This window comes from Streptomyces sp. NPDC048191 (genome assembly GCF_040652655.1).
In the GTDB taxonomy this organism is placed as follows: Bacteria; Actinomycetota; Actinomycetes; order Streptomycetales; family Streptomycetaceae; genus Streptomyces.
The window spans coordinates 111,731-166,311 of sequence record NZ_JBEZMO010000004.1 but is presented as its reverse complement, the minus strand read 5'-3'; the positions used below and the strand labels follow the sequence as shown (position 1 = coordinate 166,311).

The window sequence follows — 54,581 nt, the reverse complement described above, 5'->3', positions numbered from 1 at the left end:
GCGTTGCGGAAGCACTCGACCTGCTCGGCCTGCGTGAGCAGGTTGGAGATCGTGTTGTAGACGAGGTAGACGAGACTGTACGTCCCCGGCGCGAGGGTGGTCGCCATGTCGCCCATGACGACGGGGATCACGGCTTCGTCGGCCTTGGACCGCAGTTGCCCGACCATCGGCCCCGACAGCTCGATGCCGGTGACGGGGACGCCCCGCTCGGCCAGCGGGACGGCGACGCGGCCGGTCCCGATCGCGAACTCCAGCGCCGCTCCCCCGTCCGCCAGTTCGGCGAGGCGTGCCACGGTCGGCCCGAGAACCTCGGGGGCGAACATCCCGGTGCCGGGCGTGTCGTAGCGCCGCGCGGCGGCGGTGTCCCAGATCTTCTCCTGCTCCATCGCACCAACGCTGGCCGCGGCCCCGGGAGTTGTCCAGCCAATTACCACCGCGCGCCCAGGCCTCGTATGCGCCATTGACACCGGTTGGGCCGCCGGCTCGTCGCCGCGCCGGCCACGTGCCAGGCCGCATCCCCTGCCGCCGGCTACGGCGAGGGCTGTCTGTCGGCCTTCCCGGAGCCGTCGACGTACAGCAGGGCGGCGCCGGAGCCGTAGGTGACATCCGGGCCGCCCGTGTCGGCAGGTCCCAGTACGCGGACCCGAGCTCAACGGCGAGCCGCCTCGACGTCGGCGGTGCGCGTGAACGGGCGGCCTCCCTTACCGGGAGCCGCAGCTCGCCAACAGACCTAGTGTCTCCCCGAGTTGGCGGCGAGCCTCCGGATCGGCGATGAGCCCGTCCGCGCCGAGCGTGTCCCGCCCGACCGGAATCCGCACGCACGCGGGCTCCACGATGTGCGCGCCCGTGTATCCGAGGACGGTCCGCAGCGTGGCCTCCGCACCCTGGCCGCGTCCGGGGGCGGCGGCGTTGACCCAAGCCGTCGGCTTGTCGCAGATCTCCGTACCGCCGACGGTCCAGTCCAGCAGGTTCTTGAACGAGCCCGGCAGCGTGCCCGCGTACTCGGGGGTGCAGACCAGGATCCCGTCGGCACGGTCCAGCATCGCCCGCAGACCTGCGACCGGAGCCGGCGGCGGGTCGGTGTCGTCGTCGGGGTTGAAATGCGGAAGCCGGGCCAGGTCCTCGTACAGGACCGTGTCCACCCCCACGGACGGCGCCACGGCTCGCGCGGTGCGCAGCACGGCCTCATTGGTGGAGCCTTTGCGCAGGCTCCCGGAGAGCAACAGGATCATCGGCGTGGACGTCATCCGCTCAACCTACTCCGCGCCGGTCACCGCCCGACAGGAAACCGACCCAGCGGTTTGGTAAAGGGCGTCGTCAGGGGGCTGTCGCGAGGCCAAGTGCGCTATCGACCGGTGTCGTTGGCGTCGGCCGGGGCCGCCGCCCTCTGCCGTACCTCCGCGATCACCCTGGCCCCCCGGTCCGGTGCGGTGTCCAGGCGGACGAGGACGGCCGGAGCGGCGATCGCCGGGAGGAGATGGGTGAACAGACCCGACATGCGGTGGTCGAGGTCGGCCCAGTTCGCGACCGCCTGCGAGACGAACTGCACGCCGATCCAGGCGCCGAGGAAGACCTCGGCGGTCTGCTCGGGCACCACGTGCGGGAGCACCTCGCCGCGCTCCTTGGCCTCCGCGAGGACGGCCCCGGTCAGCTCGGCCCAGGCCGGCCAGGCGCTGCCGAAGACGTCGCGGCCCTGCAGGTCCGCCGAGAGCCGGACTCCCGCGAGCAGCATCGGTTCCCTGGGCAGCCGCTCGGCCAGGGTCATGCCCGCATCCACCCACTCCTGCAGCTTCAGTTCCCGGGGGACGTGGTACTCGCCGGATATCTGCTCGTGCAGGACACCTTGGGCGAGGGCGGCCTTGGAGTCGAAGTGGAAGTACAGAGCACCCTTGGTCACGCCGGCCCGGTTGAGGATCTCGGCGATGGTGGCCGCCGCGTATCCGCGCTCGGCGAAGACGGCCGCGGCGGCTTCCAGAACAGCACGTCGGGTCCGTACAGCTCGCTCCTGCTGAGCCATGGACCCTCCTCAAGCTGAAAATTAAACCAAACAGGTCGTACCTTACCGCAGCGTTTGTCAACCGCAGGGCGCTCTCGGACAGTTGCCGGACCTCCATTTTGAACGCGTTCAAAACGGGGCTACGCTGTGCGCACCAAAACGAGGGGGCACGATGAAGGTAGTTCTGCCCGGGGGAACCGGACAGGTCGGCACGATCCTCGATCGTGCGCTGACGGCAGCCGGCCACGAGGTCACCGTGCTGTCCCGGCATCCGGTGCGAGCAGGGCAGATCGGGTGGGACGGGGTCTCCCTCGGCCGGTGGGCCGAGGCGGTGGACGGCAGCGATGTCGTGATCAACCTGGCCGGACGCAGCGTCTCCTGCCGCTACACCGCCGAGAACCTGCGGGCCATGATGGATTCCCGGGTGGACTCGGCGCGCGTGGTCGGCGAGGCCATCGCCGCCGCCGCACGGCCCCCGCGGGTCTGGCTGCAGATGAGTACGGCGACGGTCTACGCCCATCGCTTCGACGCCGCCAACGACGAGGCGACGGGCGTGATGGGCGGCTCGGAGACCGGAGTTCCGGACTACTGGTCCTACAGCGTCGACATCGCGAGGAACTGGGAGCGCGCGCAGGCCGACACGCCGACCCCCGCGACGCGGCAGGTGGCGCTGCGCTCGGCGATGGTGATGAGCCCGGACCGGGGCGGCGTCTTCGACGTCCTGCTGTCCCTGGTCAGACTGGGGCTCGGCGGGCCGGTGGCAGGGGGTGCGCAGTACGTCTCCTGGATCCACGACGAGGACTTCGTACGCGCGGTGGAGTTCCTGGTCGACCGCGACGACATCGAGGGACCGGTGAACCTCGCCTCCCCCGGCCCGCTCCCCCAGCGGGACTTCATGCGGGCGCTGCGTGCGGCCTGGGGCGTCCCCCTGGGGCTGCCCGCGACGCGGTGGATGGCCGAGCTGGGGGCGTTCGCGCTGCGCTCGGACACGGAGTTGCTGCTCAAGAGCCGCCGAGTGGTCCCGGGCCGGCTGCTGGAGGCGGGGTTCGGCTTCGCGTACCGGGAGTGGGAGCCGGCGGCGGTGGACCTGGTCCGGCGGGTCAAGTCGTCCCGGGCGGGCCGCCGCACGCGGGTGCGTACCGGGGAAGAGACGGGCACGGCACACCGGTCCCGGCGGGCGGCCCCGCGACGAGGGTGACGCCGGCCAAGCACGACGGGCGCCGCCCTCCGCGCGACTCAGGGCAGCGGCGTGACCCAGGGCCGCTCCGCCGCGTCGAGCAGACCGGCCAACGTCGTGCGGACGCGGGCCACTTGGGAGCGGACCGTGCCGACGGGACAGGCGCCGGCCTCGGCCGCCCGCGCGCGGGGCAGGCCGAGCAGTCGGGTGCGGACGAACGCCTCGCGGCGCTCCTCCGGAAGACGGGCTAGCAGGTCCAACAGAGCGATGCCGTCGTCGAATCGGGCAGGTCCCGCGCCTGGGCCGAATCCACCGCCGGCTGCCAGTCGGCCACCTCGGACAGCCGGGGCCGCGCGGCGGCGTGCCGATGGCTGCCGATCACCGCGCGCCGCTGGATGACCAGCAGCCAGGCTCACCGAGGAGCGAAGCGGCGCAGCGCACGCGTCGTACCGCGCGCCCTGCACCGGGCGGGCTTCGCCTTCGCTCAGCCGACGATCGACGGAGCGCTCGATTCGGTGCTCCGACCGGCTGGTTGAGGGATGACTCGGCCGTAGCGGGAGACGCCCGGGCATGGGGCCGGATTCCGTCCGTGGCGCGAGTGCGCGAACGCCCGGCACGCGGGACCATGGTCGTCCGGGCGGGGCGCCGGACGACGGGGCCCGGCGGACGACGGTTGACGAGGAGAACGCTGTGTGCCGACTGTTCGGACTGATCAGCTCCCCGCTCCGCACCCACGCCACCTTCTGGCTGCTGGACGCCCCCGACAGTCTCAGCGCGCAGAGTCACCGTGAACCCGACGGGACCGGACTCGGGTACTTCGACCCGGACGGCAGGCCGGAGGTGCACAAGGCTGCGATCGCGGCCTACGAGGACCGTGCCTTCGCCCGGGAGGCCCGGGACGTCGAGTCGGCCACCTTCCTCGCGCACATCCGGTTCGCCTCGACCGGCGGGCTGGACGTGCGCAACACCCACCCCTTCGAGGAGCAGGGACGGCTGTTCGCGCACAACGGTGTGATCGAGGGGCTGGACGAGCTCGACGCCCACCTGGGCGAGGACCGTTCGCTGGTGCACGGCGACACCGACTCCGAGCGCTTCTTCGCTCTGGTCACGCGGGAGACCGCGGCGCACGACGGAGACGTGACCGCCGGCCTCGTGTCCGCGGCACGCTGGGTCGCCGCGAATCTGCCCGTGTACGCCCTGAACGTCATCCTCGTCACCGCCCGGGAGCTGTGGGCCCTGCGCTATCCCGCCACCCACGAGCTGTACGTCCTGCGGCGCCCGGCAGGCGGCCATCACGGATCCCGGCACCTCGACCACGCCGGCCGGTACGGTCATCTGCGAGTGCGCTCGGCGCATCTGGGTCAGCGGCCCGCCGTCGTCGTGGCCAGCGAGCGCATGGACGAGAGCCCGCACTGGCAGCTGATGGCACCCGGCGAGCTGCTCCACGTCGGCCCCGACCTACAGGTGACCTCCCGTGTCGCCCTGACCGAGCCGCCGGCTCACCTGCTCACCCTGGCCGACCTGCGCCCCGAAGCGGCCGCCTCCCAACGGCCCGCGTAGGCCGGGCGCGCTGCACCGCGCTCACCGGGCGGAGGACTCCTTCCCGCCGGACGAACACGGAGCGGTGCCTCCGTGACCCGGGTCACGGGCTCGTGACTTGCGCAACCCTTAAACTTTCGGCCGTGGAGAGTACCGAAGTGACGGGTTGGGAGACCGCAGTGCTCGAGGGCGGGCCGGCGGACGGACTGCGGATGAAGGTCTCCGACCGGCCACGCGTGATACAGGTCACGTATCCGTGCCAGGTCGAGGCCGCACCGCCGGGCGGCGTACGCGCGGAGGCGGTGTATCTGTACCGCCGCGACTACACGGTGACGGCCGAGCCCCTGCGGTACGGCTTCGACATCGCCAGCCCCTGACCGGAGCGCGGCGGGGGTTACTCGGCCGGCCTGGTCCCGGCCGTGGGAGCGGTGGCCGGCCCGGCGGTGTCGTCGTCCTTCATCGCCTTGGCCTCGCTCTTGAGGATGCGCATGGACTTACCCAGGCCGCGGGCGGCCTCGGGCAGTCTCTTCGAGCCGAACAGCATGATGACGACGATCGCCACGATCAGCAGGTGCCAGGGTTCCAGTCCGTTGCGGAGCATCGCGCCCACCCCTCTCCGATTTGCGGTCTTGCGCAACTGTACAACCGGCGAGTGCGGCTCGCCGTGGCCGGTCAGGCGTCCGAGTCCGGCTTGCCCCGCGCCGCCGCGTACGCCTGGGTCGGTGTCATGGCGACGCCGTTGAGGTTGACCGTCCTGTACGGGCTGACCTTGGCGCAGGTCTTGGCCTGGTCGGCGGTGGTGGCGTGGGCGCCTCCGACGGCGGCCTGGGTGTCGGCGGGTGCCGGTGCGGCGCTGCCGCCCGGGTAGCCGGTGCCACTGGGCCAGTCGCTGCCGATCACCAGGGTCAGACCGGTGCCCGTGCCCTGCTTCACATGCGAGCTGGGCAGCCCGAGCGCCTTGGCGACCGTCTTGGCCTGCGCCTTCTGGCCGGTGCCGTAGGTGAGGGTGCTGGTCGTCGCCGGGCTCGGCGCGTTGGCGGTGGTCGTGGCCGAGCTGAAGCCCTGGTCGGTCAGCGCGGTCGCGACGGCCGAGGCACGGCCGGTGACCGTGGTGCCGTTCTCGACGGTGACGGCGATCTGGGACGCGGGCACGGCCGGGGCGGTGGCCTTGGCGGTTGCCGAGGCCGCCGCGGACTTCTTGCCGGAGCCCGTGGTCAGCGACTGGTCGTTGGCGATGGTGGCGAACAGCGTCCTGGCGCCCGCGCCCACGACCACCCGGTCCTTGTTGTTCGGGTCGGGGGCCGTCTGCATCGTCGTGAACGTCATCCGCTTCGTCGGCACCTTGTTCACGTCCGACGCGAGCGAGATCAGCTTCTTCACGCTGCCGAGGCCGTCGTCCACGGTCAGCGCCTTGGTGGCGGCGTCGGCCAGGCCGTAGACCGCCGTGGGATCGGTGAGCGTGCCCGCGCTCTTGAACTTGCGGATCATCGAGCTGAGGAAGATGTGCTGCGAGATCGTACGGCCGAGGTCGCTGCCGTCGCCGAAGCCGTGCCGGGAGCGGACGAACTCCAGGGCCGCGTCGCCCTTGAGGGTGTGGGTGCCCCGGGACAGCTTCAGGTGCGAGTACGTGTCGTACACGTCGTCGCTGACGCAGACGGAGACGCCGCCGATCGCGTCGGACATCTTCACGACGCCGGAGAAGTCGAGCTTGACGAAGTGGTCGATCGGAACGCCGGTGAGCTGGTGGACGGTGGCCACCTGACAGGCGGGACCGTACTGCAGCGCGCTGTTGATCTGGCCGTAGTAACCGGACGTGGACTGGCCCGTCTCACTGTCCTTGCAGGCCGGGACCCTCGTCATGGTGTCGCGGGGGATGCTCATCACCGTCGCGTTGGAGCGGTCGGCGGCTATGTGCACCACCATCTCCACGTCCGCGTTGCTGCCGCTCTGCACCCCGGTCTGCGAGCAGCCGCCGCCGAGCTTGCAGTCGGCCTGACTGGTACGGCCGTCCGAGCCCATGACCAGGATGTTGATCGGGGTACGGCCGAAGGCGTCGGCCTTCTCGCTGCCGCCCTTGCCGTCGAGCGCGACGCTGTGGATGTTGCCGTTCAGGTGCTCGTAGAACCACCACCCGGCACCGGCCGTGACGACGATGATCGTCGACAGGCCTATCGCGAGGATCTTCAGGACCTTCTTGCCACGGCCCACCGGGCGGCCCCGGCGCCCCCGCCTGCCGCCGCGCGAGCGGGCCGCAGCCCGGCCGCCCCGCGACCGCGCCCCGTCGGGCTCGGCCGCCCGCTGTCCGGGCACCCGCGCGCTACGGCTGCGCGTGGCCTGTCCGGCCGGCCCGTCCCACGGGTCGCTCATCTCCCACTCCCCTGAACGGTCGGGCGCGACGGGTCCGGCCGCGGGGTGTGCGGCACGGCCCGCGCGGCGAGGTACGGGCGGGCGAAGCGCGCCGCTCCGCCATTGCTTGCGTGGTTGCGCAATCTAACAAATCTGTGGCCCGAACAGCACATACACGCACAGGATTCACAGGTGAGGCATGTCATGGAATCGCCGAGCGGACCGAGGGCCGTATGGGAGCGGGAGTCTACGCGCCCTGTATAAGAGCGCCATATGGAAGAGACCGCGCGCCGGTCTCAGCCGCCGATCCTGCGCAGGTCACGGGCAGGAGTGGAGGCGTTCCGCGAACGGGCGGTCAGCTGCCCCACCATCACCCGGACCAAGGACAGGACGTCGGGGTCGTCGATGTAGTAGACCTGGCGCCGGCCCTCGCGACGGGAGCGGACCAGACCGGCGAGCTTCAGTTTCGCCAGGTGCTGGCTGACAGCGGGAAGCGCTCCGCCCACCCGGTCGGCAAGGTGCGTGACATCGCTCTCCCCCTGCGACAGGGCCCACATCAGGTGCAGCCGGGCGGAGGAGGCGAGCAGACCGAACGCCGCGGCGGCTTCCGCCAGCACGTCGGCGGGCGGATCCTCGAAGCTGGCGGCGTGCTCCGTCACAGCCCTTTCCCCTCCCCGCCCCGTCACAGCACAGGCACATGCGCCCACACAGTGTAGGGGTCCGGCACCGGCGGGCGGGCGCCTCCTGGGCAGCCCGGCCACCGGTTGCGAGGACCGGGCGATGCCCGCCCGGCGGGCGGAGAACCAGATCCTCGTCGGGGGTCAGTCCTCGTAGAAGTTGTTGACCTCGACGTCCGGCTCGTCGTCGTCGAACGCCTCGTTGAGCAGGGCGCCGCCGATGAGGCCTGCCGCACCGGCCCCGATGAGCGCGCCGGCGCCGAAGCGACGGCCGCCGCCCTCATGGTGATGGTCGTGGTCCGCGTACGGCTGGCCGTACCCCTGCTGGGGATAGCCCTGCTGCGGATAGCCCTGCTGCGGATAGCCCTGCGGCACGGGCTGCGGGTAGCCCTGCTGGGGATAGCTCTGCTGCGGATAGCCCTGCTGAGGCGGCGTGTAGAACGGCGGCACCGTGGTCTGCACACGCTGCGCGCACGCGCCGCAGGTCTGGACGGGCCGGGGCACGCCCCACTGCGGGGACCAGGTCACGGTCGCCGTGCCCGGGCCGTGGTTGGGGTCGAAGAAGCAGGTCACGGTGGAGCTCCCGATGGGTTGCGGGGGTGTGGTGAATGCCGGCGCCGGCGGGGTGGCGACCGGCGCCTTCGGCGCGATCGGCGGCACCCGCACGTCCGGGTGCGTCCGCGGTGCGGTGAGCGGGGCCACGGCCGGGTCCGGCGTCCGGCTCGGCGAGGCCTCCTGCAGCACGGAGACGCCGTAGTCGGTCGCGATGCCGGCGAGTCCCGAGGCGTAGCCCTGACCGACCGCGCGGAACTTCCACTCTGCGCCGTGCCGGTACAACTCGCCGAAGACCAGCGCGGTCTCGGTCGACAGGCCGCCGCCCGCCAGGTCGTAGCGAGCCAGTTCGGTGCCGTTGTCCTGGTCCAGGACGCGGATGTGCGCCCGCCGCACCTGGCCGAAGGCCTGGCCCCGGCTTGCGCCCTCGTAGAGGGACACGGTGAAGACGACCTTCTCCACCCGGTCCGGGACCCTGGTCAGGTCGATCTGGATCCGCTGGTCGTCGCCGTCGACCTGACCGCCCGCGCCGCAGTGGCGGACCGAACCGCCGGGGCTGGTCAGGTTGTTGAAGAAGACGAAATGCTCGTCGGACAGCACCTTGCCCGACGCGTCGCACAACAACGCGCCGGCGTCCGGGTCGTACCCGGCGTCCGCCTGCCAGCCCAGCCCGACCGTCACAGCAGTCAGACCGGGGGCCTGCTTGCTCAGCGACACATTGCCGCCCCGGGTCAGGGACACACTCATCCACGTCCTCCGCAGCCGCTCGTACTCACCGCGTCCATCTTGATCAACGTCTCTGGACGCGTATCGGTTCCCCGATTGCGCAATGTCTTAATCATGTACCGGAACCGCGACGGGTCGTCTCCAGAGGCCAACACCCCTTGCCGGGCCGTCCGGACCACGCCCTAGGCTTGCGTGAACACGCACACCACGTGTCGGGCCGAACGCACGCGGATCCCGACCCGACTGGAGGACAACACCGTGGGCATCATCGGCTGGATCCTGCTCGGTCTGCTCGCCGGAGGCATCGCCAAGGTGCTGCTGCCCGGCCGCGACCCCGGCGGCCTGATCGGCACCACCCTCATCGGCATCGCGGGCGCCTTCGTCGGCGGCTGGCTCTCCGCCCGCTTCCTCGACCGCCCGGTGGAGAAGCACTTCTTCGACCTCTACACCTGGGGCTCTGCGATCGCCGGCTCCCTGGTGCTGCTCATCGGTTACCGCATCCTGTTCGGCAACTCCCGCGACTGACGCCCGAAGCCGCCGGACACCGCGACGCCGCAGGGGCGGTGCGGCCCGGTGGCGATGCGCTGACATCACCGAGACGTCGGCCGCCGGGTGCGAGCAGAAGCGGGCGCCGGAGCCCGCGGTACCGCTGGTGCGGTCGTTCCTGGTTCCGGCGCCCGGTCAACCAGCTGGGTGCGACGGGCTGTTGGGTGCTACGGCAGCGTCACGAACGGTGCGAGGAAGGCCCGGGCGCCAGGGGTGTCGAGACGGTAGGTCACGTTCGTGGCGTAGCAGGGCGTGTCGCCGGTGATGGTCGTGGCGGCGAGGACGTTCCTGCCGTCGAGGACCGCGAAGTTGGGCCCGCCGGAGTCGCCGTAGCAGGCACCGCCGTTGCCCTGGGGAGCCGTCATGCCGAGCCGGACCCAGGCCTTGTCGAGCGCGTTGAAGGTCACCGGTGCCTTCATGCGGACCCCTCCGCCGGGATGGGTCTGACCGCCGGGGCCGTTGACCGCCTCCTGGGTGCCGTACCCGGCGACGAACCAGTCGGTGGAATTCAGGCCCCGCGGAGCGAGAGCGTCCAGTTCGTTCTCCGTCGGAAGGGTGGCGGGAGTGAACGACCAGCGGGCGGCGACCTTTGACCCGGGCAGTTCGATGACCGCCATGTCGTGCGGGTCCGAGGCGGGGCCCGGATAGCCGGGGTGGGTGTGTGCGGTGCCTTCGACGCCGACGGCGTCGGCCTCGGCTGCCGGGTCGCCCGGGTGCCGCTTCGCGGCGGCGTCGAGTCCGGCCTGGACGTCCTGGTCGAGCGAGACGTAGAAGCGGACGCCGGCCGGCCAGTCGCTGGTGCAGTGCGCCGCGGTCAGGAAGGTGTCCCTGTCGATCATCGTGCCGGAACACACCCAGTCGACGCGGTCCGGGGTCGCCGGGTCGTTGTCGTCGTCCCAGGTGGCCACGAGCGCGCCGACCTCGGTGCGTTCGGGCGCGGGCGTGGCGTTGTAGGAGTTGATCGCGGAAGAGGGCAGCGCGGCGGCGAGCACGGTGGCACACGCGGCGGCGATGACGGCGGTGATGCGTGGAGCGGACAAGAAGAACCCCTTCACTCGGTGTGTGGGACAGGTGTTCTCCTGTGGGAGGTAGGAGCATTCAAGTGGGCGGGAGCGTCCGGGACAAGACGGCTGCGGGCCGGCGCGGGCCTTGGTCGTCGCGGCCGTCATCAGCCGCAGCTCGGCCGTAGGAGCAGCGGCTGAGTTCGTCACGCAGCTCGGGCAGGTGGCCGGGGGGCCAGGATGCGCCGGGTCCCCTCGGCGGGACTGCCGATGCGCGGGGCGAGGCCCCGCGGGCGCAGTGTGAGGCGGTAGACGTTCCCGCGGGGGCCGAGGAGTTCCGGGGGCGCGCGGGCTCCCCGGCCGCTTCGGCGGCCTCTCTACGACCTGTCCGAGGTGCCGGGCCCGCCGCTTCGCCCCGCTGGACGAGGCCGTCGCCCTGTGGCGGACCCTGGGGCGCGGGGCCGACCCGCCTTCCACGGCGAGTTGCTCCGCTACGACGGCACCCCACCCGCGACCCCCGTACCGCCCCAGGTGGCCGCCGGTCTGGGCTGGGCGGCGCGAGCGGCTCACCCGGTTGATCCCGGCGCTCAAGGCGTCGGCGCCGGCCGTTGCGCCCGTGCGGGAAGAGACGGTGGCCTGAACGGCGTGCTGTTGCACCGTTCCGAGCGGCTGTGGGGCCAGCCACGTCACTTTTCATCCCTACGGGTGAATCAACGGATGGATGTCCGGACTCCTCCTGCTCTGTGCGGTGTGCTGGCCCAGGCAGCCCTGACGCCGTCAACAGGGCCCGGCCGTACCAGGACTGGGGGGGGATCGGGACGTATGAGTGTCTTCGTACTGTGCGCGTGGCTGCTGACCGCCGGGCTCGGCGGGTACCTCGCCACGGTGTGGGTCCGGCACGGTGGGCTGCGGCAGCGCACGCCCGGTGTGACGCGGCTGCCGCTGTGGCTCGTGCTCGGCCATGTGGCGCTCGCCGTGGCAGGGCTCGGCGCCTGGACCGCCTATGTGGTGGGAGGCGTACGGAGTTCGGCCTGGGCCGCGTGCGCCGTGGTGCTGATCGTGGCCACGTTCGGGTTCATGATGCTGCTGCGCTGGCTGCCCAGTTCCGGACGCCACTCCCACGGGGACGCCACGGCCGAACGGCACTTCCCGCTCACGGCCGTGGTCGCCCACGGTACGACCGCCGGCGCCACCGTGCTGCTGGTGCTCCTCGTCGTGCTGCGCAAGGCCTAAGGGTTGGTGCCGGGAGCCGGGCTCACTTCCCCGCGGTCCGGCGGCGTACGGCGACCAGCACCAGCCCGCCGACCGCCGTGGCGGCCACCGCACCCGCGACCAGGACGGGTGTGCCGTCGCTGCCCGTGGCGGCGAGGCTGCCACCGGTGCCGGAACCGCCCGCCGCCGACACACCCGACGTCGAGCCGGAGCCACCGGGCGTACCCGAGGTACCCGACGTACCCGAGGTACCCGACGTACCCGAGGTACCCGTCGCGCCTGTTGCGCCTGTTGCGCCTGTCGTGCCCGAGCCGCCGGTCGACTGGCCGTGCGGGTCGTTCCCCTGGCCGCCCGTCCCGGAGCCGCCGCCGGAGTCCCCGCCCGCCGTGCTGCCGCCGGAGGTGCTCGTGCCCGGGTCGCCGTCGCCGGTCACGTCGACGTTCAGGTACGCCGTGTCGTCGGCCACGTTCGTGTCGAACACGGGGTGGATGCCGTACACGGAACTGACCGTCACCGCGCCCCGGGTGTCCTGTGCGGTCCTGCCGATCCGCAGGACGAACGTGTAGTCGAGGGACTGGTCGACCTCGATGGTGTGGTCGCCGGGCGCGCAGACGTAGGCGGAGTGACCCGGCTCCGAGGGACCGGTCGGGCCGTCGATCCCGAACGGCTCGCATTCCTCGGGTACTTCGACGGCGGTGGTGCCCTTCGGGATCCGTACCATCAGGGCCGGCTGGTCGTCGCTGTCCTGGTTCTGGATCCAGCCGGGACCGTCGTTGCGCAGCGTCGCCGTGACGGTCACCTCGCTGCCCGGCTCGCCCTCGGCCAGGTCTCCCTGCGCCACGAGGTCGGCCGTGCTGTCCGCGGTCAGGGTCAGACGCCGGTAGCTGTCGTCGAAACCCTCGCCGGGCGCCTCGCCGGTGGGGCTCGTGCCGTACTCCACGGACTCCATCAGTGCCTTGGACAGCGCCTTGAACCGCACGGGCGTGGTGAGGGAGGCGCCGGGCTGGACGACCGTGTGCAGCTCGCACAGCGCCTGCCTGATCCCCGCGCCGTCGGTCGAGTAGGTACACCCGTCGGCGTGCGCCGGGAAGTCGAGGCCACGGGTCAGCCGGATCCGGAAGGCCACTCCGTCCGCGGCCGCCGTTCCCTTGTTGGTGATGGTGACGGACTGGTCGTACACCTCGCCCGGCTTAGGAGCGGCCGTCGGCAGCGTCGAGACCACCAGGTCGGGGGCGGGTTCCTCCGCGTGCGCCACGGGCGCGGCGAGCAGGGGGAAGCCGAGGCCGATCGCGGTGGCGGCCACGCAGGTCGCCGCGGGACGGAGGGCTGAGCGCACGATGGGAGTCTCCTCGGGGGTACAGCACATGATCCGGCCTGCGGCCGGCTGGTCATGTACTGGACATCCGGAGGCCCCCAGAGGTTGCACGGACACCCGAACGGTGGTGTGCCGGGCCTGGTGGGCCGACGGTTTCCGTGGTGTGCTGGTACTGGCGGGAAGGACCGAGAACAGACGCGGGGAAGCGGCTGGGAGCCGTGCACCGCGCAATCCGGATCCGCGAGAAGTGGATGGCCCTTCCCGCCCTCCTGCCGCGCCCCCTCCTCCTCGCCCCGTCGTCCTGCCGTCGTCCGCCCCGGCCCGCACGGGGTTGTGGGCCCACCGGTGGGGTGGTTCAGCCCCGTCCGCCGCTGAGGTTCCCCCAGCGGGGGCCGATCTGCTTCCACTCCTCGTCCCACTCGGCCATGCGCCGCCGGATCAGCCGGGTGCGGACCACCCATCCCGCGCCCCAGACCGCCGCTCCGGCCGACGGGGCGACCAGGGCGCCGGTGAGAGCGGCCTGCAGGTCCGCCGCGGCACCGGTGACGGGCGCGGAGACCACCCGGCCCGCGCGGTTGGTCCACACCGTCACCTGGGATCCGGCGGGAGCGCCCGGCTGGACCTTCGCCCGGTCGGTGTGCACGGCGCCGTGCGCGTCCGTCCAGCGCACGGTGGCCCACACCCGCCCGTCGTCGTAACCGGTGCCGTTGGCCGGGGTCCGCACCGCGCTGTCGGTCAGCACGGCGGACACGGCGTGCACCTGGGCCTGCCGGGCCGAGAAGGCCGCGCCCGCGGTCTGTGCCGCGGCGAGACCGGCGACGGCGCCGCCGAGGACGGCGAGCACCCACGTCAGCAGGACGATCCAGGCCTCGACGAGGTCGCTGTGGCGCCTGAGCGGATTGCGCCGCCAGCGCCACAGACGTACGTGCGTGACCGTCGTGGGAGGTGTCCGGTTCATCGTCACCGCCTCCTCTCGCGCACCGGCGGTTCGCCGCACCCAGTACACGTACCCCCCGCCGGCCGGGATCGCGCCGGGCGGGCGGCGTGCGGCTCGGGGCGGTGTCCCGGACCCGGCCGTCGGGTGTCACCCCACCATCGTGCACCTCAATCCGGGCGATGGCGGTCTGAGTGCGGTGCAGGAGCGCGATCACCTTGCGCCGTGCACCCGGCGACGGGCGGAATCGGGACGTCCGGCCCGGCCGGGAGGGCCGAAGGGCACTGGGCGGGCGGCCCGGGATGGACGACCGTGGGAACCAGGAGCGGCATCGCCTCCCCCGCGGTGCCGCTCCGTCACCCGCGTACGGCGGCGCGCACGGGACCGGGGCGGGTGAGGAGAGCCAGGCCATCCGCGGAGAGGCCGGCCGTGATCCGTAACGGCGTGCCGGCGCACCGACCTCGACCCGGCCGAGGCACTGCGGCTGCCGGGCGGTGCGTCCCTGGGCCCGATCGTCCGCACCCGCCGGGCGCTGCCGGCCGTCCGCCCGGTCAGTCCAGTGCTGGACGGCTGCGGCCTCGTCATCCGCACGCGTCACGGGGACGTTCGAGCAGGGCGGCTAGGACGGCGTGAGTGGCAGGTCGTCGGTGTAGGCGTTCACCGGCTGGGCGATGGCGCGGGTCTCCTGGACGTCGAGGGCCGCCTGGGCGGTCTTCGTGCCGAGGCTGCCCCGGGGGTGCCAGGTGCCGGTCACCGCGAGCCAGGTGTTCTCGGGTGGCGCCTCGGTGCCGTACACGCGGATCTTGACGGTCTGCGAGTCCGCGGCGCAGCACGTGAAGATGATGCGGGTCAGATACCAGCCGTCGTTGTCCTCGGCCGGGGTGACGAAGCCGGTGAGCTGGACGACCCGGTTCTTGATGGCCCGGCTGCGGTCCTGTTGGACGCGCTTGGTGAAGTCGGTGAGGGTCAGGGGCAGCGGTGTGGTCGGGGGCAGTGGAGCGAACCCCTTCTGCACCGCGACGGACTGGGTGTTCGAGCGTGCCGCCGTGTAGGCGCCCAGGGCCGGCGGGGCGTAGAGGAGCAGGCTGACCGCCGGGAGGAACAGCAGCCAGGCGATGCGCGGGGCGCCGGAGTGGTCGTGACCGTGCCCGTGGTCGTCGTGGGCGACGGGCCGCTGTTCGCCCCCGACGGCAGCGGCGGCCACGGCGAGCAACAGCAGCACGACGCCGGAGGCGATCAGCGGCGCTCGCAGACCGGCCTTGACGTAGCGCAGGTAGGTGTCGGTGAAGAGGGCCGAGTGCAGCAGACCGATGCCGGTGAGGGTCAGGAGCAGGGTCTGGACGGGACGTCTCACAGCAGGGCGCCTCCGCACAGGACACTCGCGGCGACCGCCACGACGGTGGTGACCGTGGAGAACCGCCAGGCGAAGGCCCGTCCGAAGGTGCCCGCCTGCAGGGCGATCAGCTTCAGGTCCACCATGGGGCCGACCACCATGAACGCGAGCCGCGCGGTCGGGGCGAACCCGGAGAGCGAGGCGGCGACGAACGCGTCGGCCTCCGAACAGACCGCCAGCAGCACGGCGAGCCCGGCCAGGAAGAGCACCGAGAGCCAGGGGGAGCCGGAGAAGGTGTCGAGGACGGCGCGCGGGACGGCGACGTTGAAGGTGGCCGCGGCCATGGCACCCAGCACCAGGAAGCCGCCCGCGTGCAGGAAGTCGTGCTGGAAGCCGAGCCGGAACTCGTTCCAGCGGCTGCCGCCGTGCTCGTGGCCGGTGTGCCGGTGCCGCAGGACCGGCCGCAACCACTCCTCCTTGCCCAGCCAGAGCCACAGCCAGCCCATCACGGCCGCCGTGGCGAGGGAGGCGAGCAGCCGGGCGGCGACCATCGCGGGGTCGCCCGGGAAGGCGACGGCGGTGGCGGTCAGCACGACGGGGTTGACGGCGGGCGCGGAGAGCAGGAAGGCGAAGGCGGCGGCCGGGGTGACACCGCGCCGGATCAGGCTGTTGGCGACCGGCACGGAGGCGCACTCGCAGCCCGGCAGCACCGCGCCCGCGAGCCCGGCGACCGGCACGGCGAGGGCGGCCCGCTCGGGCAGGACCCTGGTGAACAGGTCGGCCGGCACGAAGGCGTTGATGGCCCCGGACAGGGCCGTGCCGAGGAGCAGGAAGGGGAGTGCCTGGACGGTGATGGCGAGGCACACCGTGCGCCAGGCCTGGACGGCCGGCTGCTCCAGCCACTGGGTGCCGTCGATGACGAACACGAGCGCGGCGCCCGCCGCGATCGCCAGGGCGGCGCCGAGCGGCCACGGCCGGATGCGGCGCACGGGCGGCGAACCGACGGATGCGACCGCTACGCCCTCGGCCACACCAACCAATTCATCCGTTTTTTCCATCATCACTCCGGATGTCGGTGTCTGGCCGACGATAGGCGAGGCCCTCGATCCGGCCGCGCGTACACGCCGCCGCATGACCGGTCCGCGCGGCGCAATGCGTCCCATTGGTGGCGTCGGTGGCTCTTCTCACAATTCGCCGCCCACAGGCTCGAAGGTGACGGCTGCCACGTCGGCCGGCGCAGGTTTTGTTTACGTTCGGGCCCATGCCGTCTCACCCCTCCCCCACCGCCGTACGCACCCGGGCCGGCGCCCTGCTGACCTCGGTCGCCGCCCTCGTCTCCCTGGGCGCGCTCCACCCGGCACCGGCCGCGGCGGCCTCCGCCCCGGCCGCCTCCCCGCACGCCACGGCCGCCGTGCTCGATCTGGACGGAGCCGGCCGCACCCCCGTGGTGCACGGGAAGGACAGCGCGTACGACACCGCCAGCATCGTCAAGGTCGACATCCTCGCGGCGCTGCTGCTGCGGGCCCAGGACGCCGGACGGCAGCTCACGGCCGGGGAGCGTGGACACGCCGAGCCGATGATCGAACGCAGCGACAACACGGCGGCCAACGCGCTCTGGCGGCAGATCGGCCAGGCCTCCGGTCTGGCCGCGGCCAACAAGCGGCTCGGGCTGACCTCGACGACGGGCGGGCCCGGCGTCAAGTGGGGGCTGACGCGGACCACGGCGACCGACCAGATACGACTGCTCAGGGCCGTGTTCGACGGCGACACGAAGTCCGGCTCCTCCGCGCTGAACGCGGACTCGCGGTCGTACCTGCGCTCCCTCATGAGCAAGGTCGTCCCCGAGCAGACCTGGGGAGTCTCGGCGGCCGGCGGATCGGGAACCCCGCGGGCGCTGAAGAACGGCTGGCTCCAGCGCAACACCTCCGGCCTCTGGGACGTCAACAGCGTCGGCCAGGTCACCGTGAAGGGGCACCGCTATCTCGTCGCCGTCCTGTCGAACGGCAGCGCGTCGATGAGCGACGGGATCTCCCTGGTGGAGCGGACGGCGCGGCAGGCCGTCGCGTAGGTGCTCAGCGGCTCCCCGGGCGCCGGGGCCGGACGACGGCGGTGACCGTGAGCGCGGCGAGCGCGGCCAGGCAGAGCCAGGCGAACACGTCCTCTGTGCGGTCGTAGACGGTCGTGGTGCCGTGCACGGGGACCTGGGCCACCATGGCCTGCCGGCCCGTCGTGAAGTAGTCCGACGTGGCGAGGACGTGCCCCTGGGCGTCGAAAGCGGCGGAGACCCCTTCCGCGTCCTGGCGGACCAGTGAGTAGCCGCCCTCGACGGCGGCCGGCGCGGCCTTGTCGGTGTGCGCGGCGCCGTACTCCTTCCAGTCGTGCGCGGGCACGAGCATGATGCCGGGCACGACAGGTGTCGAGGCGACCCGGCGGATCGTCCAGGACTGGCCCGGTCCCGGGCCGGTGCCGCGGGTGCTGGTGCTGACCACGTTCGACCTGGACGAGTACGTGCACGCGGCGCTGCGTGCCGGGGCCGTCGGCTTCCTGCTGAAGAACAGCCGGCCCGACCAGCTCGCCGAGGCCATCCGCGGCGCGGCCGACGGCGAGTCCGTGCTGGCCCCGAGCGTCACCCGGCGGCTGATCGACACCGTCACCGCGCTGCCGCCCGCCCTCCTCGCGCCCGGCACCGCTCCGGCACCGGAGCTCGGGGCGCTCACCGAGCGCGAGACCCAGGTCCTCGTCCTGGTCGCGCGGGGTCTGTCCAACGCGCGGATCGCGGCGGACCTCGGACTCAGTGAGGCCACCGTGAAGAGCCGGGTCAACCGCATCCTGACCCGGCTGGGTCTCGAAAACCGGGTCCAGGCCGCCCTGTTGGCCCACCGGGCCGGACTGGCCGGGGACCCGGACGGTCGACCAGGACCGGAAGTGGTTTAAACCATTTCCGCCCCTTTCCTGTTCCTTTCCCGTTCCTTTCCCAGTCCCTGTGACACCCCTGTGACAGTCGGCGGACACCGTCATGACGTCCGGCGAGCAATCTGGAGGAACAAGGGCAAATCGCCCTAAACGGTCAGACCCCTCGCCGGAGGACAGCCCCATGAGCGCCACTCTCGCCACGCCGCACACCGAAGCCCCCGCCGACGCGCTGGCTCCGCGTGAGCGGGAGACGCTCCGGCACATCGCCGCCGGCCGCACCTACCTCCAGACCGCCCGCCACATGGGCCTGTCCACCCACACCGTGGACGCCTACCTGCGCCGCATCCGGGCCAAGCTCAACATCACCAACACGGCCGAGCTGACCCGGACGGCCATCGCCCTGGGCCTGTGACCCCAGGGACGACAGAGCCCGCCGCATGAGTGATGCCGCCGGGGCGGTCGACCGGGTCGGGCCGTTCAGCGACGGCTTCGAGCACGACCACGGGCCGACGCGCCGGCCGCGTGGAGACGGCGCAGGAGCGGGCCGGGCGCGTGAGCCGGGTGTCCGGCGTGTCAGGTCAGCCGACGGTCAGGGAGAAGGGGCCGGCCAGGACCGCGTAGCCGTCGTCGGCGAGGTAGTACACGTCGTACGTGCCCGCACCGCCCAGTTTGCCGGTCGAGAAGGTCAGGGCACCGCTCGCGTTCGGGGCGTAGGACCAGGTGAGCGAGGACTGCTTGCCGGGGGTGACGCCCGCCGGGTAGATGCCGATCCAGTTCTTGGCGTTCGCCTGGGAAGCCGACGGCACCGAGTAGCGGAAGGTGACGTTGCCGCCGCTCGCGACCGCGTTCAGGTCGCCGGTGAGCGTCGGGGTGGTCGCGGTGGACGGCGCGAACGCGGCGTTGAGCGGGGTCGCGTAGGTGTCGTTGGCGGTCAGGCCGGGCAGGCCGAGCGCCTCCTCGATGGTGCGGCCGATGCCGTAGTGGTCGTAGTGGAGCGGGCTGCTGGTGCCGGCCGGGACCGTGCCCTGGGAGCCGACGAGCGTGGTGGCGATGTGGTTGTAGGCCTCGCTCTGGCTTTCGTCCCACGTCAGGATGAGCAGCGAGCGCTGCTGGGTCCAGGCCGGGGAGGCCAGGACCGGCGCGAGGGTCTGCTTCAGCCAGCCGTCCTGGGTCCTGAGGCTGGTCGCGTTGCCGTTGCCGGAGGCCTCGCCGTCGTAGTAGTCGTCGGCGGCGATCCAGGAGAAGTCCGGCGTGGTGGCCGCGGACTTCAGGTCGGTGGTCAGCTGTGTGGTGTCGAACAGGTGGGCCGCGCAGCGGGAGGCGTTGCCGCTGATGTCGGTGTAGTTGATGAAGGGGGCGTCGTCGGGCTCGTAGTAACTGTCGTTGTTGTTCTTGGTGTTGCAGGGGGTGCCCATGCCCTGTTCGTAGGCCTTCCAGGTCCGGCCGGCCGCCTCCAGGGTGTCGCCCAGGTTGCGCTCGGGCGAGTTGATGTCGGGGAAGTAGGTGGCGCCCTTGGCGTAGGTGTCGCCGCCGGCGACGGCGAGGTAGTTCTCGTCGCTCGGGTGGTAGACGCCGTGGAAGTCGGTGAGCGTGGCGCCCTGGCTCATGAGGCCGTGCATGTACGGCGTGTCCGCCGGGTCGTTCATGACCTCGGAGTAGTCGGTGTTCTCCATCATGACCATGAACACGTGGTCGTAACCGGGGACCTTGGAGACCGGCGGGGTGAGCGGGGCGGGCGCGTCGACCGGTGTGTCCAGGGTGAGGGAGAGGTCGTCGAGGTAGCCGGTCTCGCTGCTCGTCGACAGGAACTGCACCTCGACCTGGATGGACCGGGTGCCGGCCGGGACCGCGCCGGTGGTGCTGCGCGAGAGGAACTCGGTGGCGAGGCCCCGGTCGCTCGCGGACACGGTGGGCAGCTTGGCGGTGGCGCCGATCGGGCGGCCGCCGCCGTCGTGGAAGTGCAGGCTCACCGCGACATGGCCGCTGTAGGTGGTCCAGCCGCCGAGCCAGCCGGAGAGGCTGTAGTGCACCGCGCCGCCGTCGATGGCCGACGCGGCGGAGGAGACGTCGACGGTCTGCGTCATCGCGCCGTCGCCGAAGTTTCCGGGCCCGAAGAAGGCCTTGCCCGGGGTCCTGCCGTCGCTGGGCAGCCCGAAGGGGGCGACGGAGTGGCACATGACGTTCGGACCGCCGGCCTCGGTGGTCCAGCCGGGGACGGTGTCGGCGGCCGCCCAGTCGCCGGTGCAGTAACCGCCGCTCTCCGCATCGCCGTTGACGATCAGGTTGCCGCTGCTGCCGGCCGCCCGGGCGGGGCCGGGAGCGACGACGATCAGTGCGCCGAGGAGGGCGAGGAGCCCGCCGAGGGATCTCCAGCGCAGTCGCATACGTAGTACCTCGTCCCGTTGGTGAGGATGCCGTGACGGTGAAGCCCGCACGGCCTGACTGTGCGCAAGGAACGGGACATGAGTACTGGTCGTCGCTGTCGAGCGGAAGAACCACGACCAAACTTGACCAGACAAGTTCGCGTCGCCGAGGCCTGGATCGCAACGCACGCGGTGGCGGACTTTTCGGTCGCCGCACAAGGGGCACGCGGTCGGAGTACGACTTCCGAACGGAGGGGCGGTACACCATGACCGAGTACGAATGGTCCCGCACGATGCCCGCACAGCCCGAGCAGGTCTTCGACCAGGCGGCCAACATGGGCCAGCTCGACGCATGGCTCCCGGACGCCCTGCACGTGGACGCCGAGGACCCACCCGCCGTCACGGTGCACGAGGACCGCTTCGACCAGGACATGCCCGCACTGCTGCGGGCCCAGCCCGACCAGATGCGCCTCGAGTGGGGCACACGGGAGCAGGGCAGCTACACCGGCTGGCTGCAGGTGTCCGGCATCGGCAGCGGGGCCAGCGAGGTCACCGTGCACCTGTCGTTCTTCGACGCCGGTCACGATCCCGGCGAGGAGACGGTGTTCAGCGCGCTGGACGGCAGTCTGCGGCGCCTGGAGGAACAGGTCCGCATGCGCGTCGACCACGCGGCCGGCTGAGATGCCCGACCTGGTCGTCTGGTATCCGCTGCGCCTGACCACGCCGGTCAAACAGCACGTCTTCGGCGGGCAGGCCCTCGCCGGCCGGCTGGGCCGTACCGGACTCCCGGAGGGCCGCGTCGCCGAGACGTGGGAGGTCAGCGACGTCGACGGCGAGGGCGCGACGGTCGCCGAGGGCCCGCTCGCCGGGCGGAGCCTGCGCGGGCTCATGGCGGACCACGCGGACGGCCTGCTGGGCCACCGCCCGCACGGGCCGCACTTCCCGCTGCTGACCAAGTTCGTCGACGCCGCGCGGCCCCTGCCCGTGCATCTGCACGCCGACGACGCCACCGGCCGCCGCCTGGAGGGCGCGCCCAACGGCAAGACCGAGGCATGGCACGTCCTGGACGCCAAGGCCGGAGCCACCGCACTGGTCGGCACCCGGCCCGGGGTCGACCGGGCCCGGCTGCGCCAGGCGCTGCTCGCGCAGGACTTCGACTCGGTCCTGCGCCGCCTGCCGGTGCGCGCCGGGCAGACCGTGTACGTCCCCGGCGGGACCCTGCACGGTTTCGGGCCGGGGACGCTGGTCTACGAGATCGAGCAGACCTCCGACATCCAGCAGCACGCCATGCCCTGGCGGATGGAGGACGGCGCGCCTCTGGACGAACGGGAGCGCACGGCGAACATCGAGCGGCTGCTGGAGGAGTGGCGGCCCGATCCTCGGCCGCAGTTCCAGCCGGGGCTGAGCCTCGCGCACGGCGACGCCGTGACGAGTACGTTCCTGTGCGCGGGACCCTACTTCGCCCTGGAGCGCTGGACCGCGGGCGCCGGCGCCCGCCTCACCCGCGGCTTCGCGACGGCGCAGGTCCTGAGCAACGTCGGCGCTCCGGTCACCGTCGCCGCCGGCGGCTGGACCGGCCAACTGGATCCCGCCCGGACCCTGCTGCTGCCGGCCGCGCTCGGGGAGGTATGGGTGGACGGGCCCGCCGATGTGCTGTTCGGTTACGTCCCCGATCTCGAGACCGACGTCCGTGCGCCCCTGGCCGCCGCGGGGCACGGCGCCGCCGCGATCGCCGCCCTCGGGGAGGGCCTGGGGTGACGCACGGGCTGTTCGCCTCCGGGAAGCGCCGGCGACCCGAAGGCCGGCGGGGCCCGAAGACGGAGCGCGGCCGTGGTCCCGAGGGCGAGCGTCCGGAGAACGACCAGGTGGGCGAAAGGGCCCCCGGACCTTGCGGGCAGGCCCCTTCGTCCGGCCGGTCACCGCCGCAACCGTCGTGGGCGCATCGCGGTGACCGGGCGAGCACCTGGGCCTCAGTACCCGGACCCGAACGTCTGCGTCGTGTAGGCGCACTCCGTGTAGATGTAGCCCGGCCGCAGCTTGGCCGTGTCGGAGGCCGGGGTCGCGGTACTGCCCCCGTTCGGCTTGTGCACGAAGTACGTCGTGCCCGCCGGAAGGCTGATGGTGCGCTGCGGATAGTGCCTGCCGCTGTCGCTGCACGGCTTGAAGCCGGCCATCAGGGTGTCGGCGAGCGTGTAGGCCTTGCAGCCGCCGCAGCCCTTGAGGGTGAAACTGCCGGTGACCGGCCCGGTGTACAGGACCGTGATGTCGTGCGGGCTGTCGTTCTTCACCGTGACGGAGATGCTGCCGCCCGAGGCGGTGGTGGGCAGGTTCTCGCCGGCCTTCGGGAGGGTCTGGGCGACCTCGGCGGCAATGGCGAACTTCTGGGCCCGGGCCCGGTTCCTGTCGTTCTTGTTGTCCGCGGCGAACTGCTCCATGGTCTGCCGCGCGGCGCCGTAGTCGCCGGACCTGTACTGGTGCACTCCGCAGGCGTACTCCCCCGCGTCACCGCTCCTGCCGGCCCGCTCGGCGGCCCGGGCCAGCGTGCCGTCCGTGTCGCCCGAGGACTTCGACAGTCCGCCGATCCGGGTGTCCAGGTCGCGCAACCGCTCCACGGCCGTGCAGGGGTCGCTTCCGCCGACGGACTTCTCCGCCCGCCGCACGGCGGCGTCGACGGCCGGCGAAACCCTTCTCGCCGCCTCGGACCGCGGGAAGGTGTCCAGCAGGTCACCGAAGCGCGCGTCCCAGTCCGTCCCGCCCGCCGTGAGGCGCTGGGCTCCGCACTCGTACAGGGAGCTCGCGAGCCGGTCGTCGGGCCAGCGTGCCAGCGAGCCGAGCTGACGTTTCGGCATGGTGTCGGGCACGGTGCGCAGGTACTTCAGCGGCTCGACCGCGCCGCAGTAGTCCTGGTGGCCGTAAGCCGCCGCGACGGTCGTGTAGTAGGTCCGCAGGCTGTCGGGGACCCGCCGCGCGGCACGGGAGCCGGAATGATGCTCCGCGAGGTCGCGGTAGACCTCCAGGGCCGTCCGGTAGTCCGACTCGGCGGCGGTGAAGGACCGGCTGCCGCCGGCCGCCACCAGGTGGTCGGCCTTGTCCAGGCGGTCGAGGAGGGCCTGCTCCACGGCCTCGTCGTGGGCGTCCTGGTACCAGAGGGCACCGGCCGCCGGAACGGCGAGCAGCAGCACGCCCAGCAGCAGGGCGAGCGGCGCTCGGGCCGGCCGGGACAGGCGGGTGCGCAGGCCTACGACACCGCCGTGGAGGGCCGCGAGCAGCAGGACGACGGCGTACCCGACGAGCGCGGCTCCCGGGACACCGTCGGCGTCCGCGGGCAGCGCCACGAGGAGCAGCACACCGGTCGCCACCCAGCACGCCACCGCGAGCACCCACCGCCGCAGCAGGGCGTACCCCAGGCCGAGACCGCTCAGGTTGAGCAGCGCGACCGCGGCGGCGCGCCAGGCGTCCGGCGGGGCGGGCGGTGGACTCGCCGGCATGGGTGGCACCGGTGGCATGGCGAAACCCTGGTTCGGACCGTACGGACCTGCGGACATGACCGCTCCCCCCGTCAGCAGCGCCCCCATGGCTGCGGACCCGCAGTGTACGGCGCGGGAGGTCGACCGGACAGAGGCCCGAACACGGCTGGGTCCGTGGGGACTTGAAGCACACCGCCGTACCGGCCGAAGACCACGCCGACGAAAACGCCACCTGGTCCCTCGCCCCCGAGTCCGCCGCACGCTTCCACGCCCGTCCCGGAGTGAGCAGTGAGCCCGGCACGGGTGGGAGTGGCCTGAGCACCGGCCGAGGACCGCAGTCCGGTCGTCCTGGACTTCGTCGACCGCTGCCGGGGCCTCGCGCGACCGGCGTGACCGGTTCCGACATGACCGTCCGGCCGGCCACCGTGCGACCGGTCCGGGGCCGGGCATCCGCTCGCCGTCCCCTGACCGGCCCAATGGCGGTGGGCCGGAGGGGCGAGAACCCGTGACGGGTGTGACCGTGGTGGAAGGAGTGTGCGAGGCGAACGTGATGAGGAGGCGGCGTGTCGGATGGACCCGGCGAGGGCGGCGTGGCACTCGCTCCTGTGACGGACCGCGTGCCGTCCGATGCCTTCGAGGACATCGGTGCGGTCGCCGACGCCGTGCTCTACGAGGGCTACCTCCTCTACCCGTACCGCCGTTCTTCGGCGAAGAACCGGGTGCGCTGGCAGTTCGGCGTGCTGCTCCCCCGTGACTGGGTGGAGCGGGACGGGCCGGTCGCCCCGGGGATCTCCGGCTCCGCGGACTCCTGGTACCAGCAGACCGAGTGCCTGCTGCGGGCACCGCACCGTGACGCGGTCGTACGGGTGCGGGTGCGGTACCTGCAGATGCAGGACAAGCAGGTCGAGGTGAACGTCGGAGACGGACTGCACCGCCCTGTCGAGTCGTTGCGGACGGTCGACGGCACCACCCACCTCTCCTTCGAGGAGGCGGTGCCGCGCGAGAGCGAACTCGTGGTGCCGCTGGAGGAGTTGCTGCGCGAGGGCCGTACCGCCCCGGTGGGCGCGGCGCCGGGCGCAGAGTCCGAGTCCCTGCCCGGCGGTGCGGGGCGCACGGTGCGTCGGCGCCGGGAGGTGCGCGCCGCGACGACGGTCGTGGCCGAGCCACTCGCGCAGGAGCTGTACCGCCTGCGGGTGCGCACCGAGAACACCGGCGAGGCACCGGACCCCCGGGCCCCGCGCGACGAGGCACTGCGGCAGGCGCTGATCGCCACGCACACTCTCCTCGGCGGGGACGGCGTGGAGTTCGTCTCCCTCATCGATCCTCCCGAGGCGCTGGCGGAAGAGGCGCGGGCCTGCCGGAACCTGTTCACGTTTCCCGTCCTCGGAGGTTCGCCGGGCGAGAGCACGACGGGCACCGTCATGCTCTCCGCTCCGATCATCCTTCCGGACCGGCCCCAGGTGGCGCCGGAGAGTCCGGGCGATCTGCACGACGCCGCGGAGATCGACGAGATCCTCACCCTGCGCACCATGTTGCTGACCGACGCGGAGAAGGCGGAGGCCCGCGCCACCGATCCGCGGGCCGCGCGGATCCTCGACCGGGTGGACACCATGCCGCCCGAGGTCTTCTCCCGGCTGCACGGCGCCATCCGGTCCCTGACGCCGGTGCCCGCGCCCGCCGAACGGCCCGCCTGGTGGCAGGAGGGAGGCGATGACGGACTCTCCCCGACGACCGACACGGTGCTCGTGGCCGGGGTGCCCGTCGGCGGCGGCAGCCGCGTGCGGCTGCGCCCGCGCGGCCGGGGCGCCGACGCGCAGGACATGTTCCTGGACGGGCGGACCGCCGAGGTCGCCGCGCTCTTCCACGACGTGGACGGCAGCGTCCACCTGGCGGTCACGGTCGAGGGTGACCCGGCCGCCGAACTCCACGGCTGGTACGGCCGTTTCCACTACTTCCGGCCCGACGAGGTCGAACCGCTCGGCCCGCCGGGCCCGCAGGAGCCGACCCGCCCGGCGAAGTCCCCCGGTCCGACGTCCCCACGGCCGCAGCGTCCGGCCGACCGGCCACAGGAGGGACCCTCCGGTGGATGCCCCTGAGCCGCCGCCCCACGACCACCGCATGGCCGAGCAACTGTCGCGTGACATCGCGGCAGCCCACGCCCCACTCAGAGACCGGCACCAACGGAGGTCGCAGCGATGACCACACAGAGCGGTACCACCGATGTCCGCGGCGAGCCCAGCAGGGCCGAGGCGCGGGAGGGATTCGACGAGATCACCATCCTCTGGATCTCGGAGGGCATGAGCTGCGACGGCGACACCGTGTCGCTGACCGCCGCCGGCCAGCCGTCCATCGAGGACGTCGTACTCGGCCTGATCCCGGGGCTGCCGAAGGTGAACCTCGTCAACAAGGTGCTCTCGCCGAGTCTGGGCGGGGAGGACTTCCTGGCCCCGTACCGGGCGGCGGCCCGCGGCGAACTGGAGCCGTTCATCCTCGTGATCGAGGGCTCGATCCCCAACCAGAACATCATCGAGGGCGACGGCTACTGGACGTCGTTCGGCAACGATCCCGACACCGGCGAGCCCCAGACGCTGAACTGGTGGATCGACCAGCTCGCGCCGAAGGCGTGGGCGGTCGTGGCGGCCGGGACCTGCGCCACCTTCGGCGGCATCCACGCCATGGCCGGCAACCCGACCGGCTGCATGGGCCTCGCGGACTACCTGGGCTGGGAGTTCAAGGCACGCTCGGGGCTTCCCGTCGTCAACGTGCCCGGCTGCCCCATCCAGCCGGAGAACTTCATGGAGACCCTCGTCTGGGTCCTCCAGCACGCGGCCGGTGCCGCTCCCCCGCCGCCGCTGGACCACATGCTGCGTCCGCAGTGGCTGTTCGGGAAGACCGTGCACGAGGGCTGCGACCGGGCCGCGTACTACGAGCAGGCCGACTTCGCGAGGGACTACAACTCCCCCAAGTGCCAGGTGAAGGTCGGCTGTTGGGGTCCGGTCGTCAACTGCAACGTGCCCAAGCGGGGCTGGATGGCCGGCATCGGCGGCTGCCCGAACGTCGGCGGCATCTGCATCGGCTGCACCATGCCCAGCTTCCCCGACGCCTTCATGCCGTTCATGGACGAACCCCCGGGCGGCACGCTGTCGACCATGCTCGTCAAGCCGTACGGGGCGGTCATCCGCCGGCTGCGCGGCCTGACCAACGACGTGGTGAACCACGAGCCCAAGTGGCGCCACAACAAGCGCAAGCTGACCAGCGGTTACGACCCGCACTGGCGTGCCTGACACCGTCCTCCCCGTCCCGCCACCGACCCGCCCGACCCGAACAGCGAGGGGCAGCACCGCAGATGACCACCACCGAGTCCCGGCCCACAGAACGCAAGCCGGCCCAGATCGTCGACATGTCCTGGGATCCGATCACCCGGATCATCGGAAACCTGGGCATCTACACGAAGATCGACTTCGCCAACCAGGAAGTCGTCGAGTGCCACAGCACCTCGTCGCTGTTCCGCGGCTATTCGGTGTTCATGAAGGGCAAGGACCCGCGTGACGCCGGGTTCATCACCTCGCGGATCTGCGGGATCTGCGGCGACAACCACACCACCTGCTCCAACTACGCCCAGCAGATGGCGTACGGGGTCAAGCCGCCCAAGCTGGCCGAGCACATCACCAACCTCGGCGAGGCGGCGGAGTACATCTTCGACCACACGATCTTCCAGGACAACCTGGTCTTCGTGGACTTCTGCGAGGCGATGGTCAAGGCCACCAACCCCGGCGTCCTGGCCCGCGCCGAGCGCACCGACGCGCCCCGCGGGGACGTCCACGGCTACCGCACCATCGCCGACATCATGAAGGCCTTCAACCCCTTCGAGGGCGAGGTCTACAAGGAGGCCCTGAAGGTCAGCCGGATCACGCGGGAGATGTTCTGCCTGATGGAGGGGCGGCATGTGCACCCCTCCACGCTGTACCCGGGCGGGGTCGGAACGATGCCGCAGCCGAACACCTTCACCGACTACCTCAGCCGTCTGATGCACGTCATCGACTTCATCAAGAAGGCGGTGGCGATGAACGACGACGTCTTCGACTTCTTCTACGAGGCGCTGCCCGGCTACGAGGAGGTCGGCAAGCGCCGCATCATGCTGGGGTGCTGGGGAGCCTTCCAGAACCCGGACGTCGTCGACTACCGCTACGCGACGATGAACGAGTGGGGCCGGGCGATGTACGTCACCCCGGGCATCGTGGTGGACGGCAAGCTGGTCACCAACAACCTGATCGACATCAACCTCGGGCTGCGCATCATGCTGGGCAGCTCCTTCTACGAGGACTGGGTCAACGAGGACCCGTTCGTCACCCACGACCCGCTCGGCAACCCGGTGGACATGCGCCACCCGTGGAACCAGACCACGGTCCCGGTGCCGCAGAAGCGGGACTTCGACGGCAACTACAGCTGGGTGATGAGCCCGCGCTGGTACCACCCGGACACCGGCGAGCACCTCGCCCTGGACACCGGTGGCGGTCCGCTGGCCCGGCTGTGGTCGACCGCCCTGAGCGGCCTGGTCGACACGCCGTACGTCAAGACGACGGGCGGCGGTATCCGTATCACCCTGCCCAAGGGCGAGAAGCTGCCGGAGACGACCCTGGAGTGGCGCATCCCGAAGTGGAGCAACACCCTCGAACGGGACCGCGCCCGGCCGTACTTCATCGCGTACGCCGCCGCCATGGCCCTGCAGTTCCTGGAGGAGGCCATGGGGATGCTCAAGAGCGGCGACACGAAGGTGTTCGAGAACTTCGAGGTGCCGGACGAGTCGATCGGCTGCGGTTTCCACGAAGCGGTGCGCGGGGTCCTCTCCCACCACCTGGTGATCCGGGACCAGAAGATCGCCAACTACCACCCGTACCCGCCGACCCCGTGGAACGCCAGCCCGCGGGACGTCTACGGCACCCCGGGCCCGTACGAGGACGCGGTCCAGGGCCAGCCGATCTTCGAGGAGAACGGGCCCGACGACTTCAAGGGCGTCGACATCATGCGCACGGTCCGCAGCTTCGACCCCTGTCTGCCGTGTGGCGTCCACATGTACATGGGCAAGGGCAAGACCCTGACCACGGTGCACTCGCCGACGTACGGCGCGAGCCATGCCTGACGCCGCCGTACGGCTGGCGGACCCGGCCGTGGAAGCACGGCTCGCCCGGCTGGACGAGGTGCTGGCCGGGCTGGAGTCCGCGCCGGGCCCCGCGCTGGAGGCGGTGCGGCTGCTGACCGAGGTCTACGGCGAGGCCCTCGCCCGGGTGGTGGACGACGCCGACGAGCAGCTGAGGGAGCGGCTCGCCGACGACGAGCTGCTCGGCCATCTCCTGGTCCTGCACGGGATCCACCCGGAGTCCCCGGAGCGCAGGGCCGCCCGCGCGGTGGAGAGGCTGCGGCCGGCGGTGCGCGAGCGCGGCGGTGACCTGGAGTGGGCAGGCGTCGACGGACAGATGGCGCGGGTGCGGCTGACCCCCGGCGGCGGATGCGGGTCCGGGTGCGGTGCCGGCTCGTCGGACGCCGCTGAGGCGGTCCGGGCGGCGGTGCTGGCGGTCGCTCCCGAGCTGACCTCGGTCGAGACGGTGCAGAGCGAGCGCAGGCCGGCACCGGCGTTCGTGCCGCTGAGCACGATCAGGCGCCGGACCGTGCCCGAGGAGGCGCGGTGAGGGTGGACGGAGCACTCGCCCGGGTCATCCGCACCGCGGGCCACCGAGCGGCGACGGCGGAGGCCGAGGTCTGCGAGCTGTGCGCCGCCCGGCTGGCCGCCGAACACCCCCACCTGTACGACACGGGTGACGCCGAGGTGCGGTGCGTGTGCGGGCCCTGCTCGGTGCTGTTCGCCGACGACGGGGCGGGCGAGGGCCGCTACCGGCTCGTGCCCCGGCGCCGGCTGCGGCTGCCGCCGGTCGACACGTCGGTGCTCGGCGTCCCCGTGGGTCTGGTGTTCTTCGTGCCCCGCTCCGACGGCACGGTCACCGCGCAGGGGCCGAGCCCGGCCGGGGCCATGCGATGGGAGGTGGACGCGGATGCCTGGCAGCGGCTCGCCGCCACGTTTCCGCAGGTCGCCGGCATGGCACCCGAGGTGGAGGCGCTGCTCGTGAACACCGTGCGCGGGCTCGACGAGCACTGGATCGTGCCGGTCGACGACTGCTACCGGATGATCGCCCTGGTCCGCCGCGAGTGGCGGGGCCTCTCCGGTGGCGGCCGGGTCTGGCCGGCCGTAGAACAGTTCTTCAGGGAGCTGACCGAGCGGTCGTGAGGACCCGGAAGGAGAACGGACATGGGCAACATCCGAGTGGGCCGCCCCCAGGCGAAGCCCGACACACCCGCCCACGTGCGCGGACTGCATCAGGGCAACAGGGGCCCGTACAAGCACCAGACCGGACACCACAAGGACGGCAGCTCCGACGCGCGCCGCTCCACCGGTATCCACTGGAAGCGGCATGACGCACTGATCAAGGACATGCCGAACATCTCACCGGGATGAGGGAGCTGGACGTGAGCGTAATGAACGTGGGCATCAGAAGACGGACCCGGCGGACGGGGATGTCGGGACGACAGCTGCTCATGGCCCAGGCCGCGGTGGTCGGCAGCATGGCGGCGGCCCTGATCGTCAAGGAGCTCCCGGGCATCATGCGTGAGCTGCGTATCTACCGGATGACCGGTGGCCTGCGCGCGAAGCGCCGCTACCCCTGATCCGCGGCCGTGCACGAGTTGTCGATCGCGACCGCGATCGTGGAGCAGGCCGAGGAGATCGCCCGCGCGGACGGGGCCGACGGTGTCTCGTCGGTGACCGTACGCGTGGGCGAGTTGGCGGGTGTGGTGCCCGACGCCCTGGACTTCGCCTTCGAGGTGGCCCGGGAGGGCACGGCGCTCGCCGGGGCCCGGCTGGTCGTCGAGCAGGTGGCCGCGCAGGCCTACTGCGCCCCGTGCGCCGAGGAGTTCGCGGTGGGCATGCCGCCGTTCTTCTGGTGCCCGCGCTGCGACCGGCCCTCGCAGGAGCTGCGCAGCGGACGGGAGCTGGAGATCACGGACGTCGTACCGGTCCCGTCCCCGGCCCCGCACTGAGTGCGGGTCCGGGGACGGGCCGGGCTCAGCAGATGCGGGGCAGTTGCTCACCCAGGGGCAGCTCCACCACGCGGGTGCCGCCCAGACCGGTCGCGACGACGACCATGCCCGGGTGTTCCGCCACGCACTCGCCGATGCGGACCGCGCCGCTGCCCTGCGGATGCGCCCGCATCGCGGCGAGTACCGCCTCGGCGTGCTCCGGCGGCACGAAGGCGACGAGCCGGCCCTCGTTGGCGACGTACAGCGGGTCCAGGCCCAGGAATCCGCAGGCGTTCTGGACCTCCTCCGGGACCGGGACGGCCCGCTCGCGCAGCCGGACTCCGGTGCCGGAGGCTCGGGCGATCTCGTTCAGGGACGCGCCCAGCCCGCCCCGGGTCGGGTCACGCAGGACGTGGAGGTCCTTGGTGACCGCCAGCATCGCCGCCACGAGGCCGGCGAGCGGCGCGGTGTCGGATGCGATCTCGACGCCGAACTCCAGGCCCTCGCGCACGCTCATGATGGCCACGCCGTGCAGCCCGATGGGTCCGCTGACGAGGACGGCGTCGCCCGGCCGGGCACGCTGCGGGCGGATGTCGACCCCGTCGGGTACGAGGCCGACACCGGCGGTGGTGACGTAGACACCGTCGCCGTGCCCGGACTCGACCACCTTGGTGTCGCCGGTGGCGACGGTGACGCCCGCGGCCTCGGCCGCCGCGCCGACGGCGCGCGCGATCCGGCCGACGACCTCCAGTTCCACGCCCTCCTCCAGGACGAAGGCGGTGGACAGGTAGGCGGGCCGGGCACCGCTCATCGCCAGGTCGTTCACCGTGCCGTTGACGGCGAGGTCGCCGAGGCTGCCGCCGGGGAAGAACAACGGTCGGACGACGTAGGAGTCGGTGGAGAAGGCCAGCCGGGCCCCGCCCAGCTCCAGCACGGCCGAGTCGGTGAGGGCGGCCAGGGTGGGGTTGCCGTAGGCGGGGGCGAAGACCTGCTCGATCAGTTCCGCGGACAGGGCGCCGCCTCCGCCGTGGCCCATCACGACGACCGGCTGGTCGCGCAGGGGTGCGGGGCAGGTCCAGTTCGCGGGGTCGACGGCCGCTTCGGTTGCCAGGTCAGCCAATGGTGTTCAGCTCCTCCCGCGGGATGCGCGATCCCTGCTGTGCCGGGCCGTCGGTCATCCGGCGGTAGAGGTAGTAGGCCGCGCAGGCGCCCTCGCTGGAGACCATGGTGGCGCCGAGCGGGGTGCGCGGGGTGCAGGCCGTGCCGAAGGCCTCGCACTCGGTGGGCTTGATCAGACCCTGCAGCACCTCGCCCGCCCGGCACACGGCGGGCTCCTCGGTGCGGATGCCGGTGACGTCGAAGCGGTGTTCGGCGTCGTAGTCCCGGAAGGCGTCCGCCAGGCGCCAGCCGCTGGCGGGGATGCGGCCGATGCCGCGCCAGTTGCGGTCGGCGACCTCGAAGACCTCCTCCAGCATGCGCAGGGCCGCCGGGTTGCCCTGCTCGCGCACGGCACGCGGATAGGCGTTCTCCACCCGGTGCTCTCCGCGCTCCAGCTGGTGGACGGCCCGGCGGATGCCTTCCAGGATGTCCAGCGGCTCGAACCCGGTCACGACGATCGGCACGTGGTGCCGGTCGGCCAGCTCGGGGTACTCGGCGGTGCCCATCACGCTGCACACGTGCCCGGCGGCGAGGAAGCCCTGCACCCGGCACTGAGGTGCCGTCATGATGGCCTCGATCGCCGGGGGGACCCGGACGTGGGAGACCAGCAGGCTGAAGTTGTCCAGGCCCGTGCGGCGGGCCTGGTGGACGGCCATGGCGTTGGCGGGGGCGGTCGTCTCGAAGCCGATGGCGAAGAACACGACCTGCCGGTCCGGGTTCTTGCGGGCGAGGTCGAGGGCGTCCAGCGGGGAGTACACCACGCGTACGTCACCGCCCTCTCCCTTGACCCGGAACAGGTCCCGGCCGGTGCCGGGCACCCGCAGCATGTCCCCGAAGGAGCAGAAGATCACCTCGGGCCGGGCCGCGATCTCCAGGGCCTTGTCGATGACCTCGAGCGGCGTGACGCACACCGGGCAGCCGGGGCCGTGGATCAACTCCACCTTGTCGGGGAGGAGTTGGTCGATGCCGTGCCGGATGATGGCGTGGGTCTGGCCACCACACACCTCCATCAGCGCCCAGGGCCGGGTGGCGGTGGCGTGGATCTCGTCCAGCAACCGGCGTGCCAGGTCGGGATCGTTGAACTCGTCGATGTACTTCACCGGGCCTCGCTCCCCGTCTCCTGCCGGGCCGCCTGCTCCCAGGCGTCACCGAACTCCTCTTCCAGCAGTCCCAGTTGCTCGAACAGCTCCAGGGACGCCCGCGCCGACGCCTCGTCCAGGCGCTGCAGGGCGAAGCCGACGTGGACGATGACGTACTCCCCCACCCGTACGTCGGGCAGGTACTCCAGGCACGCCTGTTTGCGTACTCCTCCGAAGTCGATCAGCCCGGTCAGGGGATCGGCGCGATGGTCGATGGACACGACCTTGCCGGGCACTGCCAGACACATGGGTCACTCCGTCTCGTGGTTGTTCGCTGTTCCCGCGACCATGAGCTGGCCGAGCGCCAGCCCTCCGTCGTTCGGGGGGACTTCGCGGTGCCGCAGGACCGTGAATCCGGCCGTGCCCAGCAGCGCGGCGCACTCCTCCTCCAGCAGGCCGTTGGCGAAGACGCCTCCGGTGAGGGCGACGGTGGCCAGGCCGGTGTCCGCGCGGGCGCGGTGACAGATCTCGGCGACGGCCCGGGCGACACCGCGGTGGAAACGGGCCGCGAGGACCGGTGCGGGGGTGCCGCACCGCAGGTCCGCCAGAAGTGCGCGCAGGGTGGGCGCCGGGTCAATGCCCCGCTGCCCGGCGAACCCGAAGGGGTACGCCCCCCGGTCCGCGTCCCACGCCCGCGTCGCCACCGCCTCCAGTTCCATCGCGGCCTGTGCCTCGTATCCGGCCCGGTGGCACACGCCGGTCAGGGACGACACCGCGTCGAACAGGCGGCCCATGCTGGAGGTCGGGACGCACGCCACCTGCCGGTCCAGCTGCCGGCGCAGGACGGCGCGTTCGACGTCGGAACAGGCCCGTACGCTCGGCAGATCCGGATCCCAGTCCAGCCCCGCCGCCCACAGCCTGGCCAGCGCCAGCCGGCACGGGTTGGCGACGCCCGCGTCCGCGCCGGGCAGCGGGGCGGGGACGAGGTGGGCGAAGCGCCGGTAGCCGGAGTAGTCGGCGAGCAGGATCTCGCCGCCCCACACCGTGCCGTCGTCGCCGTATCCGGTGCCGTCGAAGGCGACGCCGATCACCGCAGTGGTGCCGTCCAAGCCGTGCTCGGCCATCGTGGAGGCGATGTGGGCGTGGTGGTGCTGGACCAGCCGCGGGGCGCCGTCCGCCAGTTGTGCGGCGCGACGCCGGGCCCAGCCGGTGGAGTGGTAGCCGGGGTGCCGGTCGGCGGCGACGACGGCCGGGGTGACTCCGGTCAGGCGTGCCAGGTGCTGCTCGGCGCGCTCGGCGGCCTCCAGCGTGGCCAGCTCCCCCATGTCACCGATGTGCGGCCCGAACCAGGCGTGCTCGCCCTCGCCCAGGCACAGGGCGTTCTTCAGGTCGCCGCCGACCGCGAGCACGGGCGACACCGGAACCGGGAGCCGCAGCGGGCGCGGAACGTAGCCACGGGACCGTCTGAGGACCTGTTCGGTGCCGTCCGGGCGTACCCGCAGCAGGGAGTCGTCGCACGGCGAGGCGATGGGCCGGTCGTGGGCGAGCCAGGCGTCGGCCAGTCGGGCGAGCCGGGTCAGGGCCTCGGCGTCGTCGGTGACGATGGGTTCACCGGAGCGGTTGCCGCTCGTCATCACGAGCACCCGGGGGCCGGGCGGATCACCGGGCAGCCCGAACAGCAGCGTGTGGACCGGGGTGTAGGGCAGCATCACACCCACGTGCGGGCTGCCCGGGCAGACCTGGTCGGCCAGGCGGAGGCCGTCCGCCGGTGTGCGCCTCGGCAGCAGCACGATGGGGCGGCGGGCGCTGGTGAGCACGGCCCGCTCGGCCGGGGAGAGGACCGCGATCCGCTCGGCGGTGGCGAGGTCGGCGCACATCACCGCGAAGGCCTTGCCGCCGCGTTCCTTGCGGTCCCGCAGCGCGGCGACGGCCCGGTCGTCGGTGGCGTCACAGGCGAGGTGGTAGCCGCCGACGCCCTTGACGGCGACGATCCGCCCGGCGGCCAGCAGCGCCCGGGCGGTGGCGAGGGCGTGCGCGTCCCGGGCCGGGCGCAGTCCGCCGAGGCCCGGGATCAGGGTCAGCCGTGGCCCGCAGTCGGAGCAGGCGACCGGCTGGGCGTGGAAGCGCCGGTCGGCGGGGTCGCCGTACTCGCGGGCGCAGGAGGGGCACATCGGGAAGCCGGCCATCGTCGTGGCCACGCGGTCGTACGGCATGCCGGTGGCGATGGTGAAGCGGGGGCCGCAGTGGGTGCAGGTGACGAACGGGTGCCGGTGCCTGCGGTCGCCCGGGTCGGCCAGTTCGCGCAGACAGTCGGGGCAGGTCGCGGTGTCGGGCGGGAGCAGGGTGCGGCCGCCGGCCCGCTCCGTGGAGCGGATCACGAAGGGGCTCGTGTCGCCGGTGGCGGGCAGGTCCTCGCCGGTGATGCCGCTCACGGTGGCGAGGGGCGGCGGCTGTTCGGCCAGCGCGGCGCAGAACCGGGCGACCTCACCTGCCGGGCCCTCGACCTCGACGATCACTCCGTCGCCGTTGTTGCCGACGAAGCCGGCCAGGCCAAGCCCGGCCGCGAGACGGTGCACGTACGGGCGGAAGCCGACTCCCTGCACCGTCCCCCGCACGGTGAGCCGGCGCCGCACGAGTCCGGTGGCGGGGGCGGTCATACGGCGGGAGTGCCGGCGGTGTGGTGGTGGCCGTGGGGATGCGGGGCGAGGGGTGGTTGGTGGAGGGTGCCGTCCCCGGCGGTGAGGGCGCGCTCCAGGAGGGTGCCGACACCGGATCCGGTGCGGGCACAGGACCGTACGATCTCCACGCCCGGGTTGACCCGGTGCACGTTGGTCCGGAAGGCGGTCTCGTCGAAGCCCGCCGGTTCGGCGAGGTCCGTCTTGGTGATCACGACCAGATGGGCGGAACCGAACGCGGTCGGGTACTTCAGCGGTTTGTCCTCGCCCTCGGTGACCGCCATCAGCACGACCCGCAGGGTCTCGCCGAGGTCGTACGCGGCCGGGCAGACGAGGTTGCCGACGTTCTCGACGAAGAGCACGGAGGTGTCCGCCGGCAGCCAGCCGGTCAGCCGGGCCCGGACCTGGCGGGCCTCCAGGTGGCACAGTCCGTCGGTGAGCAGCTGCTGGACGGGGGCGCCGGACCGGGCCAGCCGGACGGCGTCGTTCTCGGTGGCCAGGTCGGCGGTCAGCGCGGCCACCGGAACGCCCCGCTGCACCGCGCGGGCGAGGACGCGGCCGAGGAGTTCGGTCTTGCCGCTGCCGGGACTGGACAGCAGGTTGACGACGGTCACCCCCTGCCGGGCGAGGTCGCCGCGCAGATCCGCGGCCAGGTCGTCGTTCTTCGCGAGGACGGCCTGCTTGACGTCGGACCGGCACATGGGCGCTGCTCCTTGGGTGCGGCGGTGGAGCCAGGGCCACGTCCGTGCGGCCCGGGCTCCACCGATCTTCCGCTCAGCCGGCCGCCGTGCCGGGCAGCGCAGCCGGGGGCGGGGGCCCGGATTCCATCGGGCGGCCCAACGGGGGTGCGGGCGCGTCGGGGTCGGCGAGCAGGGCCGGGATCAGGGTGTGCAGGGCGTCCACGGCCGGGGCGACGGCTTCCCGGACCGGTGCGGTGAGCCCCGGGAGGAGGTCCTCGTCGCCGGACGGCAGCAGCTCGGGCTCGCAGGCCAGGACCAGGACGCGGGGCAGTGGCTCGTCGCCGAGGTGTGTCGCCAGGGCCAGCACCTTCGCCGGGTCCATTCCGTGGGCCTCGGGTACGACCGTGCCGTCGGGCGGTTCGGCCTCGATCAGGGACAGGGTGCCGGGGGCGTGACCGCGTCGGGCGGTGTCGACCAGGACGGCGGTGTCGTACCCGTCGAGCAGGTCGTAGGCGAGGTCCATGCCGCGGATGCCGTAGTCGCGCACCCGTACCTCGGGCGGCAGGGGGCGGTCGCCGAGGGCCCGGATCACCTCGGGGCCGAAGGCGTCGTCGGCGAGGAAGATGTTGCCGACGCCCGCCACGAGGAGGCGCGGCGTCAACGGACGTCTCCGGTGGGCGGGTCGAGCGGCCGGGGCGTGCCGGACGGTGTCTTGCGCACGAACTCCGAGCGCAGGGCGTGGTAGGGAGCCCGCGGGTCGAAGAACAGGGCGTGCATACGGGCCAGTTCGGCCTCGCGGTAGGCGGCGAGGGGGCGTTCGCGTTCGTCCGCGAGGCGGGTGACGGTCTTGTGCGCGATCCGCCCGTCCAGGCCCGGATCGGCGGCGAGAGCGGCCGCGAGCCGCTCGACCTCCGCGGGGAAACCGCCGGGCGCCGCCGGTACGAGCCGGTCCACGAGCCCCAGCCGCTCGGCGGACGCGGCGCTGACGGGCAGGGCCTGCGTGGTCAGCCGGTCGGCGTGGTCCGCTCCGACGCGGCGCGGCAGGGTGTACGTCCAGAACTCCGAGCCGTACAGGCCCATGCGCCGGTAGTGCGGATTGAGGACGACACCGGTGCGGCACCACACTTCGTCGGCGGCGAGGGCGAACATGGCGCCGCCGGCCGCCGCGTTGCCGGCGAGCGCGGCCACGACCAGGCGGTCCGTGGTGTGCAGCACCGCCTCGACCAGGTCGTCCATGGCGTTCAGGTTGGCCCACGACTCCTCGGCCGGGTTGGGGGCCGCCTCGATGACGTTCAGGTGGATGCCGTTGGAGAAGAAGTCACGGTCCCCGCCGAGCACGAGGACGCGGGTGGGGTGCGAGAGCGCGTGCCGGTAGGCGGCGAGCAGCCGGTGGCACTGGTCGGTGCTCATCGCGCCGCCCGGGAAGGAGAAGCCGAGGAAGCCGACGTCGCCGCGCTGCCGGTAGCGGATGTCGGTCCAGGTGCGTCGGTCGGGCGGCAGGTTCAGCGGGACGGGGGCCTCCGGGAGTCCGAGGGAGGGTTCCCAGGCGGCGACGACGGAGGCGGCCGGACGGCGGAAGGGCGCGGGGTCGCCGGAGTTCCTGCGCGGGCGGAGCTCGGGGATCCAGACCGCGCCGTCGCGGGTGGCCCGGCACACGGCGCCGGCGCGCCGGGCGAGGAGCTCACCGGGGCGGCCGCGCAGCCGGTCCTCGGCATGCCCGCCGTGCAGGAACACCTCGCGGCCGAGGAGTTCGTCCAGGACGCCGGGCTGGGAGTCGGCGCCGCGCAGTTTGCGCAGGACTGTCTCGGTGTCGTCCCGGTCCCAGTCGACGCGCCGCCGTTCCTGCCGGAAGGCGTCGCGCCACACCACGTCGATCGAGTCGTCCGTCTGCGGGCGGGGCTTGAAGGACCCTTCGGCGTAGCGCCGTACGGCGGTGAGAACGGCGGTGACGGCCGCGTCGGAGGCCTCGTTGCGGTACAGGTCGCTCTTGCCGACGGGCGGCACGGGGAACGGCTCCGCCGCCCAGACCGGGCCGGCGTCCATCGCCGCCTCGGCCTGCAGGACCGTCACGCCCCACTCCGCCGCCCCGTCGGCGATCGCCCAGTCCAGGGAGGAGGGGCCCCGGTCACCGGGCGGCCCCGGATGCACGATCAGACAGGTGCGGTCGCGCCACACGTCCTCGGGCAGGGCGGTCCTGAGCATCGGTGCGATGACGAGCTCCGGCCGCAGCTCGCGCACGGCGGCCCGTACCGGGTCGACGCCGTGTGAGGCGAGGACGACGTCCACCCGGTGCCCGTGGTCCGTCAGTTCGGCGTAGGCCCGCTGGGTGAGGCTGTTGAACGCGCTGGCGACGAGCAAAATGTCCATGACACGGCATCGTCGTCCTTTGCCGGCGTGCCGGGAAGAACCTCTGCGGCGTTTCGGCCGCTTCCGCCGGACCTCTTCCGCCATCCGGACCGCATCGCGCGGGGCCCGCCGGGGATCGCGGCGGGCTCGACCCCGGATCGCGCGCCCGGCTCGTGTCCCGGCGTGCTCCGGCAGGGCACGGCGCGCCAGGGCGGTGTGGTCGTCAACTCGTGGGCGAGCAGTGGCGGTTCGAGCCGCGACGGCCTACGGCACCGGGGCCGGCCCGGCGGATCGGAGGCTCAGGCGGCGAGGGCGCGGCCCGGTCCGAGCCGGTCCAGCAGCTCGTCCAGGTGGAGCTCGGCCACCGGGGCGAGGAGGTCGGGGTGGCGCAGCAGCGCCGCGGCGCGCCGGTCACCGTCGTCGGGGGTGAGCAGGCGCCGGAACTCGGCCGGTGCGCCCGAGGAGTGCTCGCCCTCGGCGAGGGCGGCGACGGCCTGTGCGGCGAGCTCAGGGTCGGTGAGCAGGCCGGCCGCCCAGCTGGCCACGACCTCGTCCACCCAGGTCCGCCAGGCGTGGTCCCCCTCCGGTCCGTCCTCGTCGGTCCGCTCGGCACCGGTGATCCAGTCCAGACGGGCGGCGCCGCCGGGGCCGGCCATCGTGACCAGGGCCGCGTCGATCTCGGTCGGATAGCGCAGCCACGCGGCGGCGGTCACGGCCTGCCGGGCCTGCGCCTCGCACAGGGCGGAGGCCAGCGCGCCGCCGCTGGCCGGATAGGCGACCGTGAGCCAGCGCGCCGTCGCGGCGATGAGGGAGGTCAGATCAGGGAGCACAGCCGGGCCGTCCGAGATGCGAAGGGGAACAGGGGCTCGACGCAACGGTAGCCCGGCGCCGGCCATGCCGGGAGGGGGTGCGAACCAGGTCATATGTGGCATCGCCCACGCCGGCCCGTCCTTGCGGCCCACGGCCGTCCCGTGACCCGGGAGCCCGTCGGCCGCGTGTCACCCCCTCGGCCCGGGGAACTCGTCGCAGTCCACGGCAGCACGTGCACGGAGGTGAGGGCATGACGCCGGACGTCGTGCGGTACGAGGACGAGGGCGATGTTCCGCTCGCCGGGTACGCCGTCCTCGCCTCCGTCTTCGCGGCGGGCGCCGGGGCCTACGCGGCGGTGGCACGCCGCCGGGGTGTCCGGCTGCCGCAGCAGGTGCCGCCGTGGGACGTCGTCCTGCTGGGCGCGGGGACGTACAAGGCGTCCAGGCTGCTGGCCCGGGACAGGATCACGAGCTTTCTGCGAGCGCCGTTCACCCGCCGGGCGGACGAGGGCGAGGCGAACGAGGTCATCGACGAACCGCGGGGCCATGGGATCCGGCGCGCCGGCGGCGACCTGCTGTCCTGTCCGTTCTGCATCTCCGCCTGGGCCGCCGGCACCCTGATGTGCTCCTACGCGGCGGCCCCCCGGCTCACCCGCCTCGTCTGCGGGGGCCTCGGAGCGGTGACGGTCGCGGACTGGCTGCAGTACGCCTGGACGTGGACGCAGCAGACGGCCGAGAGCTGAGCGAGCGGGGCGTGGCCGTGCCCGCCGCTATTCGTCGTCCGAGGCGGCGCTCACCTCGACGTCGAGCACGCCCGCGTCCTGGAACAGCTCCGACGCCAGCCCCGTCGGGTCCTCGGTGCCCTCCAGCTCCAGCAGCACCCGGGCCGCGTCGTCCGCGCGGCCGGGCAGCCGTTCGACTTTGACCTGCACGATCCGGAATCCGCGCCCGGTGCAGGTCTCCATCAGGCGGGGCAGCAGGGCCACACCGGTCCGGTAGGTCAGGCGCGCCTCGAAGGTGGCGGCCGCCGTGCCGGGGATCAGCCGGGAGGTGAGGAGCGGGTAGCCCCGCACCACCAGGAAGTGCAGGGCGGTCACCGCCAGCGCGAGGACGGGCAGTCCTCCCCCGCAGGCCATGCCGACCGCACAGGTCAGCCAGATGGTGGCGGCCGTCGTCAGGCCCCGTACGGCGTCCCGGCGCACGAAGATCAGACCGCCGCCGATGAAGCCGATGCCGGACACGATCTGCGCCGCCACACGGGAGGGGTCGAAGGAGACGTTCTGCAGCCCGAGCACCGCGGTGAACCCGTGCTGGGACACCTCCATCATCAGCGCACTGGCGATGCCGACCAGCGTGTGCGTACGCAGTCCGGCGCTCTTCTGCTGTGCCGCCCGCTCCCAGCCGATCAGGCTGGACAGCAGCAGCGCGAGCCCCAGCTCGGCCAGCTGCCGCAGCCCCTGGCCGTTGTGGACGTCCCACAACGGTGCCGCCAGCCCCGCTCCCGCCATGCACACCTCACATGTCGCTGCGCCGTCGTCCGGCTGGTTCGATGGTCCGCCGCTCACGCCTACCCCGCGACGGGGCCGCGACTCCCGCGGTCCGCGTACCGGCCGCGGCGCCGGGTACTCGGCCGGGACCGCGGGAGACGCAGGGCGATGCCGATGACGGCGCCGCCGTCGGGGCCGGGGCTCGTGCGTCGCCCGCCGCGAGGGACGGAGCGCACCGTCAGGACTTCGTGAGGAAGGAACCGGCCTCATGCGGCACGACGAGATGATCGGAAAGGTGCAGGCGCTGGCCCAACTGCCGGACCGGGGTTCGGCCGAACGCGCCGCGCACGCCGTCGTGAGCACGCTCTCGGAGCGGCTGCCGTCAGGGCTGGCCCGGCACGTGGCCGCCCAGCTGCCGCCCGACATGGGGGCGGCGATGCGGGAGGCGGCCGACGCGTCGCCCGGTGCCGACTCCGGTGTGCCGGTCGAGCGGTTCGGGCTGACCGTCTTCGCCGGACGCATCGCCGACCGGGCGGGCACCGACGAGAACACGGCCCTGCGGGATGCCGCCGCCGTGATGGAGGTGCTCGACGCGGCGCTCGCCCCGGAGCTGACCGAGCGGATGGCCGACGCGCTGCCCTCGGACATCCGTGACCTGCTGCCGGTGGGCCGGGCGGCCGAGAGCACCACCCGCCCGGGCCGGAAGGGCTGACACCGCCGCAGCGCCTTGGACGAACGGATGTGCGGACCGCACGGCACGCCCCTGCGGCGTGACGGAACCGGGCATTCATTGGTTCAATCGGTGTGCAAGCGCCCTCCGAGGGCAGACGCAGAGTGCCGCCCCCCGCCCCGTAGAGGTGTGTCATGGCCTTCTTCGCCCTGTCCCGGCACCAGCCGCTGGTCCTGCTCTCCGCGACCCAGCTCGCCTCCGAGTACGACCGGCTGACGTACGAGAACGAGCAGCTGAGGCATGCCGTCTCCTCGCACGCGGTGATCGACCAGGCCATCGGAGCCGTGGTCGTCCTCGGACGGATCGCCCCGGAAGAGGCCTGGCGGGCGCTGCGGGACGTCTCCCAGCGAACCAACACCAAGCTGCGGACGGTGGCCGAGCACATCCTGGACTACGCCCAGGGCGGGGCGCTCCCCGAACCGGAACGGGTCGAGCTCGCCAGGGCGATCACGCGCTACCGGCGCTGCGACGACCCGGACGAAGCCCCGACGGCTCAGTGACGTCCCCACCGCATGCGCCGGTGCCGGCGAGGCCTGGCCGGGCGGGACGACGGGGGCCGCAGGATCCATCGGTCCTCGACCTGGTCCAGGCCGTACAGCAGCATGCTGAGGACCGGGAGCAGCAGGGCGGCGACGGTGATCACTGGCAGACCCCTTCCTGCCGACAGTGACTCCCGGGTGCCCCGACCGGGCCCGAGCACCCCCGACGTGTGTGAAAGTCCTGTGAGCACCGGCCGCCGAGGCGGCATCCGGTGCGCGGGCGCGCAGGTGGCACCGGTGAGGCGGCCGCGGTCACATCCGCGGTCCGGCTTCCGTCAGTGCGGTGGAAGACGGAAACCGGTCGGGAGGGTGTGCCGCATGGATGTGTACGGCGCTGTCGTGAGCCGGCGGGCGGTGCGGGCCTTCACGGACCAGCCGGTCCCACGGGCCGCACTGGAGCGGGTCCTGGCCGCCGCCGCGCGCTCACCGTCGGGCGGCAATCTCCAGCCGTGGCACCTCTACGTGCTCGGCGGCGCCCGGCTGGCCGAGCTGAAGAAGCGCACGGCCGAGCGGTGCGCGGCCGGTGACCCGGGGGACGAACGGCAGTACAGGATGTATCCGCCGGACCCGAAGCCGCCCTACCGGGAGCGGCGGTCGGCGGCGGCCGCCCAGCGTTTCGGCGCGCTCGGGATCCGGCGCGGGGACACGGAGGCCCGCCGGGCGGCCGTGGACGCGAACTGGCGCTGTTTCGGCGCCCCTTGTCTCCTGCTGTGCTACATCGACCGCGACATGGGCGCGGCGCAGTGGGCCGACCTCGGCATGTACCTGCAGACGGTGATGCTGCTGGTGCGCGCCGAGGGCCTGCACAGCTGCGCGCAGATGGCGTGGTCGGTGTACCACCGGACGGTCGCGGAGGTGGTGTCGCCGCCGGAGGAACTGGTCCTGTTCGCCGGTGTGTCGGTCGGCTTCGCGGATCCGTCGGCACCGTACGCCCGCATCGACCGGGCACCGCTCGGGGAGACCGTCACGTTCCTCGACGACGGCGCGGGTGACCGGCCCGCCCGGCCCGGCTCGTCGTAGGCCGCTCCCGGCGTCCATGGCGAGCGCGTGCCGCAGCGTGCGCTTACGGTTCTGTACGTGTGACCGACCGTGACCACATGCGAAGGAGAGGGGCCGGGATCGGTGGTGGGCCATGGGCGTCGGCGGACGGCGGGGCCGGGCGACCGGCGCCGCCGGGGCCCGGTGCTGGGCAGCCGGCCGTCGTACTCCGTACGGCTCCCGGCCGCGCCCCGGTCCGAGCCGCTGCCGGTGGCCGAGCGGACGATGCCGTGGCTGCGGGTCGGGGCGGCCTACGCCTGGCGGCTCATCCTCGTCGGGATCGTCGTCTACGGGGTCTTCAGCGTCCTCGGCAGTTTCCAGCTCATCGCCGTGTCCCTCTTCCTCGCACTGATCATCACCTCCGTGCTGCGCCCGCTGACCGACCTGCTCGACCGCGCTCTGCCGCGGCCGCTCTGCGTGGCCGTGACACTGGTGGGCAGCATCCTGTTCCTGCTGGCCCTGCTCGCGCTGGTGGGCAACGCCGTGGTGGGTGAGTCGGGCCGGCTGGCGGGCGAGTTCCGGGGCGGGGTGCTCCGAATCGAGGAGTGGCTGCAGCGACCGCCGTTCCGGCTGAGCCCCGGCCGGCTGTCGCAGCTGGAGAGCCAGGTGACGCACTACCTGACCGCGCACCGGGCCAGCCTGCTCAGCCGTGCCGTCAGCGGGCTGGGCCAGGTGGTCGAGCTGGTCACCGGGGGCGCGCTGGCGCTGTTCGCCTCGGTGTTCTTCATCCACTCCGGGGAGCGTCTGTGGGCCTGGATGCGCGACCAGCTGCTGCCCAGCGGTGCCCGTCCGGCGGGGGACCGGGCGGGCCGGGCGGCCTGGCACGCCTTCGCCGGGTACACACGCGGCATCATCATCGTGGCCGGCACCAACGCCGTGCTGGTCGGCATCGCGCTGCTCGTGCTGCGGGTGCCGCTCGCGCTGCCGCTGACACTGCTGGAGTTCTTCGCCGCGTTCGTGCCACTGGTGGGCTCACCGGTCGCGCTCGCCGTCGCCACGGTCGTCGCGCTGGCCGGGCGCGGGCCGTTCACCGCCCTGGCGGTGCTGGCGCTGATCGTCGTGATCGGCCAGTTGGAGGGTCATGTGCTGCATCCGCTGGTGATGAGCTGGGCGGTGCGGCTGCATCCGCTCGTCGTCGCGGTGTCGGTGATCGCCGGCAGCATCATCGCGGGGGTGATCGGTGCCGTGGTGGCCGTCCCGCTGGTCTCGGTGGTGTGGGCGGTGCTGCGGGCACTGCGCGCGGTGCCGCCGTGAAGGGAGGAACGCGGCTCCGCCGTCGTACCGCTCAGCGCAGGGCCGCCGCGACGAGCCCGCGGACCTCCTCCTCCCGCACGCCGCCGCCGTTCACCAGCCGGTCGAAGACGAGGCCGTCCACACAGGTCAGCAGCGTCACCGTACGTTCCTCCGGGTCCGTCACGCCCTGCGCGGCGAGGAAGGCGCAGACCGCCTGGCGCGCCGGGTTGTCGCGCGGCACCAGGATCTCGCGCAGTTCGGGATGGCGTGCGCTCTCCACGGCACACGCGTACCGCGCGAGGGAGCGCGTCCGGCCCTCCCCGTCGAGCCGTACGCGCGCCAACTCCACGATCCCGCCGACCAGTTCGCCGGCCGTCAGCGGCATCGGCGCCCGCGCACCGAGCTCCCGCAGCTCGGCCTGGTCGAGCGCCACCAGGCGCCGGACCAGCGCGGTGAGCAGGGACTGCCGGGTGCGGTAGTACGCGGACGTGGTGCCGGCAGGCAGCCGCGCCTCCCGGTCCACGGCGCGATGCGTCAGCCCCCGCATGCCGGCGTCGGCGAGCACGGCGATGGCCGCGTCCGCCAGGAGAGTACGTCGATCTGTGGACACGCCTTCTTTCTACACCCCCGTTTCTACAGCCGTAGAGAGCCCGTTGTACGGTCTTCTACAGCTGTAGAAGTCGGACGAGAACCGACGGTGAAGGGGGACCGGGCATGGGTGGCACGGCGGTGGTGGTCGGAGGCGGCATCGGCGGTCTGGCGGCGGCGATCGGCCTGCGCCGGATCGGCTGGGACGTACGGGTCGTGGAGCGGGCCGCCACGTTGGCCGACGCGGGCGCGGGCATCTCCCTGCACGCCAACGGGCTGCGCGCCCTGGACGCCCTCGGCGTCGGAGCGGACGTACGCGCGGCGGCCCGCCCCCAGTACACCGGCGGCACCCGCACCCCCGGCGGCCGCCGGCTGGCGCGGATGGACGGCGCCGCCCTCGAACGCGCGCTGGGCACGCCGATCGTCGGCATCCGGCGCACGGTGCTGCACCGCCTGCTGCGCGACGCCCTGCCGCCCGAGTGCCTGCTCGTCGGCGTCACCGTGTCCGCCCTGGACCGCTCGGCCGCCGACCGGGTCGGCGTGCCGGCCGGGGACGAGGTGCTGGACGCCGACCTGGTCGTCGCGGCCGACGGCGTGGGCAGCCGGCTGCGCTCACTGCTGTTCCCCGGCCATCCCGGCCCGGTCTACGCCGGCTCGACCGTGCTGCGGGCGGTCACCGAACGCCCGCTGGAGCTGTGCAGCGACTTCGAGCTGACCTGGGGCCGGGGTGCGGAGTTCGGGCACATCGCCTTCGGTGACGGCCGGGCCGAGTGGCACGCGGTGCTCAACGCGCCGGCCGGCGTCCGCCACGCCGACCCGCTCGGCATGCTGCGCCGGCGCTTCGCCGACTGGCACGATCCGGTCCCCGCGCTCCTGGACGCGACCCGGCCCGAGGACGTACTCCACCACGACATCCACGAACTGGCCACGCCCCTGCGGTCGTTCGTCGCGGGCCGGGTGGTGCTCCTCGGCGACGCGGCGCACGCCATGACGCCCCACCTCGGCCAGGGCGCCTGCCAGGCCCTGGAGGACGCGGTCACGCTGGCCGCCGCCCTCGCCTCGCAGCCCTCGGTCACGACGGCCCTCGCCCGCTACGACGCCGAGCGCCGCCCGCGCTCCCAGGCCGTCGCCCGCGCCGCCCGGCAGGCGGGCCGGATGGGACAGCAGCTGTCCCATCCGCTGGCCGTCGCCCTGCGCAACACCGCACTGCGGCTCGCCCCGTCCCGGGTGACGGTCCGGGCGATCCTGCGGCACGCGGACTGGACGGCGCCGAGCCTGGACTGACGGGCCCGCCGGGAGCTTCTCGGCGACTCCCGGCTCCGGCCAGGTCAGGAGTGTGCCGACTCCCCATGTGCCGAGCACGCGTGCGCCGCCTCGGCCGCTTGCCGCCGCCGCCCGTTCGGCCCGTTCGGGCACCGCTCCCGGCCGGGCGACGCGTAGGGCACGCGGCGCTGGTCACCCGGGACGGTATGCGAGACCGGTGGACGGTGTGGGGCGGTGACCGCGGTGGCACCCGGGGCGCCGTACGTGGGGTACGGGTGACGGGGCGGGCCCTGTGGCACGAGGTGACGGCCGCGGCGCACAGCGCGGCGCGGGCCTGGGCGGGGCCGTGCCGGGAGCGTGACCTGGCCGTACAGGCGGTGAAGGCGGCGCTGGCCGCGTGGGTGGCCTGGGCGGTGGCGGGCTGGTGGCTGCACGCGCCGGTGGCGTTCGTGGCGCCTTGGGTGGCGGTGGTGCTGGTGGAGTCGACGGTGTACCGGTCGATCGCGCACGGGCTCCAGCAGCTCGCGGCCATCGCGGCCGGCACGGTCGTGGCCACCGCGGTCGCGCTGCCGCTGCACCACACGGTGGCCGCGATGGCCGTCGTCCTGCCCCTCGCGATGCTGCTCGGCCAGTGGCGGCGGCTGGGCAGCCAGGGGATCTACGCGGCCACCGGTGCCCTGTTCGTCCTGACCAACGGTGCCGTCACGGTGGCCACCTCCGCTGCCCGGCTCACCGAGGCCCTGTTCGGAGCCGCGGTCGGCATCACCGTCAACGCGCTGGTCAGGCCGCCGCTGTACGTGCGGGACAGCCGGGCCGTGCTGAAGGACGCGACCGAGGAGGCCCACGACATCCTCCGGGCCGTGGCGGAGGGGCTGGCCGGGGGACGATGGGACGCCGAGGAGGCCGGTGCCTGGCACGAGCGGGCCCTGCGGCTGCACCGGCTGGTGGAGCAGGCCCGCTCCTCCGCCGAGTGGAGCCGGGAGAGCCTGCGCGGAAACCTGCGCCGCCACCGCACCGGTGCCGTGCCACCGCCCGGCGAGGGCTACGACGACGCGGTCATGGTGCTGGACTACGCGGCCGTGCACACGGCGGGCGTGACCCGCACGGTGCTGGAGGCCGCCACCGAGGGCCGCGCGGCACCCCGGCCGTATCCCGAACTCGCCCGCCGGTACGCCGAGTTCCTGCGCCGTACCGCGCACGCGCTACGGCTCTACAGCCACAGCCGGTTCGGCGGCGACCGCGACGACGAGCTGCGCGCGGCGGTGGCGCGGTTGCGCGCGACGCTGGACGAGCTGCGCCGGGACCTGGTCCGTTCCACCAGGGACGACCCCGACGAGGTCGCCACCTACGGCGCGCTGCTCGCCCAGGCGCACCGGCTGGCCGATCAGCTGGTCGTGTCGGGTACCTGACCTGGCCACCGGCTTTTCCGGCCGGCGGGCCGGACGCCGGGGGCGCCCCCGTCAGAGAGGTCCTCCCGTGCACACTTGCCCCGGCGCCGCTCCGCCCACCCGCACATCCTGGGGGTGACAGGACCAGGCAAGGAGGTCGCCGGGCTCCTAGGATCGTGGACATGAGCAGGCCGAACGCACTCGGGGAGTACCTTCGGGCGCGCCGTGAGCTGACCGATCCGGCGGACGCGGGGCTGACCGTCGTGGGCGTACGCCGTACCCCCGGGCTGCGCCGTGAGGAGGTCGCCACCCTGGCCGGGATCAGCGCCGACTACTACCTCCGCCTGGAGCAGGGCCGCGACCGCAATCCGTCCCCTCAGGTCCTGGAGGCCCTGGCACGGGTGTTCCGGCTGGACACGGCCGCCACCGAGCACCTGCTGAGCCTGTCCACCGCCCGCCCGGCGTCGCCGCGGCGGCGCCGCGAGGCGGTACCGGCCGGAATCCGGCAACTGCTCGACGCGATCAACCTTCCGGCGTTCGTGGAGAGCCGGATGTTCGACGTACTCGTCGCGAACCGGCTGGCCACCGCCGTGTCACCCAACATCCGGCCCGGAGTGAACCGGCTGCGCTCGCTCTTTCTCGACCCCATCGAGAAAGAGCTCTACCCGGACTGGGACCAGGCGGTCAGAGGCATGGTCGCCGGGTTCCGCGCGTCCGTGGGGAGCGACGTGGACGATCCGCGCATCGTGCAGCTGGTCGGCGAATTGTCGTTGGCCAGCGACACGTTCCGGCGGCTGTGGGCCCGGCACGACGTCACCGCGCTGGCCGGAGGATCGATGCGACTGCGTCACCCGCGGCTCGGCATGCTCGAACTGCGCCGGGAGAAACTGCCGATCAGCGACTCCGGTGGCCAGATCCTCGCGATCTACCACGCCGAGCCGGGTTCGCGGACGGCCCGCGCACTCGAGTCGCTCGTGTCGCCGACGGCCACCGGGGCAGACCGTACGTCCGAGGCCGACACCGGAACCCGGTGAGCCCGGGCGGGACAGCGCGACCCGTCGGCGGCCGTTTCGCGACCAGGGGGCGGTGCGGGGCGCCTGGCGATGACGGAACCCTCCGCATCGCGGCCGAACCGCATGCCGAGCGCCTACGCGGCTCCCGGCTCCCGTACGCCGAAGAGGGCGGGGCCCACGGAGAGGGTGCCGTCGGTCAGTGGCCGGCAGCGCACTCCCCCGCCACCACGCAGCGCGCGCTGCGCACCCGGCCCGAGGGTGGTGTCCATCCAGGCGCAGGGGCGGGCCGCGCTGCGCACCGCCAGTTCCACCGGGCCTGTGCCGCAGTCGAGGAAGACGGTCGCGCCGGCATAGGCGTCGATGTCGACCCCCCGCAGCAGGACATTGCGCCGGGTGCGCAGCAGGTCCGCCGGGTGCGGCCCCTGTTGCGGAAGCCGCTCTACGGCCATCAGGGTGATCGAGGCGTTGCGGTGGGCGGGCCGGTTGAAGTACCGGTCACCGACCAGCCCCAGCCCGTCACGCACCTCCGCCGTCTCCACCAGTTCGCCGGGCGGCAGCTCCGGCATTCCGTCGCCCGGCCGGCCCGCGAGCCGGTGCACCGGGGAGACGAGCAGCTGAAGGATGTCGACGTGGAGCACACGACGAGCCTACGTGGGCGTGAGACCAGGGCGTAGAAGGGACGGGGGTGCTCCGGGTGGCGTACCCGAAGACGTTGTCGTCGGCGATGGCGAGGCCGACATTCGTGACCTTCAGCCCGTGCGGCCCCCGGACAGCCGAAGGTGCGCGCGGTGTCGGCGTAGGCGGTGCGTTCGAGGGCGTGGGGCATGGCCGGAGGTGCGGTCCTGTGGCGCGGGGCTGGCGTGGTGCGGGCTTCGGGGCGGGGGCGGTCCTGCACCCCGGACGTCGGCGGGGACGTGATGCGTGACGACGTCGTGCGCCGGGACTCGCGCCGGTGCGGGACCTCCGTACGGTCCGACACGGCGCCGCGCCTCGCCGGGGAGACCCTCGCCAGGCGGTGGTTACACGTGTAACATCTCGCTGCGCCGACGGCCTCGGGCCGCCGGAACACCCCCCGGCCGACGACGGAAGGCCCTGCCATGACCGCAACAGCGCCCACCCAGACCGACACGGGCTGGCCGCCGCCCCCGTTCCGCGCCCCCACCCCCGCCGTCACCGGCACCGACGGGGTGCGTCGCTTCCACGGGCTGAGCTACGCCACTTCGCCGGGATACCGGCCGCGTCTGCTGGACGTTCACGTACCGCCCGCCGACGGACCCGTACCGGCCGTCGTCTGGATCCACGGCGGCGGCTGGCTGGAGGGCGACCGGCGCTATCCGCCGCCGACCGTGCCCGCGGAGCTGCTGCACGGAGCCGTGCTCGGCGCGGGCCTTGCCCTGGTCGGCATCGACTACCGGCACAGCCTCGAAGCGCCGTTCCCCGCCCAGCTGCACGACGTCAAGGCGGCCATCCGGTACGTACGGCGCCACGCCGCCGCCCTCGGCATCGACGGTGAACGGATCGGCGTCTGGGGCGAGTCGGCCGGCGGTCACCTCGCCGCGATGGCCGGCCTGGTGCGCGCGGACGTCCACGGCACCGGCCTCGAAGGGGCGGAGGGCGTACGGGAGGAGGACAGCGGGGTGCTGGCCGTCGTCGACTGGTACGGCGTGTCCGACATCGAAGCGATCCTCGGTCAGCCCATGCCGCCCCTGCCCGGCGAGCCGCCGTACCCGAACCCGATCGACACACTGCTCGGCGGCCCGGAGGCCGAACGCCCGGCGCGGGCACGCGTCGCCAGCCCCGTGACCTACGCGGCGGACGGCGGCGCGCCCCCCTTCCTGCTGATCCACGGCCGCGAGGACCGGGTCGTCCCCTACAGCCAGAGCGAGGCGCTGGCCCGGGTGCTCACCGACGCGGGCGGTGACGTCACACTGCGGCCCGTCGAGGGGGCCGACCACATCTTCCTCGGCTCCGCGGAGGTACCCGCGATCGTGGCGCACAGCGTGGAGTTCCTGCGGAAGCACCTGAGCGCCTGACCCCGAGCACCCGCAACGGAACCGCAGGGCCGGACACCACCCCTGTCGCGGACCGTTCGGAGCCGGTTCCGTCGTTCCCCGCGCCGCCGAGGGCTGCCGTCGGCGGAAGGCGTCAGGCGGACTCCCGGCGTACGAGGACGGGTTCCACCCCGGGCAGCGGGGGCGCGGTGCCTGTCTCCATCAGGGTGTGCAGTGCCGCGGCGACCTGGGCGGCGGAGGGTGCGTCCAGCCGGATCGTCGTGAGCGCGGGGCGCTGCAGGGCCGCCGTGACCAGGTCGTCGCAGCCGACGACGGCGACGTCATCCGGCACGGCGACGCCCGCGTCCCGCAGCACGGCCAGCAGCAGCGCCGCGTACTCGTCGTTGTAGGCGAAGACGCCGTCCAGACCACGTTCCGCCCAGCCGTTCGCCAGCTCGGCGGCGGACGCGCGCGTGTACTCCAGCTCCACCGGTGTCACCGTGGCCGTCGTCCGGGCGGCCACGCTCCGCGCGCCGGCCAGGCGGGGCTCGGCGAAGGCGGACAGGCCGCGCTCGCGGGGCATGACGACACCGATGTGCCGCCGACCCTGTGCGACGAGGTGGTCGACCGCGAGCGCGCCCACCCGCTGATCGTCGAAGACGACCGTGCAGACCCCTTCGACCGGACCGGGCGCGAAGGCCATGAGCGCCTGGACTCCGGCTCTCCGGAGCACATCCGCGCCGGCCGCGTCGAGGCTCGTACCGTCCAGGGCGAGGACCGCGCCCGGGCGCAGCTCGGCCCAGGCGCGGGCCGCGGAGCCGGGGTCGGTGAACCGGCCGGCGTGCAGGACGGCCGTGTAGCCGTACCGCTCCAGCTCCGTGTGCAGGTCGTCCGTCCAACCGCTGACCAGGCGGCCGATGGCGGACACGGCGGCCGGGATCAGCACCAGGTTGTTGCGTCCCGCCCGCAGGGAGCGGGCGGCCGCGTGCGGCACATAGCCGAGGGTGTCGGCGGCGGCGAGAACCTTCGCTCGGGTCGCCTCGCTCACGCGGTGCGCCTGGGTGTTGTTCAGCACGAAGGAGACGGTGGCCCGCGAGACGCCCGCCAGCCGAGCGACATCGGCACTGGTGACGGCCGCGGCCGCTTTCCTCGCCATGGTCCCCTTCCGCTCCCCGGGCCATCCCCGCAGGTCTCACGTTACACGCGTCAAGTACACGGGCGTCGCGAGCGGGTGCAGGCCGTGATGACACGAGTCAGCAACGAAGCCCCTTCCCTGTAGCAGACCCCCTGTTCAACCCCGGCAGCCGGGTGCTACACAAAGAGCCACCGACTTGGTTACTCGTGTAAGTGACCCGTGCCGTCACCGATCCGGAAACCGCGGATCGCTCTCCCCGACGCCGTGCCCCCACCCGGCTCACCCCTTCCCCTTCCCCTCTTCCTCCTCCTCTTCCTCCCAGGAGTCGCCATGCCCCTGCCGACCGACGATCTCCGGCCTGCCACCGCGCAGGCCGCGCCCGGGTCCCCGCAGCGCGGACTGATGACGCTGCTGCTCGTCGCCAACGCGTCGATGTACGCGGTGTACATGGGGGTGGGGTCCGTGCTGCTGCCCACCCAGGTCGCCGCGATCGACCCGCACCACAAGGTGGCGCTGCTGGGCCTGATCGCCGGGGTCAGCTCGGTGTTCGCGACCGCCTGCAATCCGCTCGCCGGCGCGCTCTCCGACCGTTCGGGACGCCGGAATCCCTGGGTGCTCGGCGGAGCGCTCGCCTCGCTGGCCGGTCTCGCCTTCCTGGGCAGCGTGCGCACGGCCCTGCTGGTGGGCATCGGCTGGTGCCTGGTCCAGGCGACCATGAACGTCTACCAGGCCGCCGTCACCGCCATCGTGCCCGACCGGATCCCGCCGGCCCGCCGGGGCACGGCCTCCGCCCTGGTGGGGCTGGCCCTGCCGGTGGGCGGCACGCTGGGCGTCCTCATCGCCTCCAGAACCGCGGGTCATCTCTCCGTCGGCTACCTGGCGTTGGGGCTCGTCGCGGCAGCGGCGGCGGTGCTGCTGACGGCACTGTGCCGGGACCTCGCGCGGGAACGGGACGCCGCCCCGGCACCGGCACTGCCCTGGCGCCGGCGCGCGGCGGCCTTCCTGTCCGCGCTGCACAGCCGCGACTTCCGCTGGGCCTTCATCGGCCGGGCCCTGATGGTCCTGGGCTACTTCTCCGTGGTCGGCTACCAGCTCTACATCCTCGACGACCACATCTCGCTGCCGAAGGGGCTCGGCGCGGCCGGTGCCATGGCGGTTCTCACCCCGGTGTCGATGGCGGCGATGGCCGTCTCCACGCTGGTCGGCGGCCTGCTGTCGGACCGCTGGAACCGGCGCAAGGTCTTCGTCGGCGTCTCGGCGGCGCTCGCCGGTGCCGTCATGGCGGTGCCGGTGATCGCGCCGACCTGGCCGGGCATGCTCGTCTTCAGCACGCTCAACGGGCTGGCGTTCGGCTGCTTCATGGCCGTGGACACCGCCGTCGTCACGCTCGTACTCCCCCGTGCCGAGGACGCCGCACGCGATCTGGGTGTGCTGAACATCGCCAACGCCGGCCCCCAGATCGTCGCGCCGTTCGTGGCCTCCGCCGTGGTCACCGCGCTCGGCGGCTACACCCCGCTGTTCCTCTTCGGCGGCGCGCTGTCCCTGCTCGGCGCCCTCGCCATCCTGCCCATCCGCGGGGTGCGCTGAGCCCCCGTCACTGCTTCTTCCGCCTCTCTCTTCCAGGAGTTCCCGTGCCTCGCGGACCCCTCCTCCCGCCGGCCGCCCTGCTGCTGCGTGCCGCCGGCAAGGCACCTCCCTGAACTGGTGGTGCTCGCGGGAAAAGGAGTTGTCCGGGCGGCCGGTCCGCCGCCACGATCGGCGCATGACCTCGATGACTGCCTTCATGCCGCCGACCGCCGCCGACCGATCGGTGCGCGGCCAGCAGCAGCCCGGCCCGTCATGGAGGCCGACGCCCGTTCACGCGTGACCGCGGCACTGGTCGCGGGGCTCCTCGCCGGTTACGGCATCGCCGTGCCCGTGGGGGCCGTCGGGACCTATCTGGTGGCGTTGACGGCGCGGACCTCGTGGAAGATCGGCGCGTGCGCCGCGCTGGGGGTCGCTACCGCGGACGGTGTCTACGCGTTGGTGGCCGTGCTCGGAGGCTCCGCGCTGGCGCACGCCGTCGAGCCGGTCACCCACCCACTGCGCTGGGCCGCCGCCTCGGTGCTCGTCGTGCTGGCGGTCCGCGGCGCGGCGACGGCGGTCGCCCACCACCGCGAGCCGCGGGCGGCCTCACGGACCGAGCGGACTCCGCCGCGCCCCGCCCGGGCCTTCCTGGGGCTGTGGGGTGTCACGATGATGAATCCCCTCACCGTGGTCTACTT

The 54,581-nt window shown here is 73.0% G+C and carries 58 protein-coding genes and 2 pseudogenes (2 of these 60 running past the window's edge); 31 read left to right on the top strand and 29 right to left on the bottom strand.

Going from position 1 to position 54,581, the window contains the following annotated elements:
* The 3 genes from AB0D93_RS09385 to AB0D93_RS09375 all read right to left on the bottom strand — a co-directional run.
* A protein-coding gene (locus tag AB0D93_RS09385; protein ID WP_362115606.1) for a class I SAM-dependent methyltransferase crosses the window boundary here: on the bottom strand, positions 1–386 show its 5' portion. Its footprint begins 358 nt before the window's first position; the window shows 386 of its 744 coding nt (coding positions 1–386); the start codon lies at positions 384–386; its stop codon lies off the left edge, out of view.
* 315 nt (positions 387–701) lie between these two features.
* A complete protein-coding gene (locus AB0D93_RS09380; protein ID WP_362115603.1) occupies positions 702–1,247 on the bottom strand; it encodes an NAD(P)H-dependent oxidoreductase in 546 nt (181 codons plus the stop codon).
* Positions 1,248–1,345: 98 nt separating this feature from the next.
* Positions 1,346–2,017 carry a ScbR family autoregulator-binding transcription factor gene (locus AB0D93_RS09375; protein ID WP_362115600.1) on the bottom strand — a complete coding sequence of 224 codons (672 nt, stop codon included), beginning with the start codon at positions 2,015–2,017 and terminating at the stop codon, positions 1,346–1,348.
* 151 nt (positions 2,018–2,168) lie between these two features.
* On the opposite strand from AB0D93_RS09375, the gene AB0D93_RS09370 reads away from it, so the two are divergent.
* Positions 2,169–3,194: a TIGR01777 family oxidoreductase gene (locus tag AB0D93_RS09370; protein ID WP_362115597.1), complete on the top strand. Its 1,026-nt coding sequence runs from the start codon at positions 2,169–2,171 to the stop codon at positions 3,192–3,194.
* Positions 3,195–3,232: 38 nt separating this feature from the next.
* Here the strand turns inward: AB0D93_RS09370 and AB0D93_RS09365 are convergent.
* A pseudogene (locus tag AB0D93_RS09365) lies at positions 3,233–3,585 on the bottom strand (sigma factor-like helix-turn-helix DNA-binding protein); the annotation flags it as partial.
* Between AB0D93_RS09365 and AB0D93_RS09360 the strand changes: the two are divergent.
* From AB0D93_RS09360 to AB0D93_RS09350, 3 genes are all read left to right on the top strand, one after another.
* Positions 3,569–3,709: a DUF1731 domain-containing protein gene (locus tag AB0D93_RS09360; protein ID WP_362115594.1), complete on the top strand. Its 141-nt coding sequence runs from the start codon at positions 3,569–3,571 to the stop codon at positions 3,707–3,709. The pseudogene AB0D93_RS09365 and the gene AB0D93_RS09360 sit on opposite strands and share 17 nt — an antisense overlap.
* 154 nt (positions 3,710–3,863) lie before the next feature.
* The gene (locus tag AB0D93_RS09355) at positions 3,864–4,733 is read left to right on the top strand and encodes a class II glutamine amidotransferase (RefSeq protein ID WP_362115591.1); all 870 of its coding nucleotides are present in this window, start codon (positions 3,864–3,866) and stop codon (positions 4,731–4,733) included.
* Between the two features lie 122 nt (positions 4,734–4,855).
* Complete coding sequence (locus AB0D93_RS09350) at positions 4,856–5,089, top strand: hypothetical protein (RefSeq protein WP_362115588.1); 234 nt, start codon at positions 4,856–4,858, stop codon at positions 5,087–5,089.
* Between the two features lie 17 nt (positions 5,090–5,106).
* Here the strand turns inward: AB0D93_RS09350 and tatA are convergent, their stop codons facing one another.
* The 4 genes from tatA to AB0D93_RS09330 form a co-directional block, all read right to left on the bottom strand.
* The gene (tatA, locus tag AB0D93_RS09345) at positions 5,107–5,313 is read right to left on the bottom strand and encodes a Sec-independent protein translocase subunit TatA (RefSeq protein ID WP_362115585.1); all 207 of its coding nucleotides are present in this window, start codon (positions 5,311–5,313) and stop codon (positions 5,107–5,109) included.
* Between the two features lie 71 nt (positions 5,314–5,384).
* Complete coding sequence (locus tag AB0D93_RS09340) at positions 5,385–7,079, bottom strand: LCP family protein (protein WP_362115582.1); 1,695 nt, start codon at positions 7,077–7,079, stop codon at positions 5,385–5,387.
* Between the two features lie 275 nt (positions 7,080–7,354).
* A complete protein-coding gene (locus AB0D93_RS09335; protein WP_362115579.1) occupies positions 7,355–7,717 on the bottom strand; it encodes a metalloregulator ArsR/SmtB family transcription factor in 363 nt (120 codons plus the stop codon).
* Positions 7,718–7,879: 162 nt separating this feature from the next.
* Positions 7,880–9,034: a TerD family protein gene (locus tag AB0D93_RS09330; protein ID WP_362115576.1), complete on the bottom strand. Its 1,155-nt coding sequence runs from the start codon at positions 9,032–9,034 to the stop codon at positions 7,880–7,882.
* Between the two features lie 237 nt (positions 9,035–9,271).
* Between AB0D93_RS09330 and AB0D93_RS09325 the strand changes: the two genes are divergently transcribed.
* Positions 9,272–9,538 (top strand): GlsB/YeaQ/YmgE family stress response membrane protein, encoded by a 267-nt coding sequence (locus AB0D93_RS09325; protein ID WP_362116260.1) that lies wholly within the window; start codon positions 9,272–9,274, stop codon positions 9,536–9,538.
* 188 nt (positions 9,539–9,726) lie between these two features.
* Here AB0D93_RS09325 and AB0D93_RS09320 read toward each other — a convergent pair whose 3' ends face one another.
* Positions 9,727–10,599: a trypsin-like serine protease gene (locus AB0D93_RS09320; RefSeq protein ID WP_362115573.1), complete on the bottom strand. Its 873-nt coding sequence runs from the start codon at positions 10,597–10,599 to the stop codon at positions 9,727–9,729.
* 783 nt (positions 10,600–11,382) lie between these two features.
* On the opposite strand from AB0D93_RS09320, the gene AB0D93_RS09315 reads away from it, so the two are divergent.
* Positions 11,383–11,793 carry a hypothetical protein gene (locus tag AB0D93_RS09315; RefSeq protein ID WP_362115570.1) on the top strand — a complete coding sequence of 137 codons (411 nt, stop codon included), beginning with the start codon at positions 11,383–11,385 and terminating at the stop codon, positions 11,791–11,793.
* 22 nt (positions 11,794–11,815) lie between these two features.
* On the opposite strand, the gene AB0D93_RS09310 is transcribed toward AB0D93_RS09315, so the two are convergent.
* Both AB0D93_RS09310 and AB0D93_RS09305 read right to left on the bottom strand, forming a co-directional pair.
* Positions 11,816–13,108 (bottom strand): hypothetical protein, encoded by a 1,293-nt coding sequence (locus AB0D93_RS09310; protein WP_362115567.1) that lies wholly within the window; start codon positions 13,106–13,108, stop codon positions 11,816–11,818.
* Positions 13,109–13,442: 334 nt separating this feature from the next.
* On the bottom strand, positions 13,443–14,045 hold the full coding sequence (locus AB0D93_RS09305; RefSeq protein ID WP_362115564.1) for a hypothetical protein: 603 nt from the start codon (positions 14,043–14,045) through the stop codon (positions 13,443–13,445).
* Between the two features lie 454 nt (positions 14,046–14,499).
* On the opposite strand from AB0D93_RS09305, the pseudogene AB0D93_RS09300 reads away from it, so the two are divergent.
* Positions 14,500–14,613 (top strand): annotated as a pseudogene (locus AB0D93_RS09300) (pyridoxamine 5'-phosphate oxidase family protein); the annotation flags it as partial.
* 27 nt (positions 14,614–14,640) lie between these two features.
* Here AB0D93_RS09300 and AB0D93_RS09295 read toward each other — a convergent pair.
* Together AB0D93_RS09295 and AB0D93_RS09290 are read right to left on the bottom strand one after the other, a co-directional pair.
* Positions 14,641–15,375 (bottom strand): TIGR03943 family protein, encoded by a 735-nt coding sequence (locus tag AB0D93_RS09295; RefSeq protein ID WP_362115561.1) that lies wholly within the window; start codon positions 15,373–15,375, stop codon positions 14,641–14,643.
* Positions 15,372–16,385 (bottom strand): permease, encoded by a 1,014-nt coding sequence (locus AB0D93_RS09290; protein WP_362115558.1) that lies wholly within the window; start codon positions 16,383–16,385, stop codon positions 15,372–15,374. The genes AB0D93_RS09295 and AB0D93_RS09290 overlap by 4 nt, the downstream gene beginning before the upstream one ends.
* A gap of 230 nt (positions 16,386–16,615) precedes the next feature.
* Between AB0D93_RS09290 and AB0D93_RS09285 the strand changes: the two genes are divergently transcribed.
* Positions 16,616–17,422 carry a serine hydrolase gene (locus tag AB0D93_RS09285; protein WP_362115555.1) on the top strand — a complete coding sequence of 269 codons (807 nt, stop codon included), beginning with the start codon at positions 16,616–16,618 and terminating at the stop codon, positions 17,420–17,422.
* A 4-nt stretch (positions 17,423–17,426) separates the two neighbouring features.
* Here AB0D93_RS09285 and AB0D93_RS09280 read toward each other — a convergent pair whose 3' ends face one another.
* A complete protein-coding gene (locus AB0D93_RS09280; protein WP_362115552.1) occupies positions 17,427–17,762 on the bottom strand; it encodes a hypothetical protein in 336 nt (111 codons plus the stop codon).
* Between AB0D93_RS09280 and AB0D93_RS09275 the strand changes: the two genes are divergently transcribed.
* Positions 17,749–18,288, top strand: coding sequence for a response regulator transcription factor (locus AB0D93_RS09275; protein WP_362115549.1), 540 nt, complete (start codon positions 17,749–17,751; stop codon positions 18,286–18,288). The two genes, AB0D93_RS09280 and AB0D93_RS09275, sit on opposite strands and share 14 nt — an antisense overlap.
* Positions 18,289–18,448: 160 nt before the next feature.
* A complete protein-coding gene (locus tag AB0D93_RS09270; protein WP_362115546.1) occupies positions 18,449–18,679 on the top strand; it encodes a helix-turn-helix transcriptional regulator in 231 nt (76 codons plus the stop codon).
* Positions 18,680–18,845: 166 nt separating this feature from the next.
* Here the strand turns inward: AB0D93_RS09270 and AB0D93_RS09265 are convergent, their stop codons facing one another.
* Entirely contained in the window at positions 18,846–20,651 is a 1,806-nt protein-coding gene (locus AB0D93_RS09265; protein ID WP_362115543.1) for an alkaline phosphatase family protein, read from the bottom strand.
* Positions 20,652–20,896: 245 nt separating this feature from the next.
* Here AB0D93_RS09265 and AB0D93_RS09260 point away from each other — a divergent pair, with 245 nt between their 5' ends.
* Positions 20,897–21,310, top strand: a complete 414-nt coding sequence (locus tag AB0D93_RS09260; protein WP_362115539.1) for an SRPBCC family protein — start codon at positions 20,897–20,899, stop codon at positions 21,308–21,310.
* Between the two features lies 1 nt (position 21,311).
* Positions 21,312–22,388, top strand: a complete 1,077-nt coding sequence (locus tag AB0D93_RS09255) for a class I mannose-6-phosphate isomerase (protein WP_362115536.1) — start codon at positions 21,312–21,314, stop codon at positions 22,386–22,388.
* A gap of 212 nt (positions 22,389–22,600) precedes the next feature.
* On the opposite strand, the gene AB0D93_RS09250 is transcribed toward AB0D93_RS09255, so the two are convergent.
* Positions 22,601–24,175 carry a hypothetical protein gene (locus AB0D93_RS09250; RefSeq protein ID WP_362115533.1) on the bottom strand — a complete coding sequence of 525 codons (1,575 nt, stop codon included), beginning with the start codon at positions 24,173–24,175 and terminating at the stop codon, positions 22,601–22,603.
* 512 nt (positions 24,176–24,687) lie between these two features.
* Between AB0D93_RS09250 and AB0D93_RS09245 the strand changes: the two genes are divergently transcribed.
* The 8 genes from AB0D93_RS09245 (at position 24,688) to hypA (ending at position 31,186) form a co-directional block, all read left to right on the top strand.
* Positions 24,688–26,193: a hypothetical protein gene (locus AB0D93_RS09245; protein ID WP_362116257.1), complete on the top strand. Its 1,506-nt coding sequence runs from the start codon at positions 24,688–24,690 to the stop codon at positions 26,191–26,193.
* 99 nt (positions 26,194–26,292) lie between these two features.
* Complete coding sequence (locus AB0D93_RS09240) at positions 26,293–27,381, top strand: hydrogenase expression protein HypE (protein WP_362115530.1); 1,089 nt, start codon at positions 26,293–26,295, stop codon at positions 27,379–27,381.
* Between the two features lie 62 nt (positions 27,382–27,443).
* The gene (locus tag AB0D93_RS09235; protein WP_362115527.1) at positions 27,444–29,237 is read left to right on the top strand and encodes a nickel-dependent hydrogenase large subunit; all 1,794 of its coding nucleotides are present in this window, start codon (positions 27,444–27,446) and stop codon (positions 29,235–29,237) included.
* The gene (locus AB0D93_RS09230) at positions 29,230–29,784 is read left to right on the top strand and encodes a NifU family protein (RefSeq protein ID WP_362115524.1); all 555 of its coding nucleotides are present in this window, start codon (positions 29,230–29,232) and stop codon (positions 29,782–29,784) included. Before AB0D93_RS09235 ends, AB0D93_RS09230 begins: the two co-directional genes overlap by 8 nt.
* Positions 29,781–30,377, top strand: a complete 597-nt coding sequence (locus AB0D93_RS09225; RefSeq protein WP_362115521.1) for a DUF5947 family protein — start codon at positions 29,781–29,783, stop codon at positions 30,375–30,377. The genes AB0D93_RS09230 and AB0D93_RS09225 overlap by 4 nt, the downstream gene beginning before the upstream one ends.
* Positions 30,378–30,398: 21 nt before the next feature.
* Complete coding sequence (locus AB0D93_RS09220) at positions 30,399–30,605, top strand: hypothetical protein (RefSeq protein ID WP_362115518.1); 207 nt, start codon at positions 30,399–30,401, stop codon at positions 30,603–30,605.
* Positions 30,606–30,625: 20 nt separating this feature from the next.
* Positions 30,626–30,814 carry a hypothetical protein gene (locus AB0D93_RS09215; RefSeq protein ID WP_362116254.1) on the top strand — a complete coding sequence of 63 codons (189 nt, stop codon included), beginning with the start codon at positions 30,626–30,628 and terminating at the stop codon, positions 30,812–30,814.
* A gap of 9 nt (positions 30,815–30,823) precedes the next feature.
* Complete coding sequence (hypA, locus tag AB0D93_RS09210) at positions 30,824–31,186, top strand: hydrogenase maturation nickel metallochaperone HypA (RefSeq protein ID WP_362115514.1); 363 nt, start codon at positions 30,824–30,826, stop codon at positions 31,184–31,186.
* Positions 31,187–31,211: 25 nt separating this feature from the next.
* Here the strand turns inward: hypA and hypE are convergent, their stop codons facing one another.
* The 8 genes from hypE to AB0D93_RS09170 all read right to left on the bottom strand — a co-directional run bounded on the left by hypE (position 31,212) and on the right by AB0D93_RS09170 (position 39,933).
* On the bottom strand, positions 31,212–32,285 hold the full coding sequence (hypE, locus tag AB0D93_RS09205; protein ID WP_362115511.1) for a hydrogenase expression/formation protein HypE: 1,074 nt from the start codon (positions 32,283–32,285) through the stop codon (positions 31,212–31,214).
* Positions 32,278–33,423 carry a hydrogenase formation protein HypD gene (gene hypD, locus AB0D93_RS09200; protein WP_362115508.1) on the bottom strand — a complete coding sequence of 382 codons (1,146 nt, stop codon included), beginning with the start codon at positions 33,421–33,423 and terminating at the stop codon, positions 32,278–32,280. Before hypD ends, hypE begins: the two co-directional genes overlap by 8 nt.
* On the bottom strand, positions 33,420–33,710 hold the full coding sequence (locus AB0D93_RS09195; protein ID WP_362115505.1) for a HypC/HybG/HupF family hydrogenase formation chaperone: 291 nt from the start codon (positions 33,708–33,710) through the stop codon (positions 33,420–33,422). The genes hypD and AB0D93_RS09195 overlap by 4 nt, the downstream gene beginning before the upstream one ends.
* A 3-nt stretch (positions 33,711–33,713) precedes the next feature.
* A complete protein-coding gene (gene hypF / locus AB0D93_RS09190; protein WP_362115502.1) occupies positions 33,714–36,059 on the bottom strand; it encodes a carbamoyltransferase HypF in 2,346 nt (781 codons plus the stop codon).
* Positions 36,056–36,778: a hydrogenase nickel incorporation protein HypB gene (gene hypB / locus AB0D93_RS09185; protein ID WP_362115499.1), complete on the bottom strand. Its 723-nt coding sequence runs from the start codon at positions 36,776–36,778 to the stop codon at positions 36,056–36,058. Before hypB ends, hypF begins: the two co-directional genes overlap by 4 nt.
* Before the next feature lie 73 nt (positions 36,779–36,851).
* The gene (locus AB0D93_RS09180; RefSeq protein WP_362115496.1) at positions 36,852–37,418 is read right to left on the bottom strand and encodes a hydrogenase maturation protease; all 567 of its coding nucleotides are present in this window, start codon (positions 37,416–37,418) and stop codon (positions 36,852–36,854) included.
* Positions 37,415–39,124 carry an enoyl-CoA hydratase-related protein gene (locus AB0D93_RS09175; RefSeq protein ID WP_362115493.1) on the bottom strand — a complete coding sequence of 570 codons (1,710 nt, stop codon included), beginning with the start codon at positions 39,122–39,124 and terminating at the stop codon, positions 37,415–37,417. Before AB0D93_RS09175 ends, AB0D93_RS09180 begins: the two co-directional genes overlap by 4 nt.
* Before the next feature lie 278 nt (positions 39,125–39,402).
* Entirely contained in the window at positions 39,403–39,933 is a 531-nt protein-coding gene (locus tag AB0D93_RS09170; protein WP_362115490.1) for a hypothetical protein, read from the bottom strand.
* A 230-nt stretch (positions 39,934–40,163) separates the two neighbouring features.
* Between AB0D93_RS09170 and AB0D93_RS09165 the strand changes: the two genes are divergently transcribed.
* Entirely contained in the window at positions 40,164–40,655 is a 492-nt protein-coding gene (locus tag AB0D93_RS09165) for a DUF1360 domain-containing protein (RefSeq protein ID WP_362115487.1), read from the top strand.
* Positions 40,656–40,682: 27 nt separating this feature from the next.
* Here the strand turns inward: AB0D93_RS09165 and AB0D93_RS09160 are convergent, their stop codons facing one another.
* Positions 40,683–41,420 carry an MgtC/SapB family protein gene (locus AB0D93_RS09160; protein WP_362115484.1) on the bottom strand — a complete coding sequence of 246 codons (738 nt, stop codon included), beginning with the start codon at positions 41,418–41,420 and terminating at the stop codon, positions 40,683–40,685.
* Positions 41,421–41,667: 247 nt separating this feature from the next.
* On the opposite strand from AB0D93_RS09160, the gene AB0D93_RS09155 reads away from it, so the two are divergent.
* Together AB0D93_RS09155 and AB0D93_RS09150 are read left to right on the top strand one after the other, a co-directional pair.
* Positions 41,668–42,111 carry a DUF2267 domain-containing protein gene (locus tag AB0D93_RS09155; RefSeq protein WP_362115481.1) on the top strand — a complete coding sequence of 148 codons (444 nt, stop codon included), beginning with the start codon at positions 41,668–41,670 and terminating at the stop codon, positions 42,109–42,111.
* Positions 42,112–42,263: 152 nt separating this feature from the next.
* Positions 42,264–42,629: an ANTAR domain-containing protein gene (locus AB0D93_RS09150; RefSeq protein WP_362115478.1), complete on the top strand. Its 366-nt coding sequence runs from the start codon at positions 42,264–42,266 to the stop codon at positions 42,627–42,629.
* Here AB0D93_RS09150 and AB0D93_RS09145 read toward each other — a convergent pair.
* Positions 42,623–42,772, bottom strand: a complete 150-nt coding sequence (locus AB0D93_RS09145) for a hypothetical protein (protein ID WP_362115475.1) — start codon at positions 42,770–42,772, stop codon at positions 42,623–42,625. The genes AB0D93_RS09150 and AB0D93_RS09145 overlap by 7 nt on opposite strands.
* Positions 42,773–42,986: 214 nt before the next feature.
* On the opposite strand from AB0D93_RS09145, the gene AB0D93_RS09140 reads away from it, so the two are divergent.
* Both AB0D93_RS09140 and AB0D93_RS09135 read left to right on the top strand, forming a co-directional pair.
* The gene (locus tag AB0D93_RS09140) at positions 42,987–43,688 is read left to right on the top strand and encodes a nitroreductase (RefSeq protein WP_362115472.1); all 702 of its coding nucleotides are present in this window, start codon (positions 42,987–42,989) and stop codon (positions 43,686–43,688) included.
* Between the two features lie 243 nt (positions 43,689–43,931).
* Positions 43,932–44,960 carry an AI-2E family transporter gene (locus AB0D93_RS09135; RefSeq protein ID WP_362116251.1) on the top strand — a complete coding sequence of 343 codons (1,029 nt, stop codon included), beginning with the start codon at positions 43,932–43,934 and terminating at the stop codon, positions 44,958–44,960.
* Between the two features lie 31 nt (positions 44,961–44,991).
* Here AB0D93_RS09135 and AB0D93_RS09130 read toward each other — a convergent pair whose 3' ends face one another.
* The gene (locus tag AB0D93_RS09130; RefSeq protein ID WP_362115469.1) at positions 44,992–45,549 is read right to left on the bottom strand and encodes a TetR family transcriptional regulator C-terminal domain-containing protein; all 558 of its coding nucleotides are present in this window, start codon (positions 45,547–45,549) and stop codon (positions 44,992–44,994) included.
* Between the two features lie 104 nt (positions 45,550–45,653).
* Between AB0D93_RS09130 and AB0D93_RS09125 the strand changes: the two genes are divergently transcribed.
* The 3 genes from AB0D93_RS09125 to AB0D93_RS09115 all read left to right on the top strand — a co-directional run bounded on the left by AB0D93_RS09125 (position 45,654) and on the right by AB0D93_RS09115 (position 49,212).
* Entirely contained in the window at positions 45,654–46,811 is a 1,158-nt protein-coding gene (locus AB0D93_RS09125; RefSeq protein ID WP_362115466.1) for an FAD-dependent monooxygenase, read from the top strand.
* Between the two features lie 185 nt (positions 46,812–46,996).
* Positions 46,997–48,199 (top strand): aromatic acid exporter family protein, encoded by a 1,203-nt coding sequence (locus AB0D93_RS09120; protein ID WP_362115463.1) that lies wholly within the window; start codon positions 46,997–46,999, stop codon positions 48,197–48,199.
* Between the two features lie 161 nt (positions 48,200–48,360).
* Complete coding sequence (locus tag AB0D93_RS09115; RefSeq protein WP_362115460.1) at positions 48,361–49,212, top strand: helix-turn-helix transcriptional regulator; 852 nt, start codon at positions 48,361–48,363, stop codon at positions 49,210–49,212.
* A 113-nt stretch (positions 49,213–49,325) separates the two neighbouring features.
* Here the strand turns inward: AB0D93_RS09115 and AB0D93_RS09110 are convergent, their stop codons facing one another.
* On the bottom strand, positions 49,326–49,829 hold the full coding sequence (locus tag AB0D93_RS09110; protein WP_362115457.1) for a molybdenum cofactor biosysynthesis protein: 504 nt from the start codon (positions 49,827–49,829) through the stop codon (positions 49,326–49,328).
* Positions 49,830–50,288: 459 nt separating this feature from the next.
* On the opposite strand from AB0D93_RS09110, the gene AB0D93_RS09105 reads away from it, so the two are divergent.
* Positions 50,289–51,224, top strand: a complete 936-nt coding sequence (locus AB0D93_RS09105) for an alpha/beta hydrolase (RefSeq protein WP_362115454.1) — start codon at positions 50,289–50,291, stop codon at positions 51,222–51,224.
* A gap of 112 nt (positions 51,225–51,336) precedes the next feature.
* Here AB0D93_RS09105 and AB0D93_RS09100 read toward each other — a convergent pair whose 3' ends face one another.
* A complete protein-coding gene (locus AB0D93_RS09100; RefSeq protein WP_362115451.1) occupies positions 51,337–52,338 on the bottom strand; it encodes a LacI family DNA-binding transcriptional regulator in 1,002 nt (333 codons plus the stop codon).
* 309 nt (positions 52,339–52,647) lie between these two features.
* Between AB0D93_RS09100 and AB0D93_RS09095 the strand changes: the two genes are divergently transcribed.
* Together AB0D93_RS09095 and AB0D93_RS09090 are read left to right on the top strand one after the other, a co-directional pair.
* A complete protein-coding gene (locus AB0D93_RS09095; RefSeq protein ID WP_362115448.1) occupies positions 52,648–53,904 on the top strand; it encodes an MFS transporter in 1,257 nt (418 codons plus the stop codon).
* 276 nt (positions 53,905–54,180) lie between these two features.
* Positions 54,181–54,581, top strand: the 5' portion of a protein-coding gene (locus AB0D93_RS09090; RefSeq protein WP_362115445.1) for a LysE family transporter. Its footprint extends 235 nt past the window's final position; 401 of the gene's 636 nt are visible here — the first part of the coding sequence; the start codon lies at positions 54,181–54,183; its stop codon lies off the right edge, out of view.

Bases quoted from the DNA above. Each gene is read 5' to 3' on its own strand.
- AB0D93_RS09380 (WP_362115603.1), bottom strand. From the start codon at position 1,247: ATGACGTCCACGCCGATGATCCTGTTGCTCTCCGGGAGCCTGCGCAAA.
- AB0D93_RS09375 (WP_362115600.1), bottom strand. From the start codon at position 2,017: ATGGCTCAGCAGGAGCGAGCTGTACGGACCCGACGTGCTGTTCTGGAA.
- AB0D93_RS09370 (WP_362115597.1), top strand. From the start codon at position 2,169: ATGAAGGTAGTTCTGCCCGGGGGAACCGGACAGGTCGGCACGATCCTC.
- AB0D93_RS09360 (WP_362115594.1), top strand. From the start codon at position 3,569: ATGACCAGCAGCCAGGCTCACCGAGGAGCGAAGCGGCGCAGCGCACGC.
- tatA (WP_362115585.1), bottom strand. From the start codon at position 5,313: ATGCTCCGCAACGGACTGGAACCCTGGCACCTGCTGATCGTGGCGATC.
- AB0D93_RS09340 (WP_362115582.1), bottom strand. From the start codon at position 7,079: ATGAGCGACCCGTGGGACGGGCCGGCCGGACAGGCCACGCGCAGCCGT.
- AB0D93_RS09330 (WP_362115576.1), bottom strand. From the start codon at position 9,034: ATGAGTGTGTCCCTGACCCGGGGCGGCAATGTGTCGCTGAGCAAGCAG.
- AB0D93_RS09315 (WP_362115570.1), top strand. From the start codon at position 11,383: ATGAGTGTCTTCGTACTGTGCGCGTGGCTGCTGACCGCCGGGCTCGGC.
- AB0D93_RS09305 (WP_362115564.1), bottom strand. From the start codon at position 14,045: ATGAACCGGACACCTCCCACGACGGTCACGCACGTACGTCTGTGGCGC.
- AB0D93_RS09285 (WP_362115555.1), top strand. From the start codon at position 16,616: ATGCCGTCTCACCCCTCCCCCACCGCCGTACGCACCCGGGCCGGCGCC.
- AB0D93_RS09275 (WP_362115549.1), top strand. From the start codon at position 17,749: ATGATGCCGGGCACGACAGGTGTCGAGGCGACCCGGCGGATCGTCCAG.
- AB0D93_RS09270 (WP_362115546.1), top strand. From the start codon at position 18,449: ATGAGCGCCACTCTCGCCACGCCGCACACCGAAGCCCCCGCCGACGCG.
- AB0D93_RS09265 (WP_362115543.1), bottom strand. From the start codon at position 20,651: ATGCGACTGCGCTGGAGATCCCTCGGCGGGCTCCTCGCCCTCCTCGGC.
- AB0D93_RS09260 (WP_362115539.1), top strand. From the start codon at position 20,897: ATGACCGAGTACGAATGGTCCCGCACGATGCCCGCACAGCCCGAGCAG.
- AB0D93_RS09255 (WP_362115536.1), top strand. From the start codon at position 21,312: ATGCCCGACCTGGTCGTCTGGTATCCGCTGCGCCTGACCACGCCGGTC.
- AB0D93_RS09250 (WP_362115533.1), bottom strand. From the start codon at position 24,175: ATGTCCGCAGGTCCGTACGGTCCGAACCAGGGTTTCGCCATGCCACCG.
- AB0D93_RS09240 (WP_362115530.1), top strand. From the start codon at position 26,293: ATGACCACACAGAGCGGTACCACCGATGTCCGCGGCGAGCCCAGCAGG.
- AB0D93_RS09235 (WP_362115527.1), top strand. From the start codon at position 27,444: ATGACCACCACCGAGTCCCGGCCCACAGAACGCAAGCCGGCCCAGATC.
- AB0D93_RS09230 (WP_362115524.1), top strand. From the start codon at position 29,230: ATGCCTGACGCCGCCGTACGGCTGGCGGACCCGGCCGTGGAAGCACGG.
- AB0D93_RS09220 (WP_362115518.1), top strand. From the start codon at position 30,399: ATGGGCAACATCCGAGTGGGCCGCCCCCAGGCGAAGCCCGACACACCC.
- AB0D93_RS09215 (WP_362116254.1), top strand. From the start codon at position 30,626: ATGAACGTGGGCATCAGAAGACGGACCCGGCGGACGGGGATGTCGGGA.
- AB0D93_RS09195 (WP_362115505.1), bottom strand. From the start codon at position 33,710: ATGTGTCTGGCAGTGCCCGGCAAGGTCGTGTCCATCGACCATCGCGCC.
- hypF (WP_362115502.1), bottom strand. From the start codon at position 36,059: ATGACCGCCCCCGCCACCGGACTCGTGCGGCGCCGGCTCACCGTGCGG.
- hypB (WP_362115499.1), bottom strand. From the start codon at position 36,778: ATGTGCCGGTCCGACGTCAAGCAGGCCGTCCTCGCGAAGAACGACGAC.
- AB0D93_RS09175 (WP_362115493.1), bottom strand. From the start codon at position 39,124: ATGGACATTTTGCTCGTCGCCAGCGCGTTCAACAGCCTCACCCAGCGG.
- AB0D93_RS09165 (WP_362115487.1), top strand. From the start codon at position 40,164: ATGACGCCGGACGTCGTGCGGTACGAGGACGAGGGCGATGTTCCGCTC.
- AB0D93_RS09160 (WP_362115484.1), bottom strand. From the start codon at position 41,420: ATGGCGGGAGCGGGGCTGGCGGCACCGTTGTGGGACGTCCACAACGGC.
- AB0D93_RS09155 (WP_362115481.1), top strand. From the start codon at position 41,668: ATGCGGCACGACGAGATGATCGGAAAGGTGCAGGCGCTGGCCCAACTG.
- AB0D93_RS09150 (WP_362115478.1), top strand. From the start codon at position 42,264: ATGGCCTTCTTCGCCCTGTCCCGGCACCAGCCGCTGGTCCTGCTCTCC.
- AB0D93_RS09140 (WP_362115472.1), top strand. From the start codon at position 42,987: ATGGATGTGTACGGCGCTGTCGTGAGCCGGCGGGCGGTGCGGGCCTTC.
- AB0D93_RS09135 (WP_362116251.1), top strand. From the start codon at position 43,932: ATGCCGTGGCTGCGGGTCGGGGCGGCCTACGCCTGGCGGCTCATCCTC.
- AB0D93_RS09125 (WP_362115466.1), top strand. From the start codon at position 45,654: ATGGGTGGCACGGCGGTGGTGGTCGGAGGCGGCATCGGCGGTCTGGCG.
- AB0D93_RS09120 (WP_362115463.1), top strand. From the start codon at position 46,997: ATGCGAGACCGGTGGACGGTGTGGGGCGGTGACCGCGGTGGCACCCGG.
- AB0D93_RS09115 (WP_362115460.1), top strand. From the start codon at position 48,361: ATGAGCAGGCCGAACGCACTCGGGGAGTACCTTCGGGCGCGCCGTGAG.
- AB0D93_RS09105 (WP_362115454.1), top strand. From the start codon at position 50,289: ATGACCGCAACAGCGCCCACCCAGACCGACACGGGCTGGCCGCCGCCC.
- AB0D93_RS09100 (WP_362115451.1), bottom strand. From the start codon at position 52,338: ATGGCGAGGAAAGCGGCCGCGGCCGTCACCAGTGCCGATGTCGCTCGG.
- AB0D93_RS09095 (WP_362115448.1), top strand. From the start codon at position 52,648: ATGCCCCTGCCGACCGACGATCTCCGGCCTGCCACCGCGCAGGCCGCG.